The 57,671-nt window shown below is 57.0% G+C and carries 53 protein-coding genes, 2 tRNA genes and 1 pseudogene (2 of these 56 cut by a window edge); 20 read left to right on the top strand and 36 right to left on the bottom strand.

Translation table 11 applies throughout. The features are described 5' to 3' along the window. On the bottom strand, positions 1–1,115 hold the 5' portion of the coding sequence (locus E0E41_RS16855) for an anti-sigma-I factor RsgI family protein (protein WP_130871051.1). It extends 178 nt beyond the left edge of the window; the window shows 1,115 of its 1,293 coding nt (coding positions 1–1,115); it begins with the start codon at positions 1,113–1,115; its stop codon lies off the left edge, out of view. Next, positions 1,112–1,693, bottom strand: coding sequence for an RNA polymerase sigma factor (locus tag E0E41_RS16850; RefSeq protein WP_130871050.1), 582 nt, complete (start codon positions 1,691–1,693; stop codon positions 1,112–1,114). Before E0E41_RS16850 ends, E0E41_RS16855 begins: the two co-directional genes overlap by 4 nt. A gap of 182 nt (positions 1,694–1,875) precedes the next feature. Here E0E41_RS16850 and E0E41_RS16845 point away from each other — a divergent pair, with 182 nt between their 5' ends. Beyond that, positions 1,876–2,349: a TspO/MBR family protein gene (locus E0E41_RS16845; protein ID WP_130871049.1), complete on the top strand. Its 474-nt coding sequence runs from the start codon at positions 1,876–1,878 to the stop codon at positions 2,347–2,349. Between the two features lie 34 nt (positions 2,350–2,383). Here E0E41_RS16845 and E0E41_RS16840 read toward each other — a convergent pair whose 3' ends face one another. Beyond that, positions 2,384–3,700, bottom strand: coding sequence for an acetyl-CoA hydrolase/transferase family protein (locus E0E41_RS16840; RefSeq protein WP_242623863.1), 1,317 nt, complete (start codon positions 3,698–3,700; stop codon positions 2,384–2,386). Between the two features lie 179 nt (positions 3,701–3,879). Between E0E41_RS16840 and E0E41_RS16835 the strand changes: the two genes are divergently transcribed. Both E0E41_RS16835 and E0E41_RS16830 read left to right on the top strand, forming a co-directional pair. Beyond that, positions 3,880–3,967 (top strand) — tRNA-Ser (locus E0E41_RS16835). 37 nt (positions 3,968–4,004) lie between these two features. After that, positions 4,005–4,095 (top strand) — tRNA-Ser (locus E0E41_RS16830). Positions 4,096–4,134: 39 nt separating this feature from the next. Here E0E41_RS16830 and E0E41_RS16825 read toward each other — a convergent pair. After that, entirely contained in the window at positions 4,135–4,548 is a 414-nt protein-coding gene (locus E0E41_RS16825; protein WP_242623862.1) for a sigma-70 family RNA polymerase sigma factor, read from the bottom strand. Beyond that, a complete protein-coding gene (locus tag E0E41_RS16820) occupies positions 4,493–6,262 on the bottom strand; it encodes a recombinase family protein (protein WP_130871048.1) in 1,770 nt (589 codons plus the stop codon). The genes E0E41_RS16825 and E0E41_RS16820 overlap by 56 nt, the downstream gene beginning before the upstream one ends. A gap of 255 nt (positions 6,263–6,517) precedes the next feature. Between E0E41_RS16820 and E0E41_RS18620 the strand changes: the two genes are divergently transcribed. Further along, positions 6,518–6,694, top strand: coding sequence for a hypothetical protein (locus tag E0E41_RS18620; protein WP_165450599.1), 177 nt, complete (start codon positions 6,518–6,520; stop codon positions 6,692–6,694). A gap of 244 nt (positions 6,695–6,938) precedes the next feature. Here E0E41_RS18620 and E0E41_RS16815 read toward each other — a convergent pair whose 3' ends face one another. The 8 genes from E0E41_RS16815 to E0E41_RS16780 form a co-directional block, all read right to left on the bottom strand. Continuing rightward, positions 6,939–7,751: a hypothetical protein gene (locus E0E41_RS16815; RefSeq protein ID WP_130871047.1), complete on the bottom strand. Its 813-nt coding sequence runs from the start codon at positions 7,749–7,751 to the stop codon at positions 6,939–6,941. Then, on the bottom strand, positions 7,748–9,334 hold the full coding sequence (locus E0E41_RS16810) for an AAA family ATPase (protein WP_130871046.1): 1,587 nt from the start codon (positions 9,332–9,334) through the stop codon (positions 7,748–7,750). Before E0E41_RS16810 ends, E0E41_RS16815 begins: the two co-directional genes overlap by 4 nt. Before the next feature lie 4 nt (positions 9,335–9,338). Then, positions 9,339–10,973 carry a restriction endonuclease subunit S gene (locus E0E41_RS16805; protein ID WP_130871045.1) on the bottom strand — a complete coding sequence of 545 codons (1,635 nt, stop codon included), beginning with the start codon at positions 10,971–10,973 and terminating at the stop codon, positions 9,339–9,341. After that, positions 10,973–12,391, bottom strand: coding sequence for an N-6 DNA methylase (locus E0E41_RS16800; protein WP_130871044.1), 1,419 nt, complete (start codon positions 12,389–12,391; stop codon positions 10,973–10,975). The genes E0E41_RS16805 and E0E41_RS16800 overlap by 1 nt, the downstream gene beginning before the upstream one ends. Before the next feature lie 29 nt (positions 12,392–12,420). After that, a complete protein-coding gene (locus tag E0E41_RS16795; protein ID WP_130871043.1) occupies positions 12,421–13,020 on the bottom strand; it encodes a hypothetical protein in 600 nt (199 codons plus the stop codon). After that, complete coding sequence (hsdR, locus tag E0E41_RS16790; RefSeq protein WP_130871042.1) at positions 13,017–16,280, bottom strand: type I restriction-modification system endonuclease; 3,264 nt, start codon at positions 16,278–16,280, stop codon at positions 13,017–13,019. The genes E0E41_RS16795 and hsdR overlap by 4 nt, the downstream gene beginning before the upstream one ends. A 55-nt stretch (positions 16,281–16,335) precedes the next feature. Then, the gene (locus tag E0E41_RS16785; protein WP_130871041.1) at positions 16,336–17,613 is read right to left on the bottom strand and encodes an ATP-binding protein; all 1,278 of its coding nucleotides are present in this window, start codon (positions 17,611–17,613) and stop codon (positions 16,336–16,338) included. Positions 17,614–17,705: 92 nt separating this feature from the next. Then, a complete protein-coding gene (locus E0E41_RS16780; protein WP_130871040.1) occupies positions 17,706–18,221 on the bottom strand; it encodes an SLOG family protein in 516 nt (171 codons plus the stop codon). A 96-nt stretch (positions 18,222–18,317) separates the two neighbouring features. On the opposite strand from E0E41_RS16780, the gene E0E41_RS16775 reads away from it, so the two are divergent. The 3 genes from E0E41_RS16775 (at position 18,318) to E0E41_RS16765 (ending at position 20,703) form a co-directional block, all read left to right on the top strand. Then, a complete protein-coding gene (locus E0E41_RS16775; RefSeq protein ID WP_101691877.1) occupies positions 18,318–18,527 on the top strand; it encodes a helix-turn-helix domain-containing protein in 210 nt (69 codons plus the stop codon). A gap of 1,035 nt (positions 18,528–19,562) precedes the next feature. Continuing rightward, positions 19,563–20,483: a tyrosine-type recombinase/integrase gene (locus E0E41_RS16770; protein ID WP_130871039.1), complete on the top strand. Its 921-nt coding sequence runs from the start codon at positions 19,563–19,565 to the stop codon at positions 20,481–20,483. 37 nt (positions 20,484–20,520) lie between these two features. Next, complete coding sequence (locus E0E41_RS16765; protein WP_130871038.1) at positions 20,521–20,703, top strand: hypothetical protein; 183 nt, start codon at positions 20,521–20,523, stop codon at positions 20,701–20,703. Between the two features lie 15 nt (positions 20,704–20,718). Here the strand turns inward: E0E41_RS16765 and E0E41_RS16760 are convergent, their stop codons facing one another. The 8 genes and pseudogenes from E0E41_RS16760 to E0E41_RS16725 all read right to left on the bottom strand — a co-directional run bounded on the left by E0E41_RS16760 (position 20,719) and on the right by E0E41_RS16725 (position 27,456). Next, positions 20,719–21,234, bottom strand: coding sequence for a helix-turn-helix domain-containing protein (locus E0E41_RS16760; protein ID WP_130871037.1), 516 nt, complete (start codon positions 21,232–21,234; stop codon positions 20,719–20,721). A gap of 86 nt (positions 21,235–21,320) precedes the next feature. After that, positions 21,321–21,665 (bottom strand): annotated as a pseudogene (locus tag E0E41_RS16755) (sigma-70 family RNA polymerase sigma factor); the annotation flags it as partial. An 89-nt stretch (positions 21,666–21,754) separates the two neighbouring features. After that, positions 21,755–22,516, bottom strand: a complete 762-nt coding sequence (locus E0E41_RS16750) for a DUF169 domain-containing protein (RefSeq protein ID WP_130871035.1) — start codon at positions 22,514–22,516, stop codon at positions 21,755–21,757. A gap of 28 nt (positions 22,517–22,544) precedes the next feature. Further along, complete coding sequence (locus E0E41_RS16745; RefSeq protein ID WP_130871034.1) at positions 22,545–23,471, bottom strand: 3-keto-5-aminohexanoate cleavage protein; 927 nt, start codon at positions 23,469–23,471, stop codon at positions 22,545–22,547. A gap of 60 nt (positions 23,472–23,531) precedes the next feature. Then, the gene (locus tag E0E41_RS16740; protein WP_130871033.1) at positions 23,532–25,031 is read right to left on the bottom strand and encodes a tripartite tricarboxylate transporter permease; all 1,500 of its coding nucleotides are present in this window, start codon (positions 25,029–25,031) and stop codon (positions 23,532–23,534) included. Between the two features lie 12 nt (positions 25,032–25,043). Beyond that, positions 25,044–25,565, bottom strand: a complete 522-nt coding sequence (locus E0E41_RS16735; RefSeq protein WP_130871032.1) for a tripartite tricarboxylate transporter TctB family protein — start codon at positions 25,563–25,565, stop codon at positions 25,044–25,046. A 21-nt stretch (positions 25,566–25,586) separates the two neighbouring features. Then, positions 25,587–26,612 carry a tripartite tricarboxylate transporter substrate binding protein gene (locus E0E41_RS16730; RefSeq protein WP_130871031.1) on the bottom strand — a complete coding sequence of 342 codons (1,026 nt, stop codon included), beginning with the start codon at positions 26,610–26,612 and terminating at the stop codon, positions 25,587–25,589. A 58-nt stretch (positions 26,613–26,670) separates the two neighbouring features. Beyond that, complete coding sequence (locus E0E41_RS16725; protein WP_165450597.1) at positions 26,671–27,456, bottom strand: HpcH/HpaI aldolase family protein; 786 nt, start codon at positions 27,454–27,456, stop codon at positions 26,671–26,673. Positions 27,457–27,846: 390 nt separating this feature from the next. Here E0E41_RS16725 and E0E41_RS16720 point away from each other — a divergent pair, with 390 nt between their 5' ends. Further along, complete coding sequence (locus E0E41_RS16720) at positions 27,847–28,617, top strand: GntR family transcriptional regulator (RefSeq protein WP_130871029.1); 771 nt, start codon at positions 27,847–27,849, stop codon at positions 28,615–28,617. Between the two features lie 53 nt (positions 28,618–28,670). On the opposite strand, the gene E0E41_RS16715 is transcribed toward E0E41_RS16720, so the two are convergent. Next, a complete protein-coding gene (locus tag E0E41_RS16715) occupies positions 28,671–29,480 on the bottom strand; it encodes a MerR family transcriptional regulator (protein WP_130871028.1) in 810 nt (269 codons plus the stop codon). Positions 29,481–29,555: 75 nt separating this feature from the next. Between E0E41_RS16715 and E0E41_RS16710 the strand changes: the two genes are divergently transcribed. Continuing rightward, positions 29,556–30,872, top strand: coding sequence for an MATE family efflux transporter (locus tag E0E41_RS16710; protein ID WP_242623861.1), 1,317 nt, complete (start codon positions 29,556–29,558; stop codon positions 30,870–30,872). 20 nt (positions 30,873–30,892) lie between these two features. Here E0E41_RS16710 and E0E41_RS16705 read toward each other — a convergent pair whose 3' ends face one another. The 9 genes from E0E41_RS16705 to E0E41_RS16665 form a co-directional block, all read right to left on the bottom strand. After that, the gene (locus E0E41_RS16705; RefSeq protein ID WP_130871027.1) at positions 30,893–31,720 is read right to left on the bottom strand and encodes a Cof-type HAD-IIB family hydrolase; all 828 of its coding nucleotides are present in this window, start codon (positions 31,718–31,720) and stop codon (positions 30,893–30,895) included. Beyond that, positions 31,717–32,664, bottom strand: a complete 948-nt coding sequence (locus E0E41_RS16700) for a transketolase family protein (protein WP_130871026.1) — start codon at positions 32,662–32,664, stop codon at positions 31,717–31,719. Before E0E41_RS16700 ends, E0E41_RS16705 begins: the two co-directional genes overlap by 4 nt. 3 nt (positions 32,665–32,667) lie before the next feature. Next, positions 32,668–33,579 carry a transketolase gene (locus tag E0E41_RS16695; RefSeq protein ID WP_130871025.1) on the bottom strand — a complete coding sequence of 304 codons (912 nt, stop codon included), beginning with the start codon at positions 33,577–33,579 and terminating at the stop codon, positions 32,668–32,670. Between the two features lie 132 nt (positions 33,580–33,711). Further along, on the bottom strand, positions 33,712–34,734 hold the full coding sequence (locus tag E0E41_RS16690; RefSeq protein WP_007494905.1) for a rod shape-determining protein: 1,023 nt from the start codon (positions 34,732–34,734) through the stop codon (positions 33,712–33,714). A 350-nt stretch (positions 34,735–35,084) separates the two neighbouring features. Then, the gene (locus E0E41_RS16685) at positions 35,085–35,741 is read right to left on the bottom strand and encodes a ComF family protein (RefSeq protein WP_130871024.1); all 657 of its coding nucleotides are present in this window, start codon (positions 35,739–35,741) and stop codon (positions 35,085–35,087) included. Beyond that, a complete protein-coding gene (locus E0E41_RS16680; protein WP_130871023.1) occupies positions 35,738–35,914 on the bottom strand; it encodes an Arc family DNA-binding protein in 177 nt (58 codons plus the stop codon). The genes E0E41_RS16685 and E0E41_RS16680 overlap by 4 nt, the downstream gene beginning before the upstream one ends. Positions 35,915–36,008: 94 nt before the next feature. Further along, positions 36,009–38,216 (bottom strand): SF1B family DNA helicase RecD2, encoded by a 2,208-nt coding sequence (gene recD2 / locus E0E41_RS16675; RefSeq protein ID WP_130871022.1) that lies wholly within the window; start codon positions 38,214–38,216, stop codon positions 36,009–36,011. Between the two features lie 60 nt (positions 38,217–38,276). Continuing rightward, a complete protein-coding gene (locus E0E41_RS16670; protein WP_130871021.1) occupies positions 38,277–38,615 on the bottom strand; it encodes a hypothetical protein in 339 nt (112 codons plus the stop codon). Between the two features lie 47 nt (positions 38,616–38,662). Beyond that, positions 38,663–39,163, bottom strand: a complete 501-nt coding sequence (locus tag E0E41_RS16665; RefSeq protein ID WP_438819471.1) for a COG2426 family protein — start codon at positions 39,161–39,163, stop codon at positions 38,663–38,665. A 158-nt stretch (positions 39,164–39,321) separates the two neighbouring features. Here E0E41_RS16665 and pyrE point away from each other — a divergent pair, with 158 nt between their 5' ends. The 6 genes from pyrE (at position 39,322) to uvrA (ending at position 46,865) form a co-directional block, all read left to right on the top strand. After that, positions 39,322–39,993: an orotate phosphoribosyltransferase gene (pyrE, locus tag E0E41_RS16660; protein ID WP_130871020.1), complete on the top strand. Its 672-nt coding sequence runs from the start codon at positions 39,322–39,324 to the stop codon at positions 39,991–39,993. A gap of 25 nt (positions 39,994–40,018) precedes the next feature. Further along, positions 40,019–40,693: a JAB domain-containing protein gene (locus E0E41_RS16655; protein WP_130871019.1), complete on the top strand. Its 675-nt coding sequence runs from the start codon at positions 40,019–40,021 to the stop codon at positions 40,691–40,693. A gap of 57 nt (positions 40,694–40,750) precedes the next feature. Beyond that, the gene (gene uvrB, locus E0E41_RS16650; RefSeq protein ID WP_130871018.1) at positions 40,751–42,709 is read left to right on the top strand and encodes an excinuclease ABC subunit UvrB; all 1,959 of its coding nucleotides are present in this window, start codon (positions 40,751–40,753) and stop codon (positions 42,707–42,709) included. A 158-nt stretch (positions 42,710–42,867) separates the two neighbouring features. Further along, positions 42,868–42,951, top strand: a complete 84-nt coding sequence (locus E0E41_RS19310; RefSeq protein WP_130871294.1) for a UvrB/UvrC motif-containing protein — start codon at positions 42,868–42,870, stop codon at positions 42,949–42,951. 57 nt (positions 42,952–43,008) lie between these two features. Beyond that, a complete protein-coding gene (locus tag E0E41_RS16640; protein ID WP_130871017.1) occupies positions 43,009–44,019 on the top strand; it encodes an aldo/keto reductase in 1,011 nt (336 codons plus the stop codon). Positions 44,020–44,042: 23 nt separating this feature from the next. Continuing rightward, positions 44,043–46,865: an excinuclease ABC subunit UvrA gene (gene uvrA, locus E0E41_RS16635; protein WP_130871016.1), complete on the top strand. Its 2,823-nt coding sequence runs from the start codon at positions 44,043–44,045 to the stop codon at positions 46,863–46,865. Positions 46,866–46,994: 129 nt separating this feature from the next. On the opposite strand, the gene E0E41_RS16630 is transcribed toward uvrA, so the two are convergent. Next, a complete protein-coding gene (locus E0E41_RS16630; protein ID WP_130870730.1) occupies positions 46,995–48,203 on the bottom strand; it encodes an IS110 family transposase in 1,209 nt (402 codons plus the stop codon). Positions 48,204–48,630: 427 nt separating this feature from the next. On the opposite strand from E0E41_RS16630, the gene E0E41_RS16625 reads away from it, so the two are divergent. The 5 genes from E0E41_RS16625 to E0E41_RS16605 all read left to right on the top strand — a co-directional run bounded on the left by E0E41_RS16625 (position 48,631) and on the right by E0E41_RS16605 (position 51,399). Continuing rightward, the gene (locus tag E0E41_RS16625) at positions 48,631–49,026 is read left to right on the top strand and encodes a thioesterase family protein (protein WP_130871015.1); all 396 of its coding nucleotides are present in this window, start codon (positions 48,631–48,633) and stop codon (positions 49,024–49,026) included. A gap of 3 nt (positions 49,027–49,029) precedes the next feature. Next, entirely contained in the window at positions 49,030–49,503 is a 474-nt protein-coding gene (locus E0E41_RS16620) for a YbaK/EbsC family protein (protein ID WP_130871014.1), read from the top strand. A gap of 31 nt (positions 49,504–49,534) precedes the next feature. Then, positions 49,535–50,122: an HdeD family acid-resistance protein gene (locus tag E0E41_RS16615; protein WP_130871013.1), complete on the top strand. Its 588-nt coding sequence runs from the start codon at positions 49,535–49,537 to the stop codon at positions 50,120–50,122. Between the two features lie 108 nt (positions 50,123–50,230). Beyond that, positions 50,231–50,545: an imidazolonepropionase gene (locus E0E41_RS16610; RefSeq protein ID WP_130871012.1), complete on the top strand. Its 315-nt coding sequence runs from the start codon at positions 50,231–50,233 to the stop codon at positions 50,543–50,545. Beyond that, complete coding sequence (locus E0E41_RS16605; protein ID WP_368020040.1) at positions 50,524–51,399, top strand: IS3 family transposase; 876 nt, start codon at positions 50,524–50,526, stop codon at positions 51,397–51,399. The genes E0E41_RS16610 and E0E41_RS16605 overlap by 22 nt, the downstream gene beginning before the upstream one ends. A gap of 91 nt (positions 51,400–51,490) precedes the next feature. Here the strand turns inward: E0E41_RS16605 and E0E41_RS16600 are convergent, their stop codons facing one another. The 4 genes in view from E0E41_RS16600 to E0E41_RS16585 are tightly spaced (at most 12 nt apart) and all read right to left on the bottom strand, a layout consistent with a single transcriptional unit that may run on beyond the window. Next, a complete protein-coding gene (locus E0E41_RS16600) occupies positions 51,491–53,848 on the bottom strand; it encodes an S-layer homology domain-containing protein (RefSeq protein ID WP_130871010.1) in 2,358 nt (785 codons plus the stop codon). 12 nt (positions 53,849–53,860) lie between these two features. Further along, entirely contained in the window at positions 53,861–55,063 is a 1,203-nt protein-coding gene (locus E0E41_RS16595; protein WP_130871009.1) for an ABC transporter permease, read from the bottom strand. Next, positions 55,060–55,755 (bottom strand): ABC transporter ATP-binding protein, encoded by a 696-nt coding sequence (locus tag E0E41_RS16590; RefSeq protein WP_130871008.1) that lies wholly within the window; start codon positions 55,753–55,755, stop codon positions 55,060–55,062. The genes E0E41_RS16595 and E0E41_RS16590 overlap by 4 nt, the downstream gene beginning before the upstream one ends. 12 nt (positions 55,756–55,767) lie before the next feature. Further along, positions 55,768–57,671, bottom strand: the 3' portion of a protein-coding gene (locus E0E41_RS16585) for an efflux RND transporter periplasmic adaptor subunit (RefSeq protein WP_130871007.1). Its footprint extends 82 nt past the window's final position; only the last 1,904 of its 1,986 coding nucleotides appear in the window; the start codon falls outside the window, past its right edge; the stop codon is at positions 55,768–55,770.

Here is a 57,671-nt window from a genome sequence, read left to right as displayed (position 1 = left end):
GCCACGTCCAGGGCGCCGTCGCGGCCAATCACCTGGTAGGAGCCGCCGCCGGTGGTCTGATTGCCCCCGCCCTGATTGCCGGCGCCCTGGCTCCAGGGCCGGCCCTCCTGCTCGGCCTTCAGAATGGCGCCGGTAGAGGCGTCCACGTCGTACTCGTACTCCACGCCGTTGGCGGAGAATTCCACCTCGTACACCATCTGGCCGTCCTCATAGTCGTAGTCGGTTTCCAGCCAGGTGGCGGCGGAGGCGTCCACTCCCGCGTGGGTCAGGGCGGCGCTCTGGGCGGCCTCCAGGCCGATGTAGCCGCTCTGGCTGGCGGTACCGGTGGAGGTAATGGCGCTCTGCTCCGCCACCGTCTCGCCGGGCTGGGCAGGCTGATCCTGCACCGCCGTGGAGTTGACCAGCAGGTTGAGCTCATTGATGGACAGGCCCACCAGGGATTCAAAGGTCAGATGGGTGCTGTTGTCCACCAGGGTCTGGATCAGAGCCGCCTTGCCCACTGAGATGCCATACTCCTCCGCCTTTTGGCGCAGGGCGTCGTCGCTGGAAAAGCACTGGGACAGGATGGCCCCGTTGATGGAGGCTGACTCCAGCACCTGGGAGATCTCGCCGGTCAGCTTCTCCTCCAGAGCCGCGCCCCGGGCGGCGTCGCTGTCCTCTACCGACACCAGCACCGAATTAGCCAGCTCATCCACATAGCCGTGCTTGAGCAGGGAGCCCACGATGGCGTTGATGGCCACGTTCAGGTCGGTCCCCGTCAGGTCCATGCCGTCCAGGATGTCCCCGGCGTCGTCGTTGATGGGCTGGGCCGACAGCACCTTTTCCGACTGACTGACCTCCAGCAGCACGCTGGGGTTCACGTCCAGGGAGACCCGGGCGGCCACGGCGGAGGCCTGCTGCCAACGGCTCCCCATCATGCCGCCGGCCACCACCAGCACCAGGCAGGCGGCCACCAGCCAGGGCACCGCCCGGCGGACCGGCCGCTTCCGCTTGGGCATGGGGATCACATCCCCGCTGTGCTGAGTGCCGCAGCGGGCCCGGACGGCCTCCAGGTCGTTGGGTGCGGCATGTTCCAGCGCCGTGCGCAGGCGGTTTTCCATTTCTCGCTCGTTCATGTCGTCTCCCCCCCTTCCAGCGTGTTTTTCAGCTTCTGCAGGGCCCGGCGGTACTTGGACAGCACCGTGGCCAGAGGCATCTCCAGCAGCTCTGCGATCTCCCGGTGCTTCCACCCGGTCACCGCGTGGAGGATCACCACCCGCCGCTCCTCATCGGACAGGCCGGACAGGGCCGCCTGGAGCACATGCCGGTCCTCCGACGTCACCAGAGGATTGTCCGCGGCCAGGCGGTCCCACTCCTCCGGCTCCATGTCCTGGGTCTTGCCCCGCTCCCGCAGCTTCATCAGCGACAGGTTCCGGGCCACCGCCAGAATCCACGCCAGAGGCGTGCCCTGGGGCCGGTAACGGGGCGCGTTTTCCCAGATCCGCACAAAGGTATCCTGGGTCACGTCCTCGGCGTCGTGGGCATGCTTCAGGTAGGACAGCGCCAGGCCGTAGACGGCGGCTCTGGCCCTGTGATATAGTTCTCCCAGGGCGTCCTGATCGCCCTGGGCCAATTTGAGCAGCAGCGGCTCCAGCAGCTCCGGCGCTGTAACGCCCCTGCTCTCCTCTGCCATCGTCTCCAATAAGATCAGCATAGTTCCGCTCCCCACTTCTCTCCGCTTGTATAATGCACGGAAGCAGCCTTTTATTGCACCGTGTTTTCTTTTTTATTATAACTTTTTCATTTTCTCCCGTAAAGTCCCATCCACGTTCTTCCAGGCGCGTTTTCGCATAGAACCAGAGCGTTTCCGCATATCCTATTCCCGGGTGATGGCATATGAAAACAAACACATGGAAAACGTACGCGCTCTGGATCCTGGGTACGGAGGCTGTGGGCGGGCTCTCCGGCTGGCTGACCCGGAAGGGGGCGGACCTCTACGCCCGCACCGTGTCCAAGCCGCCCCTCTCGCCGCCCAGCATGGTCTTTCCCATCGTCTGGAGCGCCCTGTTCGCCCTGATGGGCGTCAGCGCGGCCCGGGTCTGGCAGGCCCCGCCGTCGCCGGAGCGCTCCCGTGGGCTGGGGCTCTTCGGCACCCAGCTGGCTTTCAACTTTTTCTGGAGCATCATCTTTTTCAATGCCCAGGCCTATGGGCTTGCCCTGATCTGGCTGGCCGTCCTGTGGGCCCTCATTCTGTGGATGCTGCTGACCTTCCGCAAGGTGGACAAATGGGCCGCCTGGCTCCAGGTACCCTACCTGCTTTGGGTAAGCTTCGCGGCCTACCTCAATTTCGGCGTCTGGGCGCTGAACTAAAAAAATGGGACCCGTACCGGGTCCCATTTTTTAATTAAATGAGAATATTCCGTTTCTTGGCCGCGTACCGCAGTTCCTCCCGGAACTTGGGGTGGGCAATGGCAATCAGGTTCTCCGTCCGCTCCCGCAGCGTCCGGCCCCGCAGGCGGGCAATGCCGTACTCGGTAACGATATTGTCCACATCATTCTTACCGGTGGTCACAATGGCGCCCGGCGTCAGAGTGGGCATAATCCGGCTCACAGTCCCGCCCTTGGCTGTAGAGGGGAAGGCAATGAAGCTCTGCCCGCCGGGGGAGAGCACCGCGCCCCGGACATAGTCCACCTGCCCGCCGGTGCCGGATACCTGATAGGTCCCGATGGATTCGGCACAAACCTGGCCAAAAAAGTCCACTTCCAGCGCCGAATTCACCGACACGAAATTGGGGTGCCTGGCAATTACTGCGGGGTCGTTGACATACTCCACCGGCAGCATCTCAATGGCCCGGTTGTGGTCGATGTAATCGTAAATCCGCTGGGAGCCAAAGGCAAAGGTGGCTACCGACCGGCCCCGGTGAATGGGCTTGCGGCTGTTGTCCACCGCGCCGCACTGGAGCAGCTCCACCATGCTGTCGGTAAACATCTCCGTGTGGATGCCCAGATTGTGCTTCTCCCGCAGGGCCATGCCCACTGCATCCGGAATTGCCCCAATTCCCAGCTGGAGCGTGGAGCCGTCCCGCACCTCGTTGGCAATCAGGGCGCCGATTTTCAGGCTCACCTCGTCCAACTCGGCCGCTTTCATGGCCGGAAGCTGCATATTATTCTCACACAGCGCCGTCACCTGAGAGATATGGATCACAGGGGCACTGAAGGAATAGGGAACGTGCTCATTTACCTCCAACAGCAGCACGTCCGCTTTATCAATCAGCGTCTGACTGACTGAGGCGGCCGTACCCAGGCTGAAATAGCCGTTGCTGTCCATAGGTGCTGCCGCAGCGCAGAACACATTCACTTCTCTGTTTTCCCGAATGATCCGGGGAAAATCCCGGTAATAGCCGGGCAGGAGATCGCACTGGCCTGCGTTGACCGCCCGACGGGCACCGGCACCGCAGAACAGTGAAACGGTATGCAGCCCGGCCGGAGGATCCGGCTGATAGCAGTCCGCGGGGTAGATGTCCATCAGCATACTCAGCGAGACGTCAGACATCCGGCCCTGTCTGGCTCGCTGACAGAGCGCGTCCAGAATAGCCTTGGGCTGGGCCAGCGCGATGTCCATAAAAATTCGCTGTCCGTCCTTGACCTGCGCCGCTACTCCCTCTGGAGTTGTCAGCTTTTCCTGATACAATGCTTGATTTTTCTTGGTAATATCCATCATTTTCCGGGGGCACCTCACAGTTTTCCGCAATTTTTCTTCCTTTTTCACATGCTTTTTCACTATACCATACCATGGCTCGGATTTCTAGACATAACTCATTAAAAATTTTTACGCTTTTCATTGACAACAGGCCAAATGTATTGTATAATTTCTTTTGCATTTGGCCGGAGCCCGGACGTGGAGAGATGTCCGAGTGGTTGAAGGAACCGGTCTTGAAAACCGGCGATGTGCAAGCATCCGTGGGTTCGAATCCCACTCTCTCCGCCATTTTTATATTTTTTTGATTCGGCGGCACATTCTGTATGCAGAAGTACCCAAGTGGCCGAAGGGGCTCCCCTGCTAAGGGAGTAGGCGGGTTAAACCGTGCGAGGGTTCAAATCCCTCCTTCTGCGCCAATCAGGAGCAAGCGTTCAAAACGCTTGCTCCTGATTTTTTTATGTCCGCCCCTCCATGGCTGTCTCCAGCTTTTTGAGGGCTTTCTTTTCAATGCGGGATACATAGCTCCGGGAAATGCCGCACTGGGCCGCGATCTCCCGCTGGGTCATGGGCGTCCTTCCATTCAGCCCATAGCGCAGTGTGATGACCATGGTCTCCCGGGGATCCAGGCAGTCCCGCACACAGCGGCGCACCTTCACGCAGGATTCCCTGGCATCCAACTCCTCCAGCATGTTGTCGTCCACGCTGATGGTATCCATCAGCGACAGGGAACTGCCGTCCCCGTCCCCATCGATGGAGTCGGACAGGGACAGCTCACCCTGATTTTTCCGCTGGGCCCGGAAATACATCAGGATCTCATTTGCTACCTGCTCCTGACGGCTCCACAAGGCCCCCATCCGCCGCTTCTGCAAGATTTTCCCCTGTTTTACTGCCTGCGACTTGCTTCCCCACGCCCGCCGGCGTTTTGGGAAACTCATATTCATACTCCGAGCCAAACAGCACCACATGGGCGTCCTTCCCATCCCAGATAATCTCTTTGACAAAGGTACGGATGGCCGCACGCTTCTGCTCCACCGTCATTTTGTCCACGGTGTCCTTGAACGTGGACAGCATCTGGGCCAACAGGTCAAACTCAATGTCTGCTAGGGCATGGCTGGAGGTCAACTCTTTCAACTCCGCCAAATGCCGCTTCAAGCCCTCGCCTTTCTCATGCAGCTCATCAATCTGCTGCATAATATAACTTTCGGCAGAGGTACCGGAGGACTTTCCCAGGGCGGAGACAAGGCCCTTGATCTCCTCCTCATTTGCGGCGATCTCGGATTCCAAGTTGGAGATCTCTGCGTCATAACTCTGCCGATTACCCAGCAGTGCCCGCTTGCTCTGCTCCAGTTGACGGATAAAATCGGAGCCGTCTTCACTCAAATGTTTCAGCTGCTCTATAATGTCGGCGTCTAATGTATTGCCGTTGCAGTTTTTCATGTTGCAGACATGACCCCGGCTGCGCTCCTTCATGGAGCAGAGGTAGGTATAAATAAACTCGCCCTTTGTATTCCGGCGCTTGGACAGCTTAGGGCGCATGTACTCGCCGCAGTTGCCGCAGATCAGCAGACCGGAAAGCAGGGCCACATTGCTGCGGGGCTTGCGGTAACTTTTGGATTTGTTCCGCTCCAAAATCGTCTGTACCTTGACCCATGCCTTCCCCTCAATGACCCCCTGGTGCTTGCCCACCGACACGATCCACTCCTCCATGGGCTTGATCTGGTGGGCTCTCCCCGGCTGCTGCAAGGTGCGGTTATAGGCCATGATGCCGTGAACGCCGTCAAAGTCGCTTTTCTCCGCAAAGAGGTCCACATGGTTTTCCGTCAGGTAGTCATAGGCAAATTCGTCAGCAATCAAATAAACCGGATTGGACAGAATCCCCTTGACGGCAAAGCGGGTAAACTGCTTGCCGTTTTTTGTGGTATAGCCATTTTGCAGCAGGTAGGTCTCCGTCTTTGTCAGCGAGCCGGTTTCCAGGAACTTGTCATAGATCAACTTGACGATGCCGATCTCCTCCGGGAGAATCTTCAGCTTGCAGGCCTTCTTGGTCTTGCCGTCGATGGTCACATGGGAGATACTCTCCGACTCATAGCCTGTGGGGGTGTTGCCGCCCAGCCAGCGCCCTGTTTTGGACAGCTCATGCATATTGTCCCGGATGCGCTCAGCAATGGTCTCCCGCTCCAACTGGGAAAAAACCGAGGAAATATACATCATGGCCCGTCCCATGGGAGAGGAAGTATCAAACTGCTCCTTAATGGAGATGAAGTCGATCTTCATCCTATTCAACTGCTCAATCAGCTTGGCAAAATCACCGATGTTGCGGCTGATCCGATCCAGGCGGTAAACGACGATGGCCCGGAAATTCTTTTCTTTTGCATCGGCCATCATTCTTTTGAACTGCGGCCGCTCCAGCGTGCCGCCGGAGAAGCCTTCGTCCTCATATACCAGGGCTTGCTCCGCGGCGTCGTCTCCAAACTGCAAGCGGATATACTGCCTGCACATTTCAATCTGGTTTTCGATGCTCTCCCCTTTACCGGTGAACTTGGATTTTCGGGAGTAGATCACGATTGGATTGGCAGCGGCCATAAAATCACCGTCCTGTAATATGATATGTGTGTTAAATTAGTATATCATATTGTCCCCGCTTGGTAAATACGGAAAGTGGATTTTTCGGCGGTGCCGTCTATACCGTTATCCAAGAAAGAAGGGTGCGCCGCAAAACCAAACGTTTTGCGGCGCACCCCTTGATTGTGTTCACCGTGATAGGATTTCCTTGTGCTTCGAGCAATTATCTGCCAAAATAAAAGCAGATAAGTTTAGACGGAAAGCGAGGTAAGCATGATGTCAGAAAAAGTCAATTCTATCCCGCATAGTGACCAGCAGTTGGAGAGCGGTCCTTCCCCTTCCCAGGCGCCTCAAGTTGGCAAGCGTGAACTGACCGATGATGAGAAGATCGATGCCGCCGCTGCCCGGATTTTGGAAACATACCGTGAGGCGTTCCTGGAGTTGGCAAAATAAATAATAGTTATTTCTTGTTCAATTCAATTCTCTATATATCTCTCTATATATTCCACTTCATACCTCGTTCCTAATGCTATTTTGATATGGTTTTAGCTTAAGGTTTTGACCTCTTTCACATCGAAAGACGGTGTCCTATAAGGCAAAGGAATACATATCAACCCATGTTTCACAGTTCCTTGTAGCAAGACACGATAGCACAAAACTCCAAATAGTAAGGGCAGGCTAAAATGATGCGGCAAGATTACCGAATTTTAAGGAGATGCTTTAACTCTTTTTCATACGGCTTGCCTTCTATTTTTAAAGCTATGTATTGCTTGGCAAATGACGAATAGGGTGCTTTATCGTCTACCAAGCAGGAAATTCCCTCTATCGCATCAAGCATCTGACCGCTTTCATGTGCATATTCAAACTCAAACGCCATGAGAGCAGTTCTACACTGTAATCGAACTCGTTTCCTCGCAGCATTAAAATGATCCCAATTATATACTGCTCGGCTTACATTCACTCGCGTCCGCTCCCATTTATCGGACGACAGCGCAATAATAGCACCGTTTTCATCGAAACCTATTAGTTGCGTATCATGGTACTCACATGGATCAATGAGCAAATAACCTGCCTCATTTTCAGCAAATGGTTCTGAGGGAGGTATATCTGGCTTCAATGGGAAAATATCTTTTTTCCCGCCTTCACCAGATGGTCGATTACAAACTTCGCAGCTCAAGCGATAATTTAAATAGTCATATGCAAGCCACCAGTACCCATCAGGCAAAATACACTCTCCGTTCGCTTCGGTGGACTTATTCTTCGGCCTAAAATGATCTACATCCCCATATGATCCCGTTAGGGCACACTCGGAATACCAACAAATATGACCATAATATTTAATCAATATTTCTTTGAAATCTCTCCAAATTGCATGATTCTTTAAATACTCACATCTTGCTGCGTGATTGGCTGCCTGTCTCATGTCTTGCGTTGCCCGATGTGCTTTTTCAAGCCATTGCCTTACTTGTGGATCATCTATATCAATGGCTGATAAATCTATATATCTCATTTTTCCATCAAGCCCTTAATAATTTCGTGCGCTTTTCGATTTCTCTCCTGAATCTGTTCCTGAGTTAGTTCCGAAATGGGGTTTTCTTGCTGCAGTTTGTGCATTGCCACAACAAATTCATCATAAAGGTCATCTGTCGGAATATTTCTTGAAAAGGTAAGATCTTCAATCTCCTCTGTAAGCGAGTGCAGTTTTTCTTGTTCTTCAGGGCTGATTGTTCCTTCCTGCCTCTTTACGAGAAGATCTCTCTTTTCGTCTAGTTTAGATTTAGTTTCTGCATCTAGGGTACTATTCAGTCCATAATACTCACTTTGTAAAATACCATCAATACCCATACCAGCTGTATCTTCTTCTGGTTCAACCGCTCGAGTAAAATACCAGTTGTTATTTCGGACAATATCCCGGTTATACATAAAGATACGAATGAATTCTTTTTCTACACCGTTGATAACCAATGGATCATGCGTTGCAATAATGGCTTGCGTGTTGATTGCTTCCTGCAGTGATTGATCAATCGTCTGTTTGAGGTCATATTTCCATTTAGGATTCATGTGCGCATCTGGCTCATCCATAAGGACGAGAGTATCTTCACTTTTGCAAACGCCAAGCATACCAAGTATCTTAATTAGTTGCCGTTGCCCCTCGCTTAGGTCAGAACACCTCACTCGACTTTCTCCAAAGGACACATACACCTCTATGTCCGCATCAAAAAGAGTTAGGAGCTTTTCTAATAGTTCGTAAATTGATATCTGATCTGCATACGCGTCATAAATGCCATTGATTTCAAAATAAAACTTCTCGCCATCATCATACAAATAACCTTTTTGAAACAGCTCTGTAAAGCGGTCATCAATAAACGAGATGATTTCTAAGACGCCGTCTTTTCCAACTTCTGAAATATCTTCTCGGAGACGACCTGGAAGTTTGCCCAAATCCAGGGAAAGCGAGACACTTTCCACGCCCTCTATATGGCACTGGGAATGCAAATAGCGCTTTTCAAAAGAGTCCTCTCCGGCAAGGATGGAGACTAAATATATAGGTGTCAGTTCTTCTCTGAAAAAATTGTATTTGCGCTTTGGAAATTGGGATGTGTACTCATGGTTTAGCAAATACACTGTGTTCCAATATTGTGTAATTGAATCTCTGCAAGCTTTGACATATTGTGAGTTGACAAGCTTAAAACTCCCATTCGCTTTATTGTTTGCTCCAGAGTAGAAATACATAATTCTTTGCGGGAAAATAGATGTGTTGTTATTCTTCAGATAAGATCGAATCGTGGACATAGTCCCAACGCATAAGTTTCTGTGATCAACATCTATTTTGTATCTTTTATCAGAGTGATATATCTGAATGATGCTTCCGGCAAACAAGTACTCAAGCTCGTAACTATAATCAATCTGTTTCTCAACAGCCGGAGAATCAAAGGACATAAAAATGTCCAAAAGTGTTTCCAGCATAGTGCTTTTACCAGTGCCATTTTCGCCAATTAGAATGGTCGAACTACCACCGTCAACGGCATGAAACTTCACCAAAAAATCCACAAGGCACTTGTGATTATCAACTACAAGCCTGCGTATTTGCATAATTTCACCTCACTAACTTATAGTTACCATTGGGTAGCTTTTTTATGATATTCCGCTGCTCCAGATTTCGGATACTCTCAAGAACCTCAAATTTTTTGGAGCTGACTTCCATCAATGTGTTGATTGGTAAACTCTGAGAATCCAAATAATAGTATAATTTAATGATTTTTCGTTCCAGTTCGGATTTCAGCTGTTCTTCAACTTCCCTCGAAATCGAAACAGCCTTGGCTCTGGCCTTAGGCGGTGGCTCTACTGCAAAGACTCTTTTTACCAGCTCCACCGCACTCTCCTCACTGGGGTCATTGGTGCCCAGCTCGCCACGGAAGGCGCGGGCGAGGATGGCTTTTTTGATGAGGTCGATCTGCTCTAGCACTCCTTCGGCGGCTTCCTTGGCCTGTTGCTCTTTGGCGAGGAGGTTGTCGAGGATGCGGATGATTTCGGTTTGCTCTTCTATAGATGGAATAGGCGTTTCGATATCTTTTATGTTCAATAGAGATAATTTTCCAAGAGTAGCTGACCTAATCCGGTTTTGTATATCATTTTGCGCCTTTGGTGAGGATAAGAAAGAACTTAAATATCGTGGCAAAGTTCGGCTGCTGATAATTCTTGCTGCATTTTCCGTTAAATTGGCTCCGTTAAGCGATTCTGGTATCACACCGGCTTTACCAATGCTACCGACAATAGAGATATAAACATCTTCCTTGTTGATTATATAATTTTTGATTTGAGAAAAGGTATCTTCTGTTATGTAATGCAAATCAGAATCGTTTATCGTTCCATCACCAAAATCTGCTATTCGAAGATATGGGTGTGCCGTCCGTTCAGTAACTAATTTATGTCCCTTGGGAAGCCGTTTCCCACCTTTTACTTGTGCGTATGTTCCGATTTTGAGATTTTCCCAACTTTCCATCCCCACGCCATGCTCTTTTCTCCACTGGGCGGTGAGTTCACCGGTGAAGGCTTTGTGGAGGATAGCGGCTTTGCGGGTTTCAAAGCTGTCCAGCGCATCCTGCGCCTTTTGTTTGGCCTCGTCCAGCTTGGTAAACAGGCTATCAATACGGTCAACAATGCGCTGTTGTTCTGCAAAGGGAGGGAGCGGAATAGGACATTCGCCTATTATTTCAAGTGTCAAGTTGGGGATTGATGTGACTTTGGTCTTACCCATAAGCCAATTTTGAATCACAGGATTATCAATAGCATTTTTGATATACCTTCGATTGATTTTATCCAAAGCAATCCGTACAAATGCTACCGCTTGATTTGTGTTCATAGGTAAATCAACACTTCGTACAATGCCAGTTTTTCCTAATGTTCCAGCAATAGAAACTAAAATATCATTTTCTTCAAGAATAGATCTTTTTAAAAATGTGCAATGTACCTCCTCACTTACATAAGCAATGTTTTCATGAGAAATTGTACCATCATCATTGATATTCTCTACCCGTAAAAACTTAACACCATGATCAGAATACGCACTTTTTCCGCCTTTGGGCGTAGTACCTTTTGAAATTACCTGTGATAATGATGACAATTTAACCCAACACCAATTCGCTGACACCTTGTACGGCTGTTCACTCTCCGGCACCAGTGCCGCCTGCAAGCGTTCCTCCGGTGTCAGGATTTCTTTTTTCTTCGCCATCAGTCCTGCACCTCCAGTGCCCGCAGCTCCTTCACCACGCTCATCAGCAGATCCACGGCCTCCTCCAGATTGGCGGCAGCCTCCTCCGCACTCTCCGTCGGGTCTGGCAAGTCGTTGTAGTCCAGCACCGAGTCATCCCGGATAAGACCCAGATCCAGACTGTTGCCCTTTTCCTCGATCTTCTCTCTGGTAAAGACGCTCCACCGCTCGTCTTGCACAGTATGACGATCCTCGGCCTCGTAGGCCTTCTCAAAGTCTGCAAAATGCTCCGTTTTCAGCGGGGTGGTCTTGCCGAAACTGGGCATATTGGTACGCAGGTCGTAGAACCAGACCTCCTTGGTGTTGCCCTTATCGCTCTTGCCCCGGGTGAAGAACAGCACATTGGTCTTGACGCCTTGGGCGTAGAAAATACCGGTGGGCAGCCGGAGGATGGTGTGCAGATCACACTTATCCATCAGGTCACAGCGGATTTTCTCGCCGTCGCCGTCGGCAAAAAGCACATTGTCCGGCAGCACCACTGCGGCCCGGGCCTTACCGTTGGTCTTCAAGCTACGGTAAATGTGCTGGAGAAAGTTCAACTGCTTGTTGCTGGTGGGGAAGGTGAAGTCATCCCGGGTGGCACGCTCGCCGCCCTTCTTGGTGCCGAAAGGCGGATTGGTAAGCACCAGATCAAAATCGTGGAGGGCCTTCCCCTGATTGGAGAGGGTATCGGCCAGCAAAATTTGACCGTCGATGTCGTGGAGCATGGCGTTCATCAGAGCCAGACGGTGTGTGTCGTGAACCAACTCGCAGCCGGTGAATGCCTCTTCCCGTTCAAACTTGGCCTGGTCTGCATCCAGATCGTAAAAATCATCGGTATGTTCCTTGACATATTGGTGGGCGGCGATCATAAAGCCGAAGGTGCCGCAGGCAGGGTCGTTGCATCGCTCTCCCGGCTGGGGCTTCATGAGCCGAGTCATTACGTCAATCAGGACACGAGGGGTAAAGTACTGACCCGCGCCGGACTTTTTCTCATTAGCGTTCTTCTCCAACAGCCCTTCATAGAGGTTGCCCAACCCCTCTTCCCGGGCGGAGTACCAGTCCAAACCGTCGATGGTGGTGATGATCTTTTCCAGGTTTTTCGGCTCGTCAATGTTGGTGGAAGAGCCCTGGTAGATCTCCCGCACCCGACCGGTGCAGTTTTCGCCCAGGTGTGCCAGCAGCTCTTTATAGAACTTTTTCAACTCAATGCCGCTTTTAGCGGTGAGTTGATCCCAGCGGTAGGCGGCAGGAATCTGGCTTTCTGCACCAGTCTCCTTCGCCATCTTCAAAAACAGAATATAAGTAAGCTCTGTGACATACTGGTGATAGGTAATGCCGTCATCCCGCAGCACATTGCAGAGATTCCAGAGCTTGGATACGATCTCCTGTGTGGTCATGGTTGTTCCTCCCACGGTAAGTATAAACTTTAGTTTTGTGGTGCAATCCCATAATAGTAAGTGTAAAAAATCTCTTTTGTTCGCTCTAAAATGGCAGAGCGATTTTCCTTTATCCGGGAAATCAGATGGTCAATCCGAATGCGTCCAATGTAAAATTCTTTCGTGTTTCCATTAATGTATATCATGCCATCTGTAACGCCCACAAAGAAGTTAGAAAGGAATGCGTCTGAATTTCGGGGATGCCGTTTTTGCCCGAAGCCGTCCCCTTTAATGTAGTTTCTCTCGTGTTCATTAATATTACGCCACTGTCGTATCTGTTCCCGCTCATCCTTTGTAGCAATAGCGTTTAATATGGAATTTAAGGAAACATCGCCTTTCTTTTGTAATATGGTTTGTAGCGCCTCTAAATAACAGATTGTTTGATATACTGCCGTAATTAAGAACATACTGTCTGCATGTAATAAACTGGTGTTCTCATCTTGATCCCAAGGTTCTTTTCCATTGTCTCGCTCTATTGCATCCACGAAGCGTCTAAATTGATATAGACTGGCATTACACCATTGAGCTGTGCGAAGCGCCAGTTCCCCAATGCGCTTTTCTTCCGTTTTCAATTCCTTATTTTCTATCAAGCGCTTCTTCCTCCATCGTCGTATAGGTACTCATTGAGTTCCAGCACGATGCTCTCTAACTTGTTTTGGAAAATTCGGTCAATCTTCTTGAACCCACCCTCACTTCTGAAGCGGGTGTCTTCATCAAACACGCCCACATTGAGTACGGATTCCTCCAAGAGGTACTTTTCCATGCGGCCAATCCACTTTTGCTCGATGGCGGTGAATTTGTGGGCCTTTTTTAGCTTGTCCACCGCCCGGCGGATACGGGCTTCATGGCTGATGAGGGTGGAACCAATGGCATACCGGCGAATCAAGCTGATGATATCTGCCGCCATCTCCTCATTGGTCAGCTCCGATATGGCGGTGTTGAGCTGCTGGATGGTAAAGCCCTCCCGATCCAGCGTCAGGCGCAGATCCTTTAAACTTTCCCGGGTCAGCTCCTTTGGCCGGGTGCAGACGATGTTCAGTGCTGCAATCTCGTTGAGATTGGTTTTTACATAGTCTGCAAAGGCATCCAGATAGTCCTCTGGGCGGCTGCCGGTACCATAGCCACGGGTGTGGCTGACCAGCTCATCAGGCGCGTCGGAGATAACCACCGGGCGTCCGCCGTTAGCCCGGGTCTCTCCAAGCAGTTCAAAAAGATCCCGATGGGCCAAAATATGGTTACGGGCCTGCTGGGGCGGCTCCTGCTCCAACTGCTGAATAAACTGAGTGGGATCCATGCCGCCGGTCATGCTGACAAAATGCTCCATGGTATTGCCATCCAACTTCCGCTTTTTCCGCTGGAGTTTGGCGATGATCTGGTCAATCTGGTACTCGATCTGCTTTTCGTCTTCCAGCACCTCAAGACCGTCCAGCAGTTGTCCAAAGGAAGCAGATGGATTGGCTACCACCGGTTTCATGGTATTGACCGCATCCAGAGATTCGTAGACGCCCACGGGGTCATAAATCTCAAAATGGGTCTTATGAATCTTGGGGCACAGACGGGTGGCACGGCCCAGCATCTGTTCAAACAGAATGCGGGATTTTACCCGACGCAGAAACACCAGATTGGTGATCTCCGGAACATCGATGCCGGTGGTCAGAAGGTCCACGGTAACGGCAATGCTGGGATATCTCTCATTCTTGAACCGCTTGATGGCCTCCTGCACCTTTTTGGGATTGCCGCCGCCTACGCTGCCGGTGATCTTCATAATCGCATCATTATCCACGCCATATTCCGCATAGATATTCTTGAGGATGTCCACGATCATGTCGGCATGTTGGTCATCCACAGCATAGATGAGGGTTTTGCCCTGTTCCTCCGGATTTTCCGGGTCGATGTCTTTGGCAATCTCGGCCAACACGGTCTCATTAAAGGGACGGGTGATGACCTTCTTGTTGAACTGCTCCACATCGAAATCCAATTCATCGTTCAGCAGTTCGCTGTTGGTGATCTCTCCCGTCACAGGATCGAAAATGGCAACCGTGTCGCCGATTTTATAATGAATTCCTTTTTGGCTTAACTCCGTTTCAATACGATGGGGTGCATCATAATCCACCAGATAACCCTCGATGACTGCTTCCCGGTAGGTGTATTTGAAAACCGGCTGGCCGAAAATCTCGGTGGTCTGGAGAGCAGGGGTAGCGGTCAGAGCAATTTTCACCGCATCGAAATACTCGATCACGCTGCGGTATTTGCTCTGATAGTCCCTCTGATCCCGGTAGAGAAGTTCGGTGTCTCCCATCTCTTTGTCCAAAAGGTAGCCCCGGTGGGCCTCATCTACAATGATTAGGTCATAGTCGCTGACCGCAGGCATGGTTTCCCCGTCATTGTATAGGACGCGTTTCACCATCCCCTGTACAGTGGCAACCTGGATGCGGGTCTCACGCTCAATCTCTTTGTCTTCCAGTCCCTTGATGTTATAGATGTCGGCCAGGGGCATCAGCTCCTCCAGTTTGACCTCTTTGAAAACATCCAGTGCCTGTTCCCCCAGAGCGGTGCGATCCACCAGGAATAGGATGCGTTTGAAACGACCTGTTTTCAAGAAACGATAGATCATGCCCAACACTGTCCGGGTCTTACCAGTTCCGGTCGCCATGGCCAGCAGAGCTGTATTTTTCCCGTCTATGATAGCCTGTTCCGCTGCCTGGATGGCCCGCAGCTGATAGTCGCGGAGGTTCAGCCCGTCTTTGTCCCGCAGCAGATCAAAGGGCATCTGCTCCAACGCCCGATTGCCGGCGTCGATGTCCTTACCCAGCATATCCAACAGGTTTTCTGGGCTCATCCATCCCCGCAGAGCCTTCGGCACGTTGGAGGACCGGCGGAGATCCAGAAACCAAATGCCTGACTTTGTTTTATACTGCTCTAAGTACGGCCTACCATTGGTTGCAAAGGTAAATGGCACTTTATAACTGCCCCAGGTCCCAATTTGGTACTGCGCATCTGCGGCACGAATATTTCTGGGATAGTCTTTCCCCTGATAGTCGATCACGGAGGGAATGTCCTTGTGTTCTGCTTTTGCCTCAATGATACCGACAAACTGCAGTCCAATAAAAAGGGCATAATCAGCACGGCCATGATTTCCTACGGTGGAATCAGTTGGCCACTCGGCAATCGCAAGATTACGGCCCTTGACGGGACGAGTTCCCTTGGAGAAACGCAGATTCTCGGTATCGGCCTCCCAGCCCACTTGTCGAAGTTGCTGGTCAATGAGGAACCGCGTCTCGGCCTCAGTTCTTTGGCGCTGACTGGCTGTCTGGCTGGCCCGCTGGCGGCGGGTGTCTTTGGAAATAGTTTCCGCCTGTGCAGCTTTTTCTTCCGCCTCCTGGGCCAAGCGAGTTTCGGTATGTTCTTCCGCCGCCTTGTCCACGGTCTTTGCCTGCTGCGGAGCGGGCATCACAAATTCATGGTGCTGATAGTTCCAGTCGCCATAGGTCTGCATGAACCATTCACACAGACTGTGCGCCATGGGCAGAAGCGCCTTTCCATCAGCCACAGAAGCATAATTTTCGTGAACCGCTTTATTGCGCACCTTGCGCAGGGCATGCAGAATATCCACCAGATCCTGCGTCAATAAGCCCTCACGGTAGAGGGTGTCAATCCGCTTTACTGCTGTATTATCAGCTGGAAGCGGAATCCGGTCATAGGTGAACATCAGGTTGACGATGGTCTCACCAATCATCCCCAATTTCATCAAGCAGGAGTTGGAATCGCTGTAATAGTATTCTTCTGCCAACTGGCCAAAGTTAAATAACACAGGAAAATCTTTACTTAGAAATGCAAAGTTGCTTTTCATGTTGTTCTCCTTGTATCAAACTGTTATTGAGAGAGTTCCGAGCGGGTAAAAATAATCAATTTTTTAATGCAGTAACAGGCACCACGAACACCCCGTCCGGCCGCTGGTAGGCCGCATTGGCCATGCCGCACAGGACGCACAAAACTGCGGGCGGCTTGCCTTTGGGGTCGTCCTCAATTTGCTTTTTAATTTCCAGCAGATTTTCCGCCGCAGCGTCAATCTGATTGGCTCCCAGTTTGATCTCGAAGGCGCACCACTGGCCGTCCGGCAACTCGACCACTGCATCAATCTCCTGGTTTTTATAGTCCTGGTAGTGGTAGAGCTGCGCCCCGAAAGACTCGGCATAAATCCGCAGATCCCGCTCGCACAAAGCCTCAAATAGGAAGCCCAGGGTCTCCAGATCCCCCAGCAGGCTGGCAGGTGTGGCCTTCAGCAGCGCGCAGGCCAACGATGGGTCAGAAAAGTGCCGTTTCTCTGCCTGCTTCACCCGTACAGAGGAACGGATGCCGGAGGAGAAGGGCGGCTGATTGTCCGTAATAAACAGCCGCTTGAAGATGTCCAGGTAGGCTGCCACCGTGTTGCCGTCAATATCCTCGTCGTCCACCGCCTTGATGTCCTTCATCAGCGTTTTATTGGTGACGGTGGTACTCTCATTCCGGGCCAGAGAGCGCAGCAGCAGGCGCATTTTCTGGGTATCCCTCTTCACGCCGTCAATTCGGTACACATCATCATCGATGACAGCGTCCAGGTATTGGGCGGGAAGCAGCGCCGCCTGCTCCGAAGTCAAGCCCAGACTTCCCGGCCAACCGCCCCGAATAATCAGTTCGATCAACTTTTTCAAATCCACCTCGCCGGTCATGACGGGGGTCAGTTTCCCCTGGCATAACTGCTCCAAGGATACCTTGCCGCTGGAGTCCCCGGATTCCCACAGAGACATTGGGCGCATCCGCAGTCGGGCGATCCGTCCCGCGCCGCTGTGGAGAATCCCCTTGTGGTTAGGGGTGGCGGAGCCGGTGAGGATGAACTGCCCCTTTTGCGCTGTCTGATCCACTTTATAGCGCACCGCGTCCCAAAGAGGTGGTACTTCCTGCCACTCGTCGATCAGCCGGGGCGTCTCTCCCTCCAGCACCAGAGCGGGGGACAGTTCCGCCAACTGACGGTTCTGAAAGTTGCCGGCAGGGTCACCAATATAGATCTCGCTCTTGCTGTGATAGGAGGAAGTCCAGGTCTTGCCGCACCATTTCGGCCCCTCCACGCAGACGGCACCGAAGGCGGACAGGTATTCTTCCACCTGAAGATCGATAATGCGGGGCTTATAGATTTGTTTGTCCATGGCAGTCACCTCAATGATTCAGTGAAATCATTATACTCTATTCAGTTAAATCTTACAACTCCATTCAGTCAGATTTTCAATTTTGAGTGTGCTCAATTTATTTCGTTGGGGTCAAGGATAATCACGCTGTGTCCCAATTTCTGCGCGTAGCGTATGGTCGCCACTGTGCCGCCCCGATACTCTCCGTTATAGACGGCCAGCAGAACATCAGAATGAACGACCAGAAAGTGGTTGCGCTCCAGCATACAATTTTTCCGGAACATCCGGCTGACATAGATGATGGAATCCGCCTGCGCCAGAATGGCGTGATACCGGGCCTGGGACGCAGCGGACCACTCCGTTTCCTGCCCCTTATAGGGAAGAATGCAGTGCAGTTTGATGCAGGGATACTCCGCCCGCAGATTCAAAACAATTTCCGCCGCCAGCAGGTCAACTCCTTCAGCCATGCCGGAGAGGAAATCCGTCACTCCCTCTTGAACCAGCGAACAAATCTGCCGCTCCAACGCAACTTTCAGTACGACGCACCGCACATCTTCCTCATCGTAGCCCCAGGGGAGTTTTTTCGGGCGGTGACCGGTGAACGCACAGGCTTTTCTTGCTTTCTTCAAAAAATCATCTCCCGCATTGTATATGGGGATTATATCCCCTTAATAATGCGGATTATAACCCCCATACTGTATGGTGTCAATGATGGGGGGATGCAGATGATCGTATTTGATAATTTATGGGTGTTGATGAAGGAAAAAGGCGTCTCCACCTATCAGTTGAGAGAAAAATGCGGCATTGACAGCAAAACTATCCGCCGTCTCCGGGCCAACGATAATATGGAGACCAAGACTTTGAACAAGTTGTGTGCCGTACTGTCCTGCGAGATCGGAGACATTGCCAAATATGTCCCGGATGATCCGGCATAAAGCCGCTTCCACACATAAGTTGTGGAGGCGGCTTTGATTTCCTGTCGAATAAAGTCGAGAAAATTTTCCAGTTAACATTATATATGGTTTAATTGTATTGACAAACACAATATATTGTGGTATATAAAAATTATGATTGATTCTTTGCGCGTACTCGGTGGAACTCCGGGGCAGATTCACCTGTGAGCGAGAGGGGCATCTCGCATTGCGCACGCTGTTAGGTTTGTACGTTTCAGCCGTTTTCCGCCAGGGCAATGCCCTGCGGCTGTTGTCTCCGTTTCCGTGGACAACAAGGGAATCATGTTCATCGGCTGTCTTTTCCTTTGATGCTGTGGTGCTGTGCCGAAGATGTTGACTTCTTCGGATGGCCATGAGAAAGAATACGAGCACTTGTTTGAGGGTGCGAAAAGTTTGCTGCCTGTTTGGATCAGGCACAGAAAGAACTTTTCGCACCCTCTTTTTGTGCGTTCATAGCCCCGCACTCCCGTTGGGAGTTGCCCCAGACCCTGCCAGTCTGCGGTAAGGTGCCAGAAGAACTTATTCTAAAACATGGCCGTCCCCCTTCTCCGCGTCGAGGTGCGCGGAGTGACTTGGGGTGCTGCACCTCGGAGCCTGTAGCAGCAGGCTCACCCCTCTTTGTTCCGGCACAGTGCCGGTTCGGCAGCAAAGAGGACGCAATTCTCCCGATCCCAGCCGGAGGGATCAACAGACACACGCAGGCTGTGGTTCTTTACCGCAGCTTGCAGCCGAGCTTCAGCGGTTGTGTCGGCAGTCGTCATTGGAGCAATGCCCTCCGATGGCAGGGTCTATCCCCATACTGCGCTCGTACTGACCTGGTTCAAACTGAAAAAGAGACAGATATTCGCCGTTTATTGTTCGCTTCAGGGAAACGCCTCTGCTGCAAGAGATTCCGAAGCGGTCACCCCCAGGCTCCAGGAACATTTTCCTGGAGATCCGGCGGAAACAGACGGCTCTGCCAAGGGGCGAACTACGCCCATCTGAACTACCTATGAAAGAAAAGGAGTATTTTACGATATGACACGATCCATTCAAAACAAGGGTCTCTACCTGGCCCTGGTGAGCCAGTTGAACAAACTGGCCCGCCATAATCGTCAGGGCAGTTTCCGCACTAAGGATCGCTATTACGAGGCGTGCAAGCGGTTCTGCGGCTACCTGGCCGACGAGTACCACCTTCAGAAACTGAGCAATATCAGCGGCAAACACCTGGTTGGCTATGTGCTATATTTACAGGAGCATGGGAAGTCGGCTTCCACCATAAAAACGGATTTGGCAGCCATTCGCTTCTTCCATGACAAAATGAGCAACCCCAAATATGTGCTGCCCACCAACAGCACACTGGGAGTCGAACTGGAGCGCCGGCGCTTCGGCGGTGTGGACCGCACCTGGAGCACAGAGGAGTTCAACCATATGCTGGGCAGGGCCCTGGCCGAGGAGCGCTGGGATTACATTCTGGCTCTCTACCTGGCCCGTTACGCTGGGCTCCGCATCCACGAGTGTTTCCGTATCGACACCGCCGCAGCAGAGCAGGCCCTTCGGGAGAATGCTGTCACCGTCAAGGGCAAGGGCGGCAAGATCCGCACCGTCCCCATCAATGAGCAAATTTCCATTGCCTTGCGGCGTCAGCTGGTGCGCACCCCGCGGGGCCACAAGTTGCTGGTGCCGGACGATATGCCCACCGACCAGGCCATCCACCGCCTGCAACTGTTCATCGCGGCGCATCGAAGCAGCATTCAAGTAAAATCTGATCCTCCCCTGACCTTTCACGGACTTCGCCACACCTTTGCGGCGGAGAAGTATAAGGAATTGATGGACAAAGGCATGGGCGCTCTGGACGCCCACTTCACGGTGTCCCGGCTGCTGGGCCATGAGCGGGCGGATGTGACCAACGTCTACCTTGCTTCCCTGTCCGCAAAGGACATGAAGGACAAGCATTGACGCATATACTTCATTGCCAAGGAGGAGGGTATGTGCGTTGGGCGTTATCATGCATTATCCGAAAACTCCGGAAAAGCAGGAAGAACTTTCCAAGAAAGTTGCTGCCGTCCATGCGCAGACAGTCATGGAACAAATCAAAGCCATGCCCTGCCCCGTGGAGCAGAAAGCGGAGTTGATTGAGGCAATCAAACGAATACATCAGCAAAGGGATGGGGTGTGACCCCATCCCTTTGTGTTATCCTCTGATTTTCAGTCTGCGCCATGTCTGTTTGCAGATCTGTACTCTGTCCTGCTCCCATGCTTGCAGCGTACCAAGTGGGACACCCAGCCGCCTGGCATATTCTGCCTGGGTCATCTGACGCCGCCGGCGCATTTCTTTGATCTGCTGTCCCTGCCCATGGTAGAGGAACAAATTAAACTCGTCCAGCAAATCCGTGACCGGCACGGCGAACAGCTCCGCGATCTTCTCCATCTTCTCAATGGGGTAGTAGTCCCGCAGGGTATTCTCATAGCCGGAATATGTACTACGATCCAGACCGGCGGAGTCTGCCACATCTCTTTGCAGCAGACCATGCTGGTATCGGTACCACCGCAGCTTGTCCGCTATATTGTCGATTTGGGATGGATCTGTGTAGTGGAGATTGAACTTCTCCGCCTCCACCAGCGTGTGGGGCTGGACAAGCCGGAAACTGTGGATGTAGAGGGGCGCGTAACTGACCACATTGAGAGCATAGCGTGTCATGACTACCATGCGTTCCGTAGGTTGGCAAAACACACGCCATTTATCCCTTAAGTCGGTGCGATCCGCCACATGAAGGGGCAAAAGGTCCGCTACGATAGGGTAGCATTTTCAATGCATCGGGACGCATAGGTGGCAAGCCGCACCTTCTTGTCCGGCCTGAAGGTGGAGATCCCCTTGATCAGTCCGATGGTCCCAATGGAGATCAGATCGTCCTGGTCCCCGTTGGGGGTGTAATACTTTTTGATGATGTGGGCCACCAGACGCAGGTTGTGCTCAATGAGCTTGTTGCGGGCCTCCAGGTCGCCCTGTGCGGCCAGCTCCAGGCATTGCCGCTCCTCCTCCGCCTTCAGGGGCCGGGGAAAGGAGCTGGCCGCCCCGCCGGAGAGCCGCAGGGTAAAAAACAGATGATTGAGGGTCAGCAGGATCCAGGCTGGAAACATAGGTCACACCTCCTGGTCCCACTGTATTCCGACATGGTTTGTCCTTATACGGCGGGCATACGGGGCCTGGTTTTTCCGCATGATACCGCCTAAAAGTTCAGATAGTGTTTGGGCAGTCCTTCCAGAATGTCGCTCGTCAGGCTGTATGATGCAATCGGATAGCGCAATCCGTTTCGGAACAGGCCTTCCGCGCCTTCCAGTGCCCGTTCCAACCCTTCAGGCGTAAATGTAAGCCGCAGATCATGTTCGCTGATGCCAGCGAATTTTCTGTCCGCATAACATGGAAGTGCCAGGGCCGGTTTCCCCGTCAAAAAGGTCTTAACCCACGAGTCGGAACACGTGGATTCCCCGACAAAGGTAAATTCCAGTTTTTCGTAGGACTTGTACTGGTAGCCGGCCATCGGCAAAAAGGCCTGAGAAATGTTGGTGTACAGCACGCACACATCCGGATCAATCCGGCCTGCGGTCAGCGGCGATGCCACAAGCGCAACATATTTTGCGGGAACCCGCAGTAATGCACGGTTGTGCGCCTGTGCTGCCTCCGCATTGTCGAGCCATACCTTGTCGAACATCTTTCCAGAATTCCAGCGATCATCAGGCTCGGCAAACCCATTGATACAGCGGCAATAATCCGCATGGAAATTTTCGTACCTGCACGCACTGGTCCAGTTGAATTGTACCGCCTGACTTACAATTACGCAGGGTGGGAGATGCTTTTCGTGGGTCCGCAGGCGGGGAATCTGCGCGAGTTCTTCCTCCGTTTCAATCCATTTCATTCCAACCGGCGTATTCTGCAGATGGAGCAGCGTGGTAAGGCGGGAAACAATATGCTCCCATTGATCCGTCTTCATATATACCCTCCTGTTTGATTCTGATATTTTAATAATGAGTTTGGGAGGAACCCTTGAGCCCTAAAATTTGACGTGCCTCTTCCGGAGCAGCGGGTTCCCGGCCCAGAATTTTTACGATCTCAGCCACCGCCTGAATCTGCTGCGCATTTGACTTGGCCAATTCGTGGGGCCGGATATAAAGATTGTCCTCCAACCCGACCCGGACGCCTCCTCCCATTGCCAGCCCTGCCGCCGCAATGGGGAACTGTGCTTTTCCGGCCGCGGCCACAGACCAATGGAAGCTGCCGAGCTGACGTTCAGCCGTCGTCCGCAGGAATACCAGATTGTCCACGGTCGCCGGAAGTCCTCCCTGTATGCCCAAAACAAACTGGATATAGATCGGAGCGGTCAGAATCCCCTTTCGCTGGAAATAGGCGATATTATTGATCATGCCAGCGTCATATACTTCAAATTCCGGAACAGTCCCATTTTCCTGCATGGTGCGGATATAGGTTTCCAGCCCCAGGTAAGTATTGGAAAACACATTATCATAGGTGCCCCCAAGATACCGCCTCGCCCACTCGGGACTTCCGTCCGGCAGATGGTCCACAAGTCCGGCAAGTACGAAATTCATGGACCCCGCATTGCAGGAGGCCAGTTCCGGCTGAAATCTGGGCACCACAGCCAGCCGTTCCTGGGTGGTCATCATTTGACTGGCTCCGGTCGTAATGCAGATCACGACATCGCACCGGCGTTTGATTCCCGCTATGATTTCCCCCATGACTTCCAGATCAGAGGTCGGTTCTCCCGTTTCAGGATCTCTGGCATGGATATGAACGACAGCAGCTCCCGCTTCATATGCCTCGACCGACTGGCTGATTATCTCCGCCGGCGTAATCGGAAGGTACGGGCTCATCTCGGCCGTATGTACCGCGCCGCTGATAGCCGCGGTAAGAATCGCTTTCTTTTGAATCACGTAACATCTCCTCCTGTCAATGAAGAAGCCGCCGTGCAATGCGCGGCGGCTTCTCTGTTGTCACACATTCTTCGCTTCGGTACGCTTACTCTTTCTGATGCCGTTAATCACAGTCAGCGCGATAAAGGCAACCGTAAGTACGATAAAGACGCCAGAAATAGGCCGGGTCAGGAAGGGAAGGAAGCTGCCCTTGCTCAGCTGAAGTCCGCGGCGCAGATAGGTCTCGGTAATCGGCCCAAGGATAAAGCCCAGGATAATGGGCGCCAGCGGGTAATCGAACTTGCTCATGGCATATCCGATCAGGCCGAAGATGATCAGCACCCACGCATCAAACAGTCTGTTATTCACGCCGAAAGAGCCCACAACACAAAGGACAATCACGATGGGGAGCAGAATGTGCTTGGGCAGCTTCAAGACTTTGATGAAGCCGCGCATACCGAAAAACTGTACCAGGAACGTAACGATACTGGCTACGACCATCGCTGCAAAAATCGTATAGATCAGGTCGTAGTTCTGGCTGAAAAAGAGAGGACCGGGCTGAAGGCCATGAATGGTAAAGGTGCCCAGCAGGATCGCGGTTACGGCGTCTCCCGGAATACCAAGAGTCAGCAGCGGGATCATGGCGCCGCCAATGGTAGCGTTATTCGCGGTTTCCGAGGCCACAACACCGTCAATGATGCCGGTCCCGAATTTCTCCGGATACTTGGAGCGTTTCTTGGCAATACCATAGGCCATGATATTGGCCGTAGCACCGCCAATGCCAGGCAGGATGCCGATCCAGGCTCCGATCAGCGCAGAGCGGAACATGTTGGGGATCTGAGTGATGAATTCCTTCTTGCTGAATCCAAGGCCCTTGATGTGCGTATCTACATTCAGGATCTTGACTTTTCCGGTCGGCTTGGCCTCCGCCAGCAATTCCTTCAGCGCATACAGGCCAACCAGCGCGGGAACGCTGGCAAAGCCCGCTTCCAGACCGCTGATTCCAAAGGTAAAACGCGCGTAGCCGTCGATCGGAGCCGCGCCGAAGCAGCCGAGGAGCATACCGACCGCACAGCTCACAAGACCCTTTGTGATGGACTTTCCGGCCAGGCCGGACACCAGGGAGAGTGCAAACAGGGACACCGCGGTGTATTCATACACACCAAATTTCAGCGCCACCTGCGCCAGCAGCGGCGCAACAAAGATCATGACTGCGATTCCGAATATGTTTCCGATCATGGAGTAGAAGGTACCCGCACCCAACGCCTTCCCGGCCTGTCCGTTCTTTGCCATTGGCGCACCATCGAACGTGGTGGCCACAGAAGACGGCGTACCCGGAATATTGATCAGGATTGCGGACACCAGGCCGCCCGAAATACCTCCAATATAGAGCGCGATCAGAAGTGCAAACGCTGTCGTCGGATCCATTCCGAAGGTAAGCGGAAGGCACAGGGCAATGGCCATTGTCCCTGTAAGTCCCGGGATTGCTCCGAAAACCAGTCCCATCACGACGCCCAGCAGAATATACAGCAGGATCATCGGCGTCATAATTTGAGCTAGGCTGGAAAGAAATAATTGCATCTACTTCACCCCTTAAAACGGAAGGATCCCACTGGGCAGCATCAGGTAGAAAATATTCCGGAAGAACAGATAGCAAACGGCAGATACGGCAACTGCGATGACCACATAAATGATGGGGTGGCGCTTGCCCCGCTCTGACAAAAGCATGATCTGCACAAAAAGGTACAGGGCAGATGCAAGAATAAATCCCAGGGGTTCGATCAATACCAGATATACGATAATGGAAACAATGGAAAGGGCCGATTTTACCGCGGCGCTTCTCTCCGACGCAGAGGCCTGCCCCACAGCAGTCTGCTCAGATTCCTTGCTGCGCAGCTTGTTGCCCCGGACAATGCCCAGAGCTACATTGATGGCGCACAGAACGATCCCAACGCTGCAAATTACGATGGGGAAAAATTTCGCATCTACGCTGGAGGCAATCATCACCTGGATATGACGGCTGGACGAAAGGAAAAATGCAAATATGAGCAGCAGCACCACCGCGGCAAGCGCATCACGGTACCAATGGATCATTCGTAATATGGATTCCTTCATTGTGCCACACTCCTCGTGGATTTAATTGACCATCTCCTGCGCATATTTCTTGGCCATCTCATATTGGGCGTTGTGCATTTCCAACGCTTCCTCACCAGTGCTGTACGCCGGAGTAACCGCATACTGCTCGCAGGTCGCCTTGTATTCCTCAGAATTTACAGCATGGTCCACCGCCTCAGACCACTTCTCCACAATGGCGGGATCGGTTCCCTTGGGCATGTAGAAGGCAAAGAACTTCGTAATGTCGCAGTCTTCACCGAACTCGCTCATGGCAGGCCAGTCAGGCGTAATGTCGCACCGCTCGTTAGCAACCACGCACAGGACATCACAGTCGCCGGACTCCACATAAGTACGCGCATAGTTGTTCGTGGTGATGACAAAGTCGATATCCCCGGCCAGCAGCGCCGCGATCGTCTCAGAACCGCCGCCGATGTCCACGATGTTGAAATCCACGTCAAAGGCGTCCGCAACAGCCAGCGCCTGCATATGAGAATATCCGCCCAGAGAGGTACCATAATTCAGTCCGCCGGGGTTGTCCTTCGCGGCCTGAATGAAGTCTTCAAACCCGTCGTAACTGCCCTTGCGCACCATGAGGCAATCGGAAACTTCCTCCACTGCCACGCCTGCAATTTCAAAATCCGTATAGTCGAAATCAGCAATCCCGGTTGCGCTGGCCACCAGGAAAGAGCTCTGATGCCACAGCACGGTATTTCCGTCCGGAGCAGAATCCTTTACCTGTCTTGCCGCTACCGTGCCGGAAGAACCCTCTACGTTCGTACATACGATAGGAACACCCAGCTCCTCAGACATAATTTCACAGAGCTTTCTGCAAAGGATGTCCGTATCGCCGCCAGCGCCAAAGGAAACAATCACATTGATGGGCTGGGTGGGCCACTCTTCTCCCTGGGAAGCCGTATTCTGAGTTCCGTCGGCATCGGCCGAAGGTGACTGGTCCCCCTGCTGTGCTGTGTTCTGCCCGCAGGCGCAGAGCATCAGGAGCAATACCGCAGTGCACATCAGGCAAGCCATCCTCAAATACTTTTTCATAACATACCTTCCTTTCTTCTCGACAATCTTCGTTTCCTCTGCAGAGCAGGTCTTTCCCTCATTGCTTTTTTATACTCGCCTTTACACCATCGATCCCATGCATCACATCCTTTAACTTTTCTGCGATAAAGTTCATTTCTGAACTAAAACCGATATACTGGAAACCCATGTCCACATATTTCTGGACATCCGAGATATTTCCCGCGTAAATGCCCCCGATCTTTCCCTTCGCACGGACTGTTTCAATCACGTGCTTTACCAGCTCCTGCACCTTGGGATGTCCGGGCTGTCCCGTTACTCCGCAGGACTGGCTGAGATCTCCGGTCCCGATGAAAAAGACGTCAGCCTGGGGGATGTCACACAGCTGGTCTATCTTGCTGGCCAGCTCCTCATTCTCCACCATAATCACAGAGAGCAGGTCATGGTTTACATAGTCGATATAACCCTTGTTGTCGATAAAGTTGCTCCCCAGGCAATAGCCGGACGCCCTGGTTGTCAGCCCCAGTCCACGGGTGCCCTCAGGTGCATAGCGCATATTCTCCGCTGCAGCACGCGCCTCTTCCACCGTTTTCGCATTGGGCACCTGAATCCCCTGCGCCCCCATATCGCCGGCGTGAAGGATATGCTCTGCGGAAGAACTCGGTACCCGGATCACAGCATTCATACCGACACCATTTGCCACACGGCACATATCCTGCATATCACGATAGCTGTAATCGCCATGTTCAGCATCGATGATGATGAAATCCATGCCGACCATCCCCAGCATTTCTACCACGGGCGCACAGTTGAATTTATAGAAGGTCCCAAACAGGACCTCGCCCTCCTGTAGCCGCTGCTTCATCGTTTTGCATCCGGGAATCCGCATCGCTGTCAGCTCCTTCAATGATTTATGATTTATGATATATGATATATCATTTTACTTTAGGATAGCAGATTGAATATTTTCTGTCAATGTTATTATTTATTTTTGTTTATTGTGCTTAATTCCAGCCTCGTTTTTTTGTGAAAAGACATCTGTCATGTTTCTCTGCCTTTTCAGAGATCCTTCCACTTGAGAGTTATGCATTTACTTTTTTCTGAGGATAAACTATAATAGTATTAAATTATTTTTAGTGCTTTCCTTTTTTTCCCTCACCGCTTGCGCGTACATACGACCCGTTTAAACGGTAACTGCTTCCTGAAACTCAGTTTGCTCCAGGCGCTCTACTCATAACACACTAGGAGGATTTAAATGCAGTTTGAGACTAAAAAGGATTTTGCCTATGCCCAGATCAAAAACGATATCCTCTCCGGCAAGCTGAAACCGGGTGAAAAGTTGGTCATCCGTACGCTTGCCGCAAAATACGGGATGAGCTACATTCCCATCCGGGAGGCCCTTTCTCAGCTGTTTCACGAGGGGCTCGTACACACGGTCCCTTATACCGGCACGCGGGTGGCCGACATCAACATAGAAAAGGTGTTCGAGGCCACCGCCCTGCGCAACGAGGTTGAAATCCTTTGCCTGAAAACGGCGATCCCCCATATCACAAGTGGCGATATCCAAGCGATACGCGATATTCTGAAGTCCCTTCACTCTTTATACGAGGAGAGAAATATCACGCGATATATGATCGTGAACCATACGTTTTATTCCAGCTTCTATGAAAAATCTCCTTATAAATACTTGAAAGAATATCTGCAAGAACTTTACCAAACAGGGCGGACAAGCACTTCTCTGATTGCTTCTCATTACATACCGGAATCACTTAAACTCCACGAAGAGCTGATCTCATTCGTTGAACAAAATGATATCGATGGCGCAATCCGCTGCCACCGATATCAAAAGCGCGCCGCTATTCGAGCTGTGACCGCAATCATGCGGGAGGTTCTGCTGCATCCCGAACAGCTGGAATCGAGCCATGTTGATATGTTTTATCGCAGGGAGCAGATTGACTCCGACAGAGACAGCCTAATGCAGCAGCTGGACCGCATCGAGGCCCTCTTCCCACTTTCTGCAGACTAATATACCGCAAAAAATAAGAAGGGAACCTTTACGGTTCCCTTCTTATTTTTTCATTATCGCAGCATGTGAACCCGCACCTGAAGCTCGGTTACGTACTCTTCCGCCCGGTTGGTGTCGTGGGCATCGATGCGGTAGAGCTCCAGAGGCGCCCCCGCCGGCATCCGGCCGGCGGAGCGGATGCCGGCCAGCAGAGTACCCAGGTGCTCCTTCAAGTGGTCGTATTCCCCCCGGTAGTACAGTCGGGCGTATTCCCCCTCCGGCAGCACATCGTCAAAGGGCAGCTCGGACCGGGTCAGGAAAAACACCCGGGAAAAATGGTTGAAGATTCCTTTTTTCAGGCTCCCCTCGTCCACCGCCGCCCCCATGCACTGGCTGCCGATAACCTGGATGTAGTCCTGGTGGCGCTGCTCCAGCCGCTTGAGCTGGAAGTCGATCTCCTTTTCCAGGATAAAATCCTGCCCCAGATAGACACAGGGCCGCTCCGGCTCCCGGATGAATTCCACCCGTCCCGCCTCCACCTTGCTGTACCGCTCCAGCCGCAGGCGGCGCTGCTCCGCCTCCTTACAGGCGGTCTCCAGTTCCTCCATCCGGCGGCGGAGCAGCGCCGCCTCCCGGTCCAGCAGCTCCAGGGTCTCCCCCACGCTCCGCCGCTCCAGATAGCCCCGGATCTCCCCGGTGGGCAGATCCAGCTCCCGCAGGGAGCGGATGATATTCAGGGTGCAGATGTCCTGGATGCCGTATTTCCGGTAGCGGTTCTCTCCACGGTCCGGGTGGAGCAGCCCCTTTTCCTCATAATAACGAAGGGTATCGGGGCAGAGATCGAATAATTTGGCCAATTCGTGGATCTGATAGTACTCTTTCAAAATTTTTGCCTCCCGCCCTTGACTTTCGGATGGTACGAGGGTTTATCATAGCTCTGACAAGAGGAGGTTTTACCCTTGAACTTAGCGGCAAAATTTTTCAAATTCACCGTTCCGTCCATTGTCTCCATGTGGATCTTCTCCCTGTACACCATTGTGGACGGCATCTTCGTGGCCCACGGGGTGGGCAGCCACGCTCTGGGCGCAGTAAACCTGTCCATGCCCTTTGTATCCCTGGTGTTCACCATCGGCATTCTGCTGGCCACCGGCACCTCCACCGTTCTGTCCCTGGCCCTGGGCCACGGAGACGAGGAGAAGGCCAGGAACTACTTCAACCAGAACCTGTTTGTGGTTATCGTCCTCTCCCTGGCCCTGACGGCGGCGGTGCTGCTGAACCTGGAGCGGGTGGCCGTCTTTCTGGGGGCCAGCGGGGATCTGCTCCCCCTGGTGAAGGAGTATGTGGGCACCATCGCCTGCTTCGCCGTGTTCTTCACCGTATCCTACAACCTGGAGGTCCAGGTGAAGGCGGACGGCGCCCCCCACGTCAGCACCATCGGGGTGCTCTCCTGCGCCATCATGAACGTGCTGCTGGACTACATCTTCGTCATGCACTTCCACTGGGGGGTGTGGGGGGCCGCCCTGGCCACCGGTCTGGCCCAGGTCACCTCCACCATCGTATTCGTAATCTACTTTCTCACGCACCGGGAGCCTCTGCGGTTCGGGAAGTTCCGGTGGGACCTGGGGTCCTACCGGCGGATCATCCCCCTGGGGATATCCGACGGCCTCAGCGAGTTCTCCAACGGCTTTGTGATCTTCCTGTTCAATCAGATCATCCTGTCGGTGGTGGGCGGGGAGGCTCTCACCTCCTACACCATCATCAGCTATGTCAACACCCTGGTGCTCATGACCATGATCGGCACCGCCCACGGCATCCAGCCCCTGTCCAGCTTCTATCTGGGGGCGGACCAGCGGCCCATGTGCCACAGGTTCCTCACCTACGGGGTGCGGCTGGTGGCGGCGGCAGGCGCGGCCTTCTGCCTCATCTGCCAGCTCTTCGCCGGACCCATTGTGGGGCTGTTCCTGGAAAGCGGCGACCCGCTGTTCTCCTACACCGCCAACGCCCTGCGGCTCTACTCTCTGTCCTTCCTGGTGCTGGGCTTCAACGTGGTGGTCTCCGGCTTCTTCACCGCCATGGAGCACCCGGTCCCCGCCCTCACCATCTCCTTCGGCCGGAGCCTGGTGCTCATCTCCGGATGTCTGGTGGCATTGTCCACACTGTTCGGAGATACGGGCATCTGGCTCTCCCCCCTGGTCTCCGAGGGGCTGTGCCTGATCTTCACCGTCATCTTCCTGCTGCGGTATTTCCACAGTGTGAAGGAGAAAAGCGGCGCATGAGCTTCATGCGCCGCTTTTTTTCAACTGTTCAGCAGATATTGCTCTATCGCCATGCCCACACCGGCGTCGTGGTTGGAGCCGGTGACGTACCGGGCGGCCGCCTTGGCCTCCTCCGTGGCGTTGGCCATGGCAAAGGACCACCCCGCCCAGCGGAGCAGTTCCAGGTCGTTGCCTGCGTCGCCGAAGGCCATCACCTGCTCCGGACCCAAGCCCAGCTTTTTGCACAGGGCCTGCACCGCGGTACCCTTGTTCACACCGGGGGCAGTGAACTCCATGTTGTTCTGGAACGAGCTGGTGATGGACAGCGGGCCCCAGCCCAGAGCCGTCTCCTCCAGCTCCCGCCGCCGCTCCGGGGGAACGTAAAAGACGTGGATCTTTTCCACCGTTCCCGCCGGCAGGACCTCGTTCATATGCTCCGGGAACTGGGAGTACTCAGCCAGGATCCGCCGGAACTGAGGGGTAAAGGCGTGGGAGAGCACCTCCTCTTTCCGGTCGGCCTGGATGTAGTTTTTCCCCTGGCAGTAGATTTCGAAGGGCAGGCTCCAGTCCAGCAGCAGCTCCACCAGAGGGACCCGGGCCTGGTCTGGCAGGCAGTTGCGGTACATCCACTCCCCAGAAGTCACATCCAGCACCGCCGCCCCATTGGAGAGCACGGCGTATTTGGTGACACCCAACTGGGCGTCTACCTCCCGCAGCAGATCCCAGGCGCGGCCGCTGGAGATGACGGCAGCCGCCCCCCGCTCGGCCGCCGCCCGGAGGGCGGCCGCGTTACGGGGCGGCACGGTGGCGTGGTCGTCATCCAGCAGGGTGCCGTCCATATCCAGGCAGATCAGACGGATATCGTTCATTTCTTCAGCTTCAGGGCCTGACGCACCTTGTCGGCAATGCCCTCGGGGGTGAGGCCGTAGGCCTTCAGCACCGCCTTGGCCTCGCCGGAGCGGCCGAACTCGTCATTGACGCCGTGGCGCACCACGGGCACCGGGCAGTGCTCGGACAGGAACTCGGCCACGGCGGAGCCCAGGCCGCCGATGACGGTGTGCTCCTCGCTGGTGACGATGCACCGGGTCTCCAGGGCAGCCTTCAGCACCAGCTCGTGGTCCAGAGGCTTGATGGTGTGCATGTCGATGACCCGGACGGAGATGCCCTCCTCCTCCAGGGTCTGGGCGGCGGCATAGGCCATCTGCACCATCATGCCGGTGGCGATCACCGTCACGTCGGAGCCGTCCCGCAGGACGGAGCCCTTGCCCAGCTGGAAGGTATAGCCGGGCACCTCGTCGGTGATGCTGTCCACCGCCAGGCGGCCCAGACGCATATAGGCGGGGCCGTCATAGTCCAGCAGGGCCTTCACCGCCAGGCGCATCTCGGGCCCGTCGCAGGGGGAGAGCACCATCATGTTGGGGATGGCACGCATGAGGGCGTAGTCCTCAATGCACTGGTGGGTGGCGCCGTCCTCACCCACGGACAGGCCGCCGTGGGAGCCCACCACCTTCACGTTCAGGCGGGGATAGGCGATGGAGTTGCGTACCTGCTCGTAGGCACGGCCGGTGGCAAACATGGCAAAGGTGTTGGTAAAGGGCATCTTGCCGCAGGTGGCCAGACCGGCGGCCACACTGGTCATATTGGCCTCTGCAATACCCATGTTGTAAAAGCGGTCGGGGAACGCCTTGGCAAAAAACTGGCTCTGGGTGGAGCCGGACAGGTCGGCGTCCAGCACTACCAGGTTGGGATACTGCTCCCCCAGCTCCGCCAGGGTCTTACCGTAAGCCACGCGGGTGGCGATCTTCTCACTCATGGCTCACACTCCCTCCTTGTCGCTGAGCACGCCGTAGGTGGTGGCGATTTGCTCAGATACCTGCATGCCGGCCTGCTTCATCCGGTCCATCAGGCCCTGGAGCAGTTCCCCGTGGGCCTGGGCGTACTGCTCGTCGTTGGGGGCCTTGCCGTGCCAGCCGTACTGGTTCTCCATGAAGGAGACGCCCTTGCCCTTGACGGTCTTGGCCAGGAGCACGGTGGGCTTGTCCTTGCAGGCGGCGGCAGCCTGGAAGGCCCTGTCCAGCGCGTCAAAATCGTGGCCGTCCACGTGGATCACGTTCCAGTTGAAGGCCTCGAATTTCTTGTCCAGAGGCTCGGAGGGCATCACGTCGGCGGTGGCGCCGTCGATCTGAAGCCCGTTCACGTCCACAATGGCGCACAGGTTGTCCAGGTGATATTTGGCGGCGGACATGGCGGCCTCCCACACCTGGCCCTCCTCGATCTCGCCGTCGCCCAGCAGGGCGTACACCCGGTAGTCCTTCTTGTCGGCCTTGCCCGCCAGGGCCATGCCCACGGCGGCGGAGATGCCCTGACCCAGGGAACCGGTGGACATGTCCACACCCTTCACATGGTGCATTTCGGCGTGGCCGGACATGGTGCCGTCAATGCGGCGGAACATGGCCAGGTCAGTGACGGGGAAAAAGCCCCGCATGGCCAGCATGGGGTAGAGGGCCGGGGTGCAATGGCCCTTGGAGAGCACAAAGCGGTCCCGGTCCGGGTCCTGGGGGTTGGCGGGGTCCACCCGCATGACGTGGAAGTACAGTGTGGTAAGAATGTCCATGGAGGACAGAGAGCCGCCGATGTGTCCGGAGGCCGCGGCGTGCACCATATCCATGGCCAGCAGCCGCCCGCGGGCCGCTGTGACGGCCATGGTCTGGACCTTTGACTGTTCCATCCGATTCACCTTTCCATTTCTATATCGGCCCTGAGGCCTTCTTTCTCACTCTCAGTATACCGTACCAAACTCCCCGTTTCAACTGTCCTGGGAGAAAAAAGTCCCCGGCGAACGCCGGGGACTTTTGGTGATTCAGTTCATCTGCTTGCGCCGGGACAGGTTGATGGTGCCGTCCTGCATGCTGTCCACGTCGTCCAGGCTCTTGCCGGTGCCGTAGGCCACGCAGGAGATGGCGTCGTCGGCCACGTGGGTCTCGATGCCGGTGTGGGATTCGATCAGCTTGTCGAAGCCCCAGACCAGGGAGCCGCCGCCGGTCATGCAGATCCCGTTGGTGGAGATGTCGGCCACCAGCTCGGGGGGCGTGCGCTCCAGCACGCCGTGGATGGCCTCCAGAATGCGGGTGGAGACCTCCTCAAAGGCCTCGATCATCTCGCTGGAGGACACGGAGAACACCCGGGGCAGGCCGGTCATCAGGCAGCGGCCCTTGATCTCCACCGTCTGCTCCTCGGGACGGGGGAACACGCAGCCGATCTGCATCTTCAGCTCCTCGGCGGTACGCTCGCCGATGAGCACGTTGTGCTTGCGGCGGATGTACTTTACGATGGCCTCGTCAAACTGGTCGCCGGCGATCTTGATGGAGGTGGACTCCACGATGCCGGACAGGGAGATGACGGCGATATCGGTGGTGCCGCCGCCGATGTCCACGATCATGTGGCCGTCGGGCTTGGCGATGTCGATGCCCGCGCCGATGGCGGCAGCTACCGGCTCCTCAATCAGGTACACCCGGCGGGCGCCGGCCTGGATGCCCGCGTCGATGACAGCCCGCTCCTCCACCTCGGTGATGCCGGAGGGGACGCAGATGACGATGCGGGGCTTGAACAGCCGGAAGGAGGTCACCTTGCGGATGAACTCCTTCAGCATCCGCTCGGTCATGTCGTAGTCGGAGATGACGCCCTCCCGCAGAGGCCGGATGGCGACGATGTTGCCGGGGGTACGGCCCAGCATCTGCTGCGCTTCGGTACCCACCTTCAGCAATTTGCCCGTATTCTTATCGATGGCTACCACGGAGGGCTCCCGCAGCACCACGCCCTTGCCTTTTACGTAAACCAGGATGGAAGCGGTACCCAGATCGATACCGATATCTTTACTGAACATACCAGCACCTCGAAGTCTTGATAACTTTCTTTTTAGTTTGTCCCAAAATTTCATGGATAATCTCCTATATTATACAGAAGTATGATTCTCTTTTCAACGTCATTTTCCCTGAATTTTCGTTAACTTTTTCAGCGGGCACGGGCAAGGGTAGCACATACCACGTCAGCCGCCCCCATGGAGCGCAGCATCCGGGCACACCCCCACGGGAACCACGGTTCCCGTGGGACCCCATTTTCATCTGCTTGGCAGGAGTGAATCCCGCCAAGCCAAGGTTTTGGCCCATGGCCAAAACGCTTGTACGCGCCAAAAGGCGCGCCCGGCAAAGCCGGGTCCTCGTGCGCCCCGTCGCCTTACCTGGCACGGGCAAGGGTGGCACATACCACGTCAGCCGCCCCCATGGAGCGCAGCATCCGGGCGCACTCGGACAGGGTGGAGCCGGTGGTCACCACGTCGTCGATCAGCAAGATCCGCTTGCCCCCCACCAGCTCCGGGTCCACCGGCTGGTAGGCGCCCAGCACATTGGCCCGGCGCTCCGCCTCCCCTTCCAGACCGGACTGGGCCGCGTTGTCCCTGCCCTTCCGCAGGGTCTCCACCGCCACGTCGTCCAGCTCCAGCGCCGCGGCGCTGGCCAGCAGGAAAGCCTGGTCGTAGCCCCGCTCCTTCTTCCGCTTGTCGGAGAGGGGCACCCAGGTGATCAGGTCATATTTTCCCGCCAAATGGTCGTGGACACACTGGGCCACCAGCAGGCCATAGGCCTTGTGGTAGCCCCTCCGGCCCTGGAATTTGTACCGCCGGATGGAGTCCCGCACCTTGCCCTGGTACCGCAGGGGCGAGGCGCACAGGGAGAAGAACTCCCCCGTCTGCTCCGCCGCCGGACCCTCCAGCCAGGGCAGGTCCTTCTGGCAGGCGGAACACAGATGCTTCACCCCTGTGGGCAGGATCTTCCCGCAGAACACACATTTCGGCGGGAACAGCAGATCCAGCAGTTTCGCCGCCGCCCCGCTCATTTTTCGTCCCCCACTGGAATGGGGCCGTTCTCCTGTTCAAAGCTCCGGATGCAGCTCTGGATCAAATACAGGATCTGCCCGCTCATGGAACGCCCCTCATAAGCCGCCACATACTGGAGCTTGTCGTGGAGTTCCTTGTCCGTGCGGATGCTGAGATGATTGGTCTTGCCCATATGCTTTGCCTCCTGATCTTTGGTAAGCAAAGCATATCCTGCGTACTGCAAATCAAGTTTATTCTTAGTGCATTCTTACGGCATAAAATTTGTCTCACTCCGCCATCTGCACCAGGCGCCACCGCAGACCGGAATACCGTCTCTGCTGGCGGTTGTTGGCGGTCATGGCGGCCACCACTTCCTCGTCCCCCACCAGGATCAGCAGCTCACGGGCCCGGGTGATGGCGGTGTACAGCACTCCCCGGGTCAGCAGCATGGGTGCCCCGCCGCTCACAGACAGGATCACCGCCCGGTACTCGCTGCCCTGGGCCTTGTGGACGGTGATGGCGTAGGCGGGCTCCAGCTCCACCAGCATGTCCCCGGTGTACTCCACCTGACGGCCCTCGAAGTCCACCGTCAGGGTGCCCTCCCGGTTGTCCACCCGGATGATCTGGCCGATATCCCCGTTGAAAATGCCCAGGCCGGAGGTCAGGCCGTCCTTCCACATCACGTCGTAGTTGTTGCGCACCTGCATGACCCGGTCCCCCTGGCGGAACACGTACTCCCCGAAGCGGCGCTCCGGCTTGTCCTCCGCCGGAGGATTCACCGCCTCCTGGATGGCCCGGTTCAGGCTGGCGGTGCCCGCCACCCGCTTGCGGGTGGGAGAGAGCACCTGGATCTGGTCGGCGGGTATGCCCATGTTGTCGGGCAGGCGGGTCTTGACCAGCTCCACAATGGTCTCGGCGGCCCGGGCCGGGTCCTTCCGCCGCAGGAAGAAAAAGTCGTGCTTGTTGTCCTTTAGGTCAGGCAGCTCCCCCCGGTTGACCCCGTGGGCGTTGCGGATAATGGCGCTCTCGGCGGCCTGGCGGAAGATCTCGGTCAGCCGCACCATGGGCACCACCCCGCTGCGGATCAGGTCGGAAAAAAGGTTCCCCGGCCCCACGCTGGGCAGCTGGTCCGGGTCCCCCACCAGGATCAGGCGGCAGTCGGGCCGCAGGGCGGACAGCAGGCCCCGCATGAGCACGATATCCACCATGGAGGTCTCGTCCACGATGACGGCGTCCGCCTTCAGCGGGTCGCTCTCATCATGGGCGAACACCAGCCGCCCGGAGTGGGGGTCGTACTGGGTCTCCAGCAGGCGGTGGATGGTGTACCCCTCCGCCCCGCACAGCTCCCCCAGCCGCTTGGCCGCCCGGCCGGTGGGGGCCGCCAGGGCGGTCTCCAGCCCCAGCTCCTCAAAGAGGGCCAGCACACCCCGCAGGGAGGTGGTCTTGCCGGTGCCGGGGCCGCCGGTGAGCAGCATCACCTGCCGCTGGGCGGCCAGCAGCACCGCCTGGCGCTGCTGGGGGGCGTAGGTGATGCCCTGGTCGGCCTGGATGCGGTCAATGAGCCGGTCCAGGTCGTGGGGGGCCACCAGCTCGCCCCGGGCCATCTCGGTGATGCGCCAGGCCACGTACTGCTCGGCCTCACACAGGTCGTGGAGGTACACCGCCTCCTCCCCCGCCACCTGCTCCTGAATGATCTCCCCACGCTCCAGCAGGGTCTCCAGGGCGTCCTCCAGCAGGTCCTCCTCCACCCCGATGAGCTGGGCGGTGGCGGGGATCAGCTTCCGCCGGGGCAGGAAGGTGTGGCCGTTGTCCAGGTTGTGGGTCAGCTCAAAGAGCAGGGCGGCCTCCACCCGCTGGGGGTCGTCCCCCTCCATGCCCATGGACAGAGCCAGCTGGTCGGCGGCGGCAAATTCCACCCCCAGCTCCTCATCCACCAGCAGGTAGGGGTTGCCCCGGATGGCCTCCAGGGCCCGGTCCCCGAACTTGCGGTAGAGGGGCATGGCCAGCTGGAGGGGCACCTCATGCTCCCCCAGGAATTCCAGCAGCCGCCGCATGCCCATCTGCATCCGGAAGCTCTCCCCGATGGCCAGAGCCCGCTTGCGGGTGATGCCTTTGATCTGGGTCAGCCGCTCCGGGTGCTCCTCCAGCACCCGCAGGGCGTCCTCCCCGAACTCCTCCACCATCCGCCGGGCGGTGGCGGCCCCGATGCCCCGCACCGCGCCGGAGGACAGGTAGTCAAAGATGGCCTTGGTACCGGCGGGCAGCCGCCGCTCCACCGCCTCCGCCTTGAACTGCTCTCCGTAGGAGGCGTGGCGCATCCAGGCCCCCTGGACCGAGATACTCTCCCCAGGGGCCACCCCGGGCATGCAGCCCACCACGGTGATGGCGGCTCCGTCTCCCACGTCAAGACGGAGCACCGTGTAGCCGTTCTCCTGGTTCTGGTAGACTACGGCCGACACGGTGCCCTCAATGTACGTCTGTTCCGCCTCCTGCATGGCTGCCCCTCCTTGTCTGTTCAGGCATATGATACCATCAAGCGGCTCATTTGTCGAATCCTATTTCCCCAAAATATACGCCCCCAGCCGGTCGCCGGGGCAAACCACCACGCCGGTGGAGTCGGCCAGCAGGGCCGCCGCCACCGCCCGCCCCGCCGGGTCCAGACCGTTGTCGGCGATGACGATGGTGAAGCGGGCCAGCTCCCCGCCCCGCAGCCACAAAAGGCCCTTCACATCCTGCTCCAGATGCTCCCCTTCACCGTCAGCGGGCACCACGGCGTACACCGGACCACTGCCGCTCCCCACCGGGGTCACCAGCTTTCCGAAGAGGACCCACCCCAGAGCCAGCAGGCCCACGGCCGCCAGCAGCGCAAAGAGAATCTGTAGAATTGCATGCACAGCCCCTCACCTCCGCCCCATCCTATGCGGCGGAGGCGGAAAGGGTCTCAGTTCCCCACGGTGGCCACCACCAGTCCGGTGGCCAGGGTCATGATGAGCCCGGCGGTCACGATGCCCAGGAAGATGGAGGGTAGGGCCTTCCGCAGGGGCATATCCAGAAAGGCCGCCGCCAGGGCCCCCGTCCAGGCGCCGGTGCCCGGCAGGGGGATGGCCACAAAGAGCCACAGGCCGATATACTTGTACTTGCTCACCTTCTGGCCCTTCAGGTGGGCCTTTTTCTCCAGCTTATCCACCAGAGAATTGAGTTTTTTGGATTTCCGCCGCATCCACAGAAAGATCCGGCGGATGTAGACGATAATAAAAGGGATGGGGATCATATTGCCGATGATGGCGGCCACCAGCGCCTGACCTGCCGGGAGACCAAGAGCGGTGCCGAAGGGTACGCCCCCCCGCAGCTCAATGATGGGCACCATGGACACCAGCATGGTAAAGAACATCTCGCCCAGATTGGTTTTTGTGAGCCAGTCCAATAAGTCCAAGGATAACACCTCACATCATAAGTCCTTCGTATTGTATCATAATAATTGGGATCCTTGCATTAAGATTTCATAAAAAAACAATTTTTCCTCTCTGTTCCCCGCCTTGCCGGAGCTTACAAATAATGATATAATAGTTCGACAATTTTGGGAAAGCGAGGCTGACTGCCATGACCTACAAGGAAGAATTCATTACCTTCATGGTGCGCTCCGGCGTGCTCACCTTTGGAGATTTCACCACCAAGTCCGGCCGCAAGACCCCCTACTTCATCAACACCGGCAACTACAAGACCGGCGCTCAGGCCGCCAAGCTGGGCGACTACTACGCCGCCTGCATCCAGGAGAATCTGCCTGACGGGGTCACCTGTCTGTTCGGCCCCGCCTACAAGGGCATCCCCCTGGCGGTCACCGCCGCCGCCTCCCTGTACCGCAACTACAATCGTGACCTGCCCTACTGCTTCAACCGCAAGGAGGTCAAGGACCACGGTGAGGGCGGCTCCATGGTGGGCTACAAGCCCCAGGACGGGGACGACGTGGTCATCGTGGAGGACGTGGTCACCGCCGGCACCGCCGTCCGGGAGACCATCGAGCTGTTCAAGCACGTGGCCGACGTCCACATGAAGGCCCTCATCGTCTCCGTGGACCGGATGGAGCGGGGCACCAGGGACTGCTCCACCCTGGACGAGCTGCGGGAGGACTACGGCATCGCCGTCTACCCCATCGTCACCGTGAAGGAGATCATTGCCTTCCTCCACAACCGTGAGATCGACGGCAAGGTGTATATTGACGACGAGATGAAGGGCAAAATGGAAGCCTACCTGAAGGAGTACGGCGCCCGGTAATCTTGTGAGAAAGGAGGGTCCGGCCATGGGCACCCACGACGGCCACCGTCAGCGGCTGAAAACTGAATTTCTGGCCCGGCCGGACTCCTTCCCCGACCACAAGCTGCTGGAGCTGCTGCTCTTCTACGCCAACCCCCGCAGCGACACCAACCCCCTGGCCCACGAGCTGATGGATCATTTCGGCTCCCTGGCCGGGGTACTGGACGCCACGCCGGAGGAGCTGCAGAAGGTGAAGGGCGTGGGAGAGCACGCCGCCGTCCTGTTCAAGGCGGTGAAGGAGTTTTCCGGCCGTTATCTCACCGTTCGCACCCAGGTGGACGGTATCGCAAGGAATGCCCGGGACTATTATGCCCTGCTGCGGCCCTACTTCTTCGGGGCCCGGAACGAGATGCTGTGCCTGCTCTGCCTGGACGGCAAGCACAAGGTGCTGGGTATCCGGCGGCTGGGGGAGGGCAACGTGAACGCGGTGTCCATCACCACCCGGCTCATCGCCGAGGCCGCCCTGTCCCTCAACGCCTCGGCGGTGGTGCTGGCCCACAACCATGTGTCGGGCATTGCCCTGCCCTCCGACGAGGACGTGGCCACCACCAACAGTCTGGCCCCCATTCTCAGCACTCTGGGGATCGACCTGACGGACCACCTGATCTTCGTGGACGACGACATGGTGTCCCTCCGGGACAGCGGATTTTACCGCCCCTGAAATCCACGGTTGCAATAGAACATTTGTTTTGGTACAATAGGCAGGCGAGGTGACGGTATGCCGAAATTTGAAGTAGTCAGCGATTATCAGCCGGCGGGCGACCAGCGGTCGGCCATCGCCGCCCTGGCGGCAGGCATTGAGAACGGCCTGGACGAGCAGACCCTGCTGGGCGTCACCGGCTCGGGCAAGACCTTCACCATGGCCAAGGTCATCGAGGCGGTGCAGCGGCCCACCCTGGTGCTGGCCCACAACAAGACCCTGGCCGCCCAGCTGTGCGCCGAGTTCAAGGAGTTTTTCCCCCACAACGCGGTGGAATACTTCGTGTCCTACTACGACTACTACCAGCCCGAGGCCTATATCCCCCACACCGACACCTTCATCGAGAAGGATTCCGCGGTGAACGAGGAGATCGACCGGCTGCGGCTGGCGGCCACCGCCTCCCTGATGGAGCGGCGGGACGTGATCGTGGTGTCCTCCGTGTCCTGCATCTACGGCCTGGGCGAGCCGGAGGACTTTGCCAAAATGATGGTCTCCCTCCGGGTGGGGGCCACCATGGAGCGGGACACTTTGCTGAAAAAGCTGGTGGACATCCGCTACGAGCGCAACGACATCGCCTTTGAGCGCAACATGTTCCGGGTCCGGGGGGACACGGTGGAGATCTTCCCCGCCTACTGGAAGGATTCCGCCATCCGGGTGGAGTTCTTCGGGGACGAGATCGACCGGATCAGCGAGATCAACGTGGTCACCGGCGCCCCCATCCGGCGGCTGACCACCATCCCCATCTGGCCCGCCACCCACTACGTCACGCCCAAGGAGAAGATGGACGCCGCCATCCAGGAGATCTACAAGGAGCTGGAGGAGCGGGTAGCCTTCTTTGAGAAGGAAAACAAGCTCATCGAAGCCCAGCGAATCAAGCAGCGCACCATGTACGACGTAGAGATGATGCAGGAGCTGGGCTACTGCACTGGCATCGAGAACTATTCCCGGGTGATTGAGGGCCGGCCCGCCGGGTCGCCCCCCCACACCCTGCTGGACTATTTTCCCAAGGACTTTGTCATGTTCATCGACGAGAGCCACGTGACCCTCCCCCAGGTGCGGGCCATGTACAACGGCGACCGGGCCAGAAAGACCTCTCTGGTGGACTACGGCTTCCGCCTCCCCTGCGCCTTTGACAACCGGCCTCTGAAATTTGAGGAGTTCCAGAAGCGGCTCAACCAGGTGGTGTACGTGTCCGCCACCCCCGGCGAGTACGAGCGGGAGCGGTCCGGCCAGATCGTGGAGCAGGTCATCCGCCCCACCGGCCTGCTGGACCCCAGGATCGAGGTGCGGCCGGTGGAGGGCCAGATCGACGACCTCATCGGGGAGATCAACGAGCGTACCGCCCGGAAAGAGAGGGTGCTGGTCACCACCCTCACCAAGAAGATGGCGGAGGACCTGACGGCCTACCTCACCAACACGGGCATCAAGGTGCGGTATATGCACCACGATATCGACACCATCGAGCGGATGGAGATCATCCGGGACCTGCGGCTGGGCACCTTCGACGTGCTGGTGGGCATCAACCTGCTGCGTGAGGGCCTGGACCTGCCGGAGGTCTCTCTGGTGGCCATCCTGGACGCCGACAAGGAGGGCTTCCTCCGCTCCGAGACCTCCCTCATCCAGACCATCGGCCGGGCGGCCCGCAACGCCGACGGCCTGGTCATCATGTACGCCGACACTATCACTCCCTCCATGCGCCGGGCCATCGACGAGACCGAACGCCGCCGGGCCAAGCAGGACGCCTTCAACAAGGAACACGGCATCGTGCCCAAGACCATCATCAAGTCGGTCCGGGACGTCATCGACCTGTCCGAGGAGAAGGAGGAGCTGCCCCACTCCAAAAAGGCCCTTTCCAAGAAGGAGAAGGAGGCCGCCATCGCCAAGCTGGAGAAAGAAATGCGGGAGGCGTCCAAACGGCTGGAGTTCGAGTACGCCGCCGTCCTGCGGGACCGCATCATCGAACTGCGAGGACAATAGCCTCCCGCATTTCTTTCGGGGCCCCGCCACCGGCGGGGCGGCGCTTGCGCCGTACAAGCGTTTTGCCGCAGGCAAAACCTTGGCGCAGGGCCAATTCACTTGGCCCGAGCATGTAAAATCTATTCAGGGCTCCCACACGGCTTCTGCCGTGTGGGACAATGCGGGAGGCCAGCAAGCGGCTGGAGTTCGAGTATGCCGCTGTCCTGCGGGACCGCATCATCGAGCTGCGGGGACAAAATTAAGCCATTATTATTATGTTTGATTTCGGATCACACCCTAGTTAAAGCGAGGTTTTGAACATGAATTACGTCACTTTGGGTAAAACTGGTCTCAAGGCCGCCGTGATCTCCTTCGGCGGTATCCCCATCCAGCGCGCCGACGCCGCCAATACCAAGGCCGTGGTGGACAAGCTGGAGGAGTACGGCATCAACTATATCGACACCGCCCGGGGCTACACCGTGTCCGAGGAGTACCTGGGGGCCGCCCTGGAGGGCCGCCGGGACAAGTTCATCCTGGCCACCAAGTCCATGGCCCGGGACAAGGCCGCCATGGCCAAGGACGTGGAGACCAGTCTCCACAATCTCCGCACCGACTATATCGACATCTACCAGCTCCATAATGTGCTGGAGAAGGACATCGAGAAGGTATTCAGCCCGGAAGGCGCCTACGCCGCTCTGGAAGAGGCCAAGGCCGCCGGAAAGATCGGCCATATCGGCGTCACCTGCCACAGTGCCGACGCCATGAAGATCCTGGTGGAGCAGTACGCCGACAAGATCGAGACCGTCATGTTCCCCTTCAACATCGTGGAGGACCAGGGCAAGGAGACCCTGACCCTGGCCCGGGAAAAGGGCATCGCCACCATCGCCATGAAGCCCATGGCCGGCGGCAACCTGGACGACTGGAAGCTGGCCCTGCGGTACATCGCCGCCTCCGGCGTCATCGACATTGCCATTCCCGGCATGGGCTCCCCCGAGGAGGTGGACCGCAACGCCGCGGTGGATCTGTCCAGCCCCCTGACCCAGGAGGAGCTGGAGCAGTGCGCCGCTGTCCGCAAGGCTCTGGGCACCCAGTTCTGCCGCCGGTGCGGCTACTGCGCCCCCTGTTCCACCGGCATCGACATCCCCCAGAACTTTCTCATGGCCAACTACGCCCGCAAGTACGGCCTCACCGACTGGGCCGAGGCCCGGTACAAGGCCCTGCAGTATCACGCCGGGTCCTGCGTCCAGTGCGGCGCCTGCGAGAAGCGGTGCCCCTACAACCTGCCCATCCGGGATATGCTGGCCGACGTGGCAAAGCTGTTCGGCTATTGATCGCTTAAAGGAGTTCCTCAGTTATGCTTGACCATATTTCCGTCAAAGGCGCCCGCGCCAACAATCTGAAGAATATCGACGTGGATATTCCCCGGGACAAGCTGGTGGTGCTCACCGGCCTGTCCGGCAGCGGCAAGTCCTCCCTGGCCTTTGACACCATCTACGCCGAGGGACAGCGCCGGTATGTGGAGTCCCTGTCCTCCTACGCCCGTATGTTTCTGGGGCAGATGGAAAAACCCGACGTGGATTACATCGATGGTCTCTCCCCCGCCATCTCCATCGACCAGAAGACCACCTCCAAAAACCCCCGGTCCACCGTGGGCACCGTCACCGAGATCTACGACTACCTCCGGCTGCTGTGGGCCCGGGTGGGCACCCCCCACTGCCCCAAGTGCGGCAAGGAGATCAAACAGCAGACCATCGACCAGATCATCGACCAGGTCCTTGCCCTCCCGGAGGCCACCCGCATCCAGGTGATGGCTCCGGTGGTGCGGGGCAAGAAGGGCACCCATCAGAAAATCTTCGAGGACGCCCGGAAGTCGGGCTACGTCCGGGTGCGGGTGGACGGGTCCCTGTACGACCTGACCGAGACCATCGAGCTGGACAAGAACAAGAAGCACAACATCGAGATCGTGGTGGACCGTCTGGTCATACGGCCGGACATTGCCCGCCGGCTCACCGACAGCGTGGAGGTGGCCTCCAACCTGGCGGGCGGCCTGGTGGTCATCAACATCGTGGGAGAGGACCGGGACATCCTGTTCTCCCAGAACTACGCCTGCGAGGACTGCGGCATCTCCATCGAGGAGCTGTCGCCCCGGATGTTCTCCTTCAACAACCCCTTCGGCGCCTGCCCTACCTGTACCGGCCTGGGCTCCCAGCTGAAGGTGGACCCCGACCTCATCATCCCCAACAAGGAGCTGTCCATTCTGGAGGGGGCCATCACCGCCTCCGGCTGGAACAACATCAAGGGGGATTCCATCTCCCGGATGTACTTTGACGCCCTGGCGAAAAAGTACGGCTTCAAGCTGACCACCCCGGTGAAGGACCTGCCGAAGGAGATCATGGACATCATTCTCTACGGCACCAAGGGGGAGAAGCTGAAGCTGACCTACGACCGGGCCAACGGCCAGGGCACCCTGATGCAGCCCTTTGAGGGCATCATCAACAACCTGGAGCGGCGTTACCGGGAGACCCAGTCCGACGCCATGCGCCGGGATCTGGAGGACTGCATGGGAGAACAGCCCTGCCCCGACTGCGGCGGCAAGCGGCTGCGGAAGGAGGCCCTGGCGGTCACCGTAGGCGGGCTGAACATCGATTCTTTCTGCCGGAAATCGGTGACCGAGGCCCTGAACTTCATCGACCATCTGGAGCTGTCGGAGCAGAAGATGCTGATCGCCGACCGGATCCTGAAGGAGATCAAGAACCGGCTGGGCTTCCTCCAGAGCGTGGGCCTGGAGTACCTGACCCTGAGCCGGGCCGCCGCCACCCTGTCCGGCGGCGAGAGCCAGCGCATCCGGCTGGCCACCCAGATCGGCTCCTCCCTGATGGGGGTGCTCTATATCCTGGACGAGCCCTCCATCGGCCTGCACCAGCGGGACAACGACAAGCTGCTGGCCACCCTGAAGCACCTGCGGGACCTGGGCAACACCCTGCTGGTGGTGGAGCACGACGAGGACACCATGCGCCAGGCCGACTATATCGTGGACATCGGCCCCGGGGCCGGAGTACACGGCGGCCGGGTGGTGGCCTGCGGCACCGCCGAGGAGATCATGAACACCCCCGGCTCCATCACCGGCGACTACCTGTCCGGCCGGAAGAAGATCCCGGTGCCCACCGAACGGCGGAAGGGCAACGGCCACTTCCTCACCGTCCGGGGCGCCGCGGAAAACAACCTGCAGAACGTGGACGTGTCCATCCCTCTGGGCACCTTCACCTGCGTCACCGGCGTGTCCGGCAGTGGAAAATCCTCCCTGGTGAACGAGATCCTCTATAAGCGGCTGGCCGCCGACCTGAACCGGGCCAAGACCCGCCCGGGCAAGCACAAGGCGCTGGAGGGGGAGGAGTATCTGGACAAGGTCATCGACATCGACCAGTCCCCCATCGGCCGTACCCCCCGGTCCAACCCGGCCACCTACACCGGACTGTTCAACGACATCCGGGACCTGTTCGCCTCCACCCCCGACGCCAAAGCCAGAGGCTACGGACCCGGCCGGTTCTCCTTCAACGTCCGGGGCGGCCGGTGTGAGGCCTGCCAGGGTGACGGCCTCATCAAGATCGAAATGCACTTTCTGCCCGACATCTATGTGCCCTGCGAGGTGTGCAAGGGCAAGCGGTACAACCGGGAGACCCTGGAGGTCCGCTACAAGGGCAAGAATATCTATGAGGTGCTGGACATGACGGTGGAGGAGGCCCTCCCCTTCTTCGAGCACCTGCCCCGTCTGTACAACAAGCTCCAGACCCTCTACGAGGTGGGCCTGAGCTATGTGAAGCTGGGCCAGCCCTCCACCGAGCTGTCCGGCGGCGAGGCCCAGCGGGTGAAGCTGGCCACCGAGCTGGCCAAACGCTCCACTGGCAAGACCATCTATATCCTGGACGAGCCCACCACCGGCCTCCACACCGCCGACGTCCACAAGCTGATCGAGGTTCTCCAGAAGCTGGTGGATGTGGGCAATACGGTGGTGGTCATCGAGCACAACCTGGACGTCATCAAGACCGCCGACCACATCATCGACCTGGGCCCCGAGGGCGGGTCGGGCGGCGGTACCATCGTGGCCACCGGCACCCCGGAAGAGGTGGCCGCCTGTCCGGAGAGCTATACCGGACAATATCTGAAACGGATGCTGTAACCGAAAGACCTGCTAACAAAAGTCAAGTAAAACTTTCAAAGGAAACGAGCAAAGGAAAAGGGTGCACCAAATTAAACCGCTGTGCATTTCAAAAAATGGCGGTCAGCCAGACAGTATAGAGCTGGGAAATCAGCCATGCTCCAGAGAATCCAGGTAGGCTTTCACAGAAGCGTAGTAGATGCGCAGGAACTTGTTGGCGGAGGCCATCATGTAGACACGGTAGGGCTTACCTTCAGAGCGTTTCTTGTTCATGAACTGGTAGACCGGCTCATCCATTGGAGCGCATTGCAGGAGGACCCCCATCACCAGAAAGAGCGTCCTTCGCAGTGAGGCAGATCCTCTCTTGGAAATGTTACGGCTACGGACATCCACTTGTCCAGATTGGTAAGGTGGGGCGTCAATGCCTGCAAAGGCCACCAGCGCTTTCTTGGAATGAAAACGGCGTACATCGCCAATTTCAGCTATGAGTTGGGGGCCGAGGGTTGGGCCAACACCAAACATCTCCATCACCACAGGATACTCCGGTAGAGAAACGGCCAGGGACTGCATCTCCTGCTTGAGAGCAGCTAACGCGGCGGAAGTTGCCCGGAGTTGGGAAACAGCCTGTTCTACCAAAAGTTTTGCCGTATCCGTTTTCGGCATGACACCGAAGTGTCCACATGCAGAGGCGTATATGTCCAGTGCCTTATCCTCGCTAAAATTGTAGCCGTGCTTTCTGCACCACTTCTGGTATTGGGTGGTAAAGGCCTTTTTAGACAAACCACAGACACACTCACAATGCCAAAAAGCGGCTACAAAATCCACCCACTTCTCGCTGCCATCGGCGCGGGGTGGACTGGTAAACAGGCGGTTTGCATCAGGGAAAGCGGTGTCCAGCAGGGAGATTAGGTTGTTCTTCAGCATGGTCCGTACTTTGGAATACTGCTGGTACTGCCGGTAGCAGGTCTTCAGCATGAGCCGGGTGTCCTCCTCCGGGACATATTTCGGTAGTGTGAGCCAGTGGTCAAGGCCGTAGTTGGCCAGTTTCACGGCGTCCTTCTTGTCAGTCTTGCCTCGTCTTAAACTGTTGTTCCCATAGTCATGCACCAGCATTGCATTGACTACGGAGACATAAAGTCCCGCGTCGTGGAGCAGCCAGGCCACCGGCGCGTGGTAATTACCCGTGGATTCCATCACCACACGGGTCTCACCGTCCAAACTTTTGAGCAGCCCTGCCAGTTCGTTCAGTTCATTGGCGGTGTGTCGCACTTCAAAGGGTGAAACCACCACCTCACCGAAGGGGCGCATGACGGCGATCATGCTTTTCCCTTTGGAAACATCGATGCCAACGCTGTTCATCCACATTCCTCCAATACTAAAGAATCTGCAACCGGAATCCATCTTTTCTCGTTGCCGATTCAATCTATTGGGTGACGCGAACTCCCCGGCATCCGGTGGCTCAACCTGCTGAAATCGAACGCTACAACAAGAGGATGGCTGACAGTCTTTCGTACGGACTTACAAGCCCAAGGAGTGAGTGGTCAGCCAGTTGCTCCTCTTATTGTAGCTTAGGCACGAGATGGAGGGAAAGCCGGACTGGCTGCCCGGCTTTCCTGTCCAAATTTATTGTAATAGNTGACAGTCTTTCGTACGGACTTACAAGCCCAAGGAGTGAGTGGTCAGCCAGTTGCTCCTCTTATTGTAGCTTAGGCACGAGATGGAGGGAAAGCCGGACTGGCTGCCCGGCTTTCCTGTCCAAATTTATTGTAATAGGAGTTTGAATCAAATGTCTCTCACTGTTGGAAGCAAGGGCAAGGCGGAGACCGTGGTCACGGAGCAGAACACCGCTAATGCCGTGGGCAGCGGCCTGGTGCCCGTGTTCGCCACCCCCTATATGATCGCGCTGATGGAGAACGCCGCCGTCAATGCGGTGCAGGCCCAGCTGGAGGAGGGCCAGGGCACCGTGGGCACCAAGCTGGACGTCACCCACGACGCCGCCACCCCCATCGGCCTGAAGGTGTGGGCGGAGGCGGAGCTCACCAACCTGGAGGGCAAGAAGCTGACCTTTGCCGTCAAGGCCTTTGATGAGACCGGCCCCATCGGCGGCGGCACCCATGAGCGGTTCATCATCACCGTGGACCGGTTCCTGGCCAAGGCGGAAGCCAAAAAGGGAGGCAACTGAGCCATGTCTATTGAAACCGGCCGGGCCTATCTGCGGGAGCGGGGCTACGAGGACCGCATCAGGGAGTTCGACGTGTCCAGCGCCACGGTGGAGCTGGCCGCCCAGGCGGTAGGCTGCGAGCCCGCCCACATCGCCAAGACCCTCTCCTTCGTCCACGAGGACGGGGCCATCCTCATCGTGTGCGCCGGGGACGCCAAGATCGACAACACCAAGTTCAAGGCACAGTTCCACCACAAGGCCACCATGCTCACCCCCGACCAGGTGGTGGAGTTCACCGGTCACACCATCGGCGGGGTATGCCCCTTTGCCATCACCCACCCCAACGTCACCACCTACCTGGACGTGTCCCTGAAACGGTTCGACGTCATTTACCCCGCGGCGGGCAACGCCGCCTCCGCCGTAAAGCTCAACTGCGACGAACTGGCCCAGCTGTCCAACAGCGCCGGCTGGATCGACGTGTGCAAGGGCTGGCAGTGATCTGCCCGGCCCCGGAAAGGAAGGTCTTACTATGAGAGACCGGCTGAAAAATCTCAGCGTCAGCTTTGTGCTGCTCTCCATTCTCTATATACTGCTAGGCCTGGTGCTGCTGATCTGGCCCGCCACCGTCATGGACGTTCTGTGCTACCTCACCGGCGGCATCCTGCTGCTGTACGGCGTGTTCGCCATCGTAGGCTTCTGCCGGGCGGAGGTGCGGACGGCAGGCAGCTTCCTCACCCTGCTGCTGGGCATCGTGGCCGCCGCTGTGGGAGCGGTGCTGCTGCTCCAGCCCGCCCTGTTCCAGAGCATTCTCACCGTGATCCTGGGGCTCTACATCCTCATCGACGGCCTGCTCAACCTGATGCGTGCCCTGGAGCTGCGGCGGATGGAGCACGGCGGCTGGACCATCTACCTGGTCCTCTCCCTCATCACGGTGGTGCTGGGACTGGTGGTGGTGTTCCGGCCCATACTGGCGGGCACCACGCTGGTACAGCTCATCGGCGCGTCCCTGCTCTACTCCGGCGCCGCCGACCTGTGGACCCTGTTCCAGCTCTCCCGCTGGACCAGAGAATACCGCAAGACCCACCCTGTTGAAGTGGACCCGGTAGATCCGGAATAAATCGATATAAGAAGGACCCCCTGATGCATCTGAACAGGTCCAGTAAAAACGGACAGTGACAAAAGGCCCCCTGATGTAGGAAAATAGACTACATCAGGGGGTCTTGTCATGGGAAAACGGAATTACACACACGTTCAAGTACTTCTGCCTGAAATCAAGGCAATGATAGCAGAGGGGAAAACCCAGCGGGAAGTTGCAGAATACTACGGCTTTCAGGATAAGCAGGTGGTAAAAAGGCTGCTTAAGCGTGAGCGAAGAAAAGAACGCAAATTGGAAGCCGGCATTCTCCCGCGGCCCAAAGGACGGCCGAGGAAAGGCGCCGCACCAAAAGACATTGTGTCAGAGCAGGCCTATGAAATCCAGCGGCTTCGTATGGAGAATAAGCTGCTGCGGGATTTTCTGTGCTTCACAGGAAGGAAGTGAGGGCAAGGGTAAAATACCATGTCATATATCGTCACAGAACTGAGTATCCAGTGGCAGTCATGTGTAAATTTTTTGGAGTATCCAGAAGCGGCTACTACGCCTTTGTCCATCGCCTGGGCAGACCAGAAAAGGATGCCACTCTTGCGGAAATGCTTGCACGGCAGCGGCAACGCACCTTGCGTACCTACGGGTACCGGCGGATGTGGATATGGCTGAAAAGTCAGAATATTTTCTGTAATCCCAAAACTGTGCTGCGAATTATGAAAAAGTACGATCTGCTGTCTGAAATCCGCCGCCGCAGGAAATGGCAGCAAATGGGGCAGCAGGTTCACAGGTACAAAAATCTGCTCAACCGGCAGTTTTATGCGGACAAGCCCAACAGCAAATGGGTAACGGACATCTCCTATATCCACACCAACCAGGGCGTACTGTACCTGTCCATGATCCGGGACCTCTATGACAATAGCATTGTAGCTTACAAAACCGGGACAGAACAAACTGTGAATCTGGTTTTGGACACGATTCGTCTGGCCATGAAGCGAGAGAAAAAGAGGGTCGCTGCAGAGTTGCAGCTCCACAGCGACCAGGGTGCTCAGTACGCCTCACAAGCATATTTTGAGCTGACTCAAACATACGGCATTACGCCGTCTATGTCAAGATGCGGAAACCCTTATGACAATGCCATGGCAGAGAATTTTTTCTCTATCCTCAAAACAGAATGTATTTACCGACACAAACCTGCCTCTTTCTCTGAGGCTAACGAGATGATTGACCGTTACATCCATTTTTACAACCATGAGCGCATCCAGTTGAAAACTGGAGAGGCGCCGCTTGCGCGACGCCTCTCCTCCTAAAACTTCATATTTCCTACCAGGGCTCTTTTTTGTACTGTCCGCACAATCTGGGGCAGTTCACATCTGCATCAGGGGGTCCTTCTGCTTTGCCTTACTGGGCCACAACCACACGGATCTTGCCGCCCTCCTCGGGGGAGCGGTCATAGTACACCGTCAGGTTGTTGGAGAAGGCCAGGGCCAGCTTCAGGGCCTCCTTGCCGTCTCCGTTCTGCACCTGATACCACTCGCCGGTGGCCTTGTTGTAGCACTCCACATTGGTCGCCACGGGAATGACCATGAAATTGGTGGTGAGGGTCATGGTGTTCAGATCGAACTGGGACCGCTGTACGCCCTTGACCTCCTGGAGGGGCATAAACCCGCCTACCTTGGTCTGACCGCCCAGCTTATCCAGCGAGGGGGCCACGCCGCCCATGATACCGTTCTTCAGGCCGTCTATATAGTAGGTGACAAACTCCTGCTCGCCGCCGCTGTTGCGGATCTTAACACTGTCATAGGTCACATCTCCGTCCGGGTCCGCCCGCTTGTAGAGGATCTCGCCGTAGAGATACCGGTCTCCGGTGACGTCGTTGAGCACCAGCTTATCCGCTCGTCCGGCCCAGTCGTAGCCCACGTAGGGGATCTTGGAGGCGGGAATGGTGTGCATGGTGATGTCGCTGCGCTGGATCTCCACCAGGGTGCCATTGCCCACCTGCTCAAAGAACCGGGCGCTGGGAGAGAGCTCCTTGCTGCCCATCTTTCCGGTCTCCAGGTTCAGGGCGGCGGGGGCGCCGCTGCCGGTCACCTTGCTCAGAGAGAGGTAGCCCTTCTTGTAGGAGGAGACCGTCACCAGCCGGCCGTTGAGCAGCTGGGCGGCGGATTCGCTCATGGTGGTCTTTCCGGTGAGTGTAAGCAGGCCATCCAGCAGCACAATGGAGACGCTGTCCTTGGATTCGACCTTGGCTACGCCCACTGCATTGGACTGGGCCACACTGGGAGACACCGCGCCCGCCACCTGTCCGGTGGTGGTAAGCAGGAAGGTGACCTTATCTCCCACCTTGAAGGCGGCCAGGTCGGAGACCGCGCTGGGCAGTACATCCAGGGTCACGCCCATCACGGTCACCTTGGAGGGAGCAGCCACATTGGGATAGGCGTCCTCATACAGACCGCTGAGCTTCAGGTCGGAAACAAACAGGGTATTGGAGGCCTTGTCGTAGGTTCCGACATCGTACTGCTGGATATCGCTGACCTGAGCGGGAGCACCGTTCTTGTAAATGGCGGGGGACTTACCGCCGGTGATGATGGTGAAGGGGTTGCCGGTGCCGGTGGGCTTGTTCTTGACTACCATCACGTTGTCATCGCCGGCCGCGGCCTTGCCGGAGGTCAGGTAGATGTAGTCCAGCTTGCCGGAGCCGTTGTAGGCCAGTACCAGGGTGGTACCGGTACGCAGGCCGGTCCACTCAGCCTCGTAGGTGGTGGAGTCCGCACTGTCGCTGCGATACACCGGAGTGTTCAGGGTCACGGAGATCTTATCTCCTCCCACCACAGGGATGGAGTTGGCCTCCGGGCTGCCCATGATGGTGACGCTGCGGAAGGTGGCGCTCTCCTCCGGCAGGATGGCCAGCAGCTTCTTGTTCTTGTCCAGCACGATCCGGCCCTTGGTACCGCACAGCTCGCTGCCGAACGTGGTGCGGTCGGTCTTGTAGGTGCCGGAGGTGGTGAGCACCGAGCCGGTGGTGCCGTCCTCGGCGGTGGCGTCGGTGGACAGCACGATGACGTTGTCCTCCAGGCTGCCGCCCAGGTTGCCCAGGTAAATGCTCTCGCTGTCCTTGGGGCTGGTGAACAGCAGGTTGTAGAACAGGATGGCGGCCTGCCCTCTGGTGATGGTGGAGGCGCCGGACAGGCTCAGCCCGTCGGCCAGACCGGAGGAGATGGCCAGACCCACATAGCCGTCATACCAGTTGGCTCCGGAGGCCACGTCCTGGTCGCCGTAGCCCAGCACCCGCATGAGCATGGTGACCGCCTCGCCGTAGGTGATGGCCCGGTTGGGCTGGAAGCTGCCGTCCCCCACGCCCATAATGAGCCGGGTACCGGCGCTTCCCGCCTCACCGCCGGTGCCGCCGATGGTGATGGAGGCCGCCAGGTTCACATAGCCTCTGGCCCAGTGCTCCGGACCCACGTCGGTAAAGATGGTGCGGTTGCGCTGGGCAGGTTCCTCATTCCCCCGGCCCAGGATCTCCACCACCATTTTGCAGAACTCCGCCCGGGTCAGGGTACCGCTCGGATTAAAGGCGGTGCCGCCGGTGCCGTCCACCACGCCCAGCACCCGCAGGGTCTCCGCGGCGTTGGCGGTGGTGGAATCCTGGATGTCGGTGAAGGCGGAGCCCCCGGCCGCCGAGGCGGGGGCCAGGGTGACCAGCCCCGCCAGCAGGGCGGCGGCCAGCAGCCCGGAAATCAAACGTTTCACTCTCATAGTCTCTCTCCTTTATTCCGCCCGCAGGGCGTCCACCGGCTGGAGGCCGGATGCTTTGATGGCGGGGTAAAGTCCAAAACCGATGCCCAGGGCCACCGAGATGAGGAAGGCACCAACGGTGATGCCCGGGCTTGGCAACAGGATCAAATTGAAGGACGCTTTCCCCACGATCAGGGTACCGATATAGCCTACGGCGATACCAAAGATGCCGCCGATGCCGCAGATCATACAGGCCTCAATGAGGAACTGGGCGATGATGCTCTTCCGCTCGGCGCCGATGGCCTTGCGGATGCCGATCTCCCGGGTGCGCTCGGTGACGGTGACCAGCATGATGTTCATAATGCCGATGCCGCCCACCGCCAGGGAGATGGCGGCGATGCCGCCCAGGAAGCGCTGCTGCAACTTGATCTGCTCGTCGCCCTCCTCCTGCCACTGGTTGGGGGTGCCCACATAGCCGCTGCCCTGGCCCAGCAGGCTGTCCAGGTAGCCCTGCAGCAGGCCCACGCCCATCTTGGTGGCCTGGGCGTCCCTTGCCTTGGCCACAAAGGTGTCCATCTGGGTAGATTTGTTCAGCACCCGGTTTGCGGTGTAGGGCAGGACGATGTAGCGATCCATGCCGGACAGGTTGTTGGGGTCCTTTTCCTGGTAGACCCCCACCACCTCAAAGGGTACGCCGTTGATGGTGATGTCCCGGCCGATGGGGTCGATGTAGTTGAACAGCAGTTCCGCGATCTTGGAGCCCAGCACGCACACCTGGTTGTACCGCTCCACATCCAGGTAGGCGATGTCCCGGCCCTTGGCTACGGTGAAGTTGTTGCACAGAGAAAAGTCCTGGTTGCCCATCATCACCTGGGGGCTCTCCTCCCAGGGGCTGTTGTAGTTGTCCAGGGTCTTGGCGCCGTATTTGACCACGGTCTGGTTGTACATCTGCACCACCGGGGTGAAGCCCACGATGTACTCATCCAGCTCCTTGCAGTAGTCGTACAGCTCATCGGAAATGCCCTTGCTGTCCCAGCTGTAGGCGTTGATGTTGATGACGTTGCTGCCCAGGCTCTCATAGTAGGCCCGCATCTGCTGGTTCTGGCCCTCGGCGTAGGACACCAGGATAATGACCGCCGCCAGGCCGATGATGACGCCCAGCATGGTGAGAGCGGAGCGGGCCTTTTTGGCCGCAATGGATTTGATGGCGATCTTGAAGGCCTGCGTCAGATTCACGAAAAGGCCCCCTCTCTGTCTCCGTCGTAGAGGATGTGCCCGTCGGAGATTCGGATAACCCGCTCGGCAGTAGCGGCGATGCCGTTGTCATGGGTAATGAGGATAACGGTGGTGCCCTCCTCATGGAGCCCGTGGAGGATCTCCAGCACGTGCCGGCCGGTTTTGGAGTCCAGGGCGCCGGTTGGCTCGTCGGCCATGATGATGGGGGGCTGGGTGGCGATGGCCCGTGCTATGGCCACCCGCTGCTGCTGGCCGCCGGACATCTCGCTGGGCTTGTGGTCCGCCCGGTCGGCCAGGCCCACCCGCTCCAGAGCGGCCTCCACCCGGTCGGCCCGCCTGGATGCGGGCACCCCCTGGTAGATCAGGGGGAGCTCCACGTTCTCCCAGGCGTTGAGGGCCGGGATCAGGTTGAAGCCCTGGAAGATAAAGCCGATCTGCTTGTTGCGGATGTGGGCCAGCTGCCGGTCGGAGAGTTCGGTGACGTCCACCCCGTCCAGGTGGTAGTCCCCGTAGGTGGGGATGTCCAGGCAGCCCAGAATGTTCATCAGAGTGGACTTGCCGGAGCCGGACTGGCCGATGATGGCCACGAATTCCCGCCGGTCGATCTCCAGAGAGACCCCGTCCAGGGCCCGCACCTCGCTCTCCTCCCCCTCATGATAGATCTTAAAGAGGTTTTTTACATCAATGAGCATGATTCCGCCCTCTTAATACATCTGGTTGGGGTCCTGATAGCCCAGGAATACCACCTGGCCCTGGGACAGGCCCCGGACGATCTCCACCTGGGAGTTGTCGTTCAGGCCGATGGTCACCGGCACCGCCCAAAAGCCCTCGGGCTGCTCCCAGGCAGGATCGGGCTCCAGAATGGCGTTGACCGGAGGCTCGTCGGACTGGACCCAGACAATAGCGCTGGGGCTGTCTCCGGTGCCGCCCGCGGTGCCCATACCGGCGTCCATACCCCCGTCCATCCCCGGCGCGGGCATGGCCACCGCCATCAGGCGTCTGGCAAAGGCGCCGCCGGTATAGCGCTGCGCCACCGCCATGTCGCCGTCGCTTGCGATGGAGCCGCCATCCGCAGGCAGCATGTCGCCGTCTGTCATGCCGTCCTCGGGCAGCATATCGCCGTCGGTCATGCCATCCTCGGGCAGCATATCGCCGTCCGTCATGCCGTCCGTCATGCCGTCCGCATCGCCGTACATGTCTCCGTCCTCCGACGGGGCGGCATCCAGGGTGTCCGGCAGGGTCACATTGTCAAAGCTGACGTATTTCACCGCCTGGATGGGCACCACCAGACAGTTGTCCGATTCGCTGGCTACGAAGGAGTAGCTGACATAAGTACCGGGGATCATGGAGCCGTCGAAGTTATCCACCGTCACCACCGCGGGGACGCTGGCCACGCCGTTCTCGCCGGAGGCGGTCATGGACACGCTCTCCACCACGCCCATATAGGGGGTGCCGTACTGGTCGATGTTGACCATCATGCCGGTCTTGATGTAGCGGGCGTTGCGCTCATCCACGCTGATCTCAATGATCATCTGGGCGGTATCGGCAATGGTGATGCCCTGGCCGCTCTGGACATCCGCCCCCTCCTGGAGGCTGCAGGACAGGACAGTGCCGGAGATGGGGGCGGTGGCGTTGTACTTGCCCAGCTCGTCATTGGCCGTCTTCAGCTTCTCCTGAGCGGCCTTCAGGGCCTCCTCCTTCTGGGAGATCTCATCGTCGGTGTTCTTGGCGCCCAGCTTGACCATGACCTGTCCCGCCTTCACGTCGGCGTAGTTCATCAGGCTGAACTGCTCCACCGGGCCGGAGGCCTTGGCCTTTACCACCGTGGTCTCATAGAACTCCAGCTTGCCGTTCTGATAGGCGTAGATGGGGCTGCCGTCGGCCGCGGTAAGGGCGGCGGAGGCCTCCATCCCCTCGGTGAGGGTGCCCGGATTGTCCAGTACAAAGACCACCTCAAAGTGGGTGGCTCCCTCGGGGGAGACAAAGCGGACCTTGTTGATCTTCTCCACCGTGCCGGTGCGGGAATCCATGATGGAGGGGATGGAGATCTGGGCGGTCTGCCCCACCTTGATCTGCCCCTCATAGGCGTAGCTGTAGTAGAGGGACAGACGCAGCTTGGTGTCGTTGACGATGGTGGCGATGGTGTCCCCCTCGTTGACGGTATCGCCCACCTTCAGGTCGGCCACATCCCGCAGGTTGCCGCTGTGGGGCGCCTTGACAGTGAGCTCGGCGATCTTGTCGTACACCGACTGCAGGTCCTTCTGGGCGTTGTCCACCGTCTCCTGGGCGGCGGTCACCGCCTCCCGGGCGGTGGTGTCGTCCATCTTGTAGAGCTGCTGGCCCTCAGTGACCTGGTCGCCCTCGTGGACATACAGCTCCAGAATAGTACCGCTGCCTGGGGTAACGCTGGCAGAGTTGCGGGCCTTGGTCATACCGGAGCCCTCCACCGTAGCCTGGATGGACCCGTATTCCACGGTACCCGTCATGACCTCACCCTTGTCGCCGGTCTCACGGAATACGAAGTACCACAGAACCACAGCCACCGCTATGATGACTGCGGCCAGAATCAGGAGCCCCGCGATCATCTTACCCTTTCCGCGGTGCTTCT

This window comes from Intestinimonas massiliensis (ex Afouda et al. 2020) (assembly GCF_900626285.1).
GTDB classification, from domain to species: Bacteria; Bacillota; Clostridia; order Oscillospirales; family Oscillospiraceae; genus Flavonifractor; species Flavonifractor massiliensis_A.
This window is presented reverse-complemented; position numbering and strand designations above follow the sequence as displayed.

What these genes read in the sequence shown, in the direction of transcription:
- E0E41_RS16695 (WP_130871025.1), bottom strand. Translation starts at nt 33,579, where the DNA reads ATGGAACAGTCAAAGGTCCAGACCATGGCCGTCACAGCGGCCCGCGGG.
- pyrE (WP_130871020.1), top strand. Translation starts at nt 39,322, where the DNA reads ATGACCTACAAGGAAGAATTCATTACCTTCATGGTGCGCTCCGGCGTG.
- E0E41_RS16700 (WP_130871026.1), bottom strand. Translation starts at nt 32,664, where the DNA reads ATGAGTGAGAAGATCGCCACCCGCGTGGCTTACGGTAAGACCCTGGCG.
- E0E41_RS16850 (WP_130871050.1), bottom strand. Translation starts at nt 1,693, where the DNA reads ATGCTGATCTTATTGGAGACGATGGCAGAGGAGAGCAGGGGCGTTACA.
- E0E41_RS16600 (WP_130871010.1), bottom strand. Translation starts at nt 53,848, where the DNA reads ATGAGAGTGAAACGTTTGATTTCCGGGCTGCTGGCCGCCGCCCTGCTG.
- E0E41_RS16820 (WP_130871048.1), bottom strand. Translation starts at nt 6,262, where the DNA reads ATGGCCGCTGCCAATCCAATCGTGATCTACTCCCGAAAATCCAAGTTC.
- E0E41_RS16760 (WP_130871037.1), bottom strand. Translation starts at nt 21,234, where the DNA reads ATGGTAGTCATGACACGCTATGCTCTCAATGTGGTCAGTTACGCGCCC.
- E0E41_RS16805 (WP_130871045.1), bottom strand. Translation starts at nt 10,973, where the DNA reads ATGGCGAAGAAAAAAGAAATCCTGACACCGGAGGAACGCTTGCAGGCG.
- E0E41_RS16800 (WP_130871044.1), bottom strand. Translation starts at nt 12,391, where the DNA reads ATGACCACACAGGAGATCGTATCCAAGCTCTGGAATCTCTGCAATGTG.
- E0E41_RS16810 (WP_130871046.1), bottom strand. Translation starts at nt 9,334, where the DNA reads ATGCAAATACGCAGGCTTGTAGTTGATAATCACAAGTGCCTTGTGGAT.
- E0E41_RS16705 (WP_130871027.1), bottom strand. Translation starts at nt 31,720, where the DNA reads ATGAACGATATCCGTCTGATCTGCCTGGATATGGACGGCACCCTGCTG.
- E0E41_RS18620 (WP_165450599.1), top strand. Translation starts at nt 6,518, where the DNA reads ATGTCAGAAAAAGTCAATTCTATCCCGCATAGTGACCAGCAGTTGGAG.
- E0E41_RS16625 (WP_130871015.1), top strand. Translation starts at nt 48,631, where the DNA reads ATGTCTCTCACTGTTGGAAGCAAGGGCAAGGCGGAGACCGTGGTCACG.
- recD2 (WP_130871022.1), bottom strand. Translation starts at nt 38,216, where the DNA reads ATGCAGGAGGCGGAACAGACGTACATTGAGGGCACCGTGTCGGCCGTA.
- E0E41_RS16685 (WP_130871024.1), bottom strand. Translation starts at nt 35,741, where the DNA reads ATGAGCGGGGCGGCGGCGAAACTGCTGGATCTGCTGTTCCCGCCGAAA.
- E0E41_RS16610 (WP_130871012.1), top strand. Translation starts at nt 50,231, where the DNA reads ATGGGAAAACGGAATTACACACACGTTCAAGTACTTCTGCCTGAAATC.
- E0E41_RS16720 (WP_130871029.1), top strand. Translation starts at nt 27,847, where the DNA reads ATGCAGTTTGAGACTAAAAAGGATTTTGCCTATGCCCAGATCAAAAAC.
- E0E41_RS16785 (WP_130871041.1), bottom strand. Translation starts at nt 17,613, where the DNA reads ATGGACAAACAAATCTATAAGCCCCGCATTATCGATCTTCAGGTGGAA.
- E0E41_RS16750 (WP_130871035.1), bottom strand. Translation starts at nt 22,516, where the DNA reads ATGAAGACGGATCAATGGGAGCATATTGTTTCCCGCCTTACCACGCTG.
- E0E41_RS16620 (WP_130871014.1), top strand. Translation starts at nt 49,030, where the DNA reads ATGTCTATTGAAACCGGCCGGGCCTATCTGCGGGAGCGGGGCTACGAG.
- hsdR (WP_130871042.1), bottom strand. Translation starts at nt 16,280, where the DNA reads ATGAAAAGCAACTTTGCATTTCTAAGTAAAGATTTTCCTGTGTTATTT.
- E0E41_RS16735 (WP_130871032.1), bottom strand. Translation starts at nt 25,565, where the DNA reads ATGAAGGAATCCATATTACGAATGATCCATTGGTACCGTGATGCGCTT.
- E0E41_RS16725 (WP_165450597.1), bottom strand. Translation starts at nt 27,456, where the DNA reads ATGAAGCAGCGGCTACAGGAGGGCGAGGTCCTGTTTGGGACCTTCTAT.
- E0E41_RS16690 (WP_007494905.1), bottom strand. Translation starts at nt 34,734, where the DNA reads ATGTTCAGTAAAGATATCGGTATCGATCTGGGTACCGCTTCCATCCTG.
- E0E41_RS16845 (WP_130871049.1), top strand. Translation starts at nt 1,876, where the DNA reads ATGAAAACAAACACATGGAAAACGTACGCGCTCTGGATCCTGGGTACG.
- E0E41_RS16640 (WP_130871017.1), top strand. Translation starts at nt 43,009, where the DNA reads ATGAATTACGTCACTTTGGGTAAAACTGGTCTCAAGGCCGCCGTGATC.
- E0E41_RS16615 (WP_130871013.1), top strand. Translation starts at nt 49,535, where the DNA reads ATGAGAGACCGGCTGAAAAATCTCAGCGTCAGCTTTGTGCTGCTCTCC.
- E0E41_RS16740 (WP_130871033.1), bottom strand. Translation starts at nt 25,031, where the DNA reads ATGCAATTATTTCTTTCCAGCCTAGCTCAAATTATGACGCCGATGATC.
- E0E41_RS16590 (WP_130871008.1), bottom strand. Translation starts at nt 55,755, where the DNA reads ATGCTCATTGATGTAAAAAACCTCTTTAAGATCTATCATGAGGGGGAG.
- E0E41_RS16770 (WP_130871039.1), top strand. Translation starts at nt 19,563, where the DNA reads ATGACACGATCCATTCAAAACAAGGGTCTCTACCTGGCCCTGGTGAGC.
- E0E41_RS16815 (WP_130871047.1), bottom strand. Translation starts at nt 7,751, where the DNA reads ATGAGATATATAGATTTATCAGCCATTGATATAGATGATCCACAAGTA.
- E0E41_RS16680 (WP_130871023.1), bottom strand. Translation starts at nt 35,914, where the DNA reads ATGGGCAAGACCAATCATCTCAGCATCCGCACGGACAAGGAACTCCAC.
- E0E41_RS19310 (WP_130871294.1), top strand. Translation starts at nt 42,868, where the DNA reads ATGCGGGAGGCCAGCAAGCGGCTGGAGTTCGAGTATGCCGCTGTCCTG.
- E0E41_RS16655 (WP_130871019.1), top strand. Translation starts at nt 40,019, where the DNA reads ATGGGCACCCACGACGGCCACCGTCAGCGGCTGAAAACTGAATTTCTG.
- uvrA (WP_130871016.1), top strand. Translation starts at nt 44,043, where the DNA reads ATGCTTGACCATATTTCCGTCAAAGGCGCCCGCGCCAACAATCTGAAG.
- E0E41_RS16730 (WP_130871031.1), bottom strand. Translation starts at nt 26,612, where the DNA reads ATGAAAAAGTATTTGAGGATGGCTTGCCTGATGTGCACTGCGGTATTG.
- E0E41_RS16775 (WP_101691877.1), top strand. Translation starts at nt 18,318, where the DNA reads ATGATCGTATTTGATAATTTATGGGTGTTGATGAAGGAAAAAGGCGTC.
- uvrB (WP_130871018.1), top strand. Translation starts at nt 40,751, where the DNA reads ATGCCGAAATTTGAAGTAGTCAGCGATTATCAGCCGGCGGGCGACCAG.
- E0E41_RS16840 (WP_242623863.1), bottom strand. Translation starts at nt 3,700, where the DNA reads ATGATGGATATTACCAAGAAAAATCAAGCATTGTATCAGGAAAAGCTG.
- E0E41_RS16630 (WP_130870730.1), bottom strand. Translation starts at nt 48,203, where the DNA reads ATGAACAGCGTTGGCATCGATGTTTCCAAAGGGAAAAGCATGATCGCC.